The following is a 55,099-nucleotide window of genomic DNA, read 5'->3' on the forward strand; positions in this document are numbered from 1 at the left end:
GCGGCAACTCACTTGTCTTTTGCTTCGCCAAAAGAAAGTAAGCAAAGAAAAGGCGACCCGGCTGGCTGGGGCCCTTCGGGCAACCTGTGCTGACCGGACAAAGCGGGGGTCGAGCTCGAACTCGCCTTCGGCTCAGACAATCGCTCGCCCTGATCCCGCTTGGCCCGGTCAGCACAGGCCCAGCCAGAACGGGGTGGGGGGGGGGAGCGGATTCTGGGTTCGGGCTCAGGCGCTGGTTTTTGGTAAAAACTGCCGCTTGCGCATGAGGGACGGGCGCAAGTGGCTACAAATTCAGTAGCAAATTTCAACGTTCCACTGGCTTCGCGATCAACGGTCGTGGTGGTTTCAGACGCGTTGCGCGAACTCCCGGTGTCTAGAGCTGATGCGCCGATTGCCAGCGCGCAATCCGGAGCAAGCAGGATCAGTTCGCCCGCATTCCCGCCGCCAGTTGCGTGACGTTGTGCCGCATCAGTTGCAGGTAACTTTCCGCCGGGCCGCCCTGGGCCGAAAGCGCATCCACATACAACGCAGGCCCGACGGTCACGCCGGCATCGCGGGCCAGTTGGGCCAGCAGTTTGGGGTTGCTCATGTTTTCGACAAACACGGCCTTGATCTTTTCGCGCTGGATTTGTTTGATGAGCTGGGCCACGTCTTTGGCGCTGGGCTCGGCGTCGGTCGATACGCCCTGGGGCGCCAGAAAGGTGATCTGGTAGTGCGCCGCAAAGTAGCCAAACGCATCGTGGGAGGTGATGACCTTGCGTTTGGCCACGGGAATGGCGGCGAACTGAGCTTGCGTCCAGGTGTCCAGCGCCTGCAGTTCCTTGACGTAGGCGGTGCTGTTGGCCTGATAAATGGCGCTGCCCGCCGGGTCTACCTTGCCCAGTGCGGCGGCGATGTTGCGCACGTACAGCACCACGTTGTCGGGGTTCTGCCAGGCATGGGGGTCTGTTTCGTCGTGGGCATGGCTGCTGGAGTCATGGCCTTTTTCTTCCGGCATGACGCGCGCTTTCACGCCTTGGGACGCCACCAGCGTTGCGCCTTTGTAGCCGCTTGATTTCGCCAGCTTTTGGGCCCACGGCTCAAACCCCAGGCCATTGATGACCAGCAGCCGGGTTTGCACGATAGCGCGGGCGTCTGCCGGCTTGGGGGCGAAGGCGTGGGCGTCTTCATCGGGGCCGACCAGCGTGGTGACGCGAACGCGCTCGCCGCCGACTACGCGCACCAGGTCGCCCAGGATGCTAAAGCTGGCGGTCACGGGCACGGGCAGCGCTGCCGGCAGGGGTTCGGCGGCGTGGGCAGCGCCCGCCAGCAAGGACGCGCTGGCGATGGCGGTCGCCAGAAATTTGCGAAAGATACGGTTCATGGCTTGATCTTTAAAAAAGGAAAGTGAAAAAAGACAGAAAAGTCAAAGCGCAGGCCTTCAGGCCACGCGGTGCGTCGTTCCCAGCACGCGCGGCAGCCAGCCGCCGGGCGCGAACAGCAGCGACAGGGCGTAGAGCGCCCCGGCGCAGGCAATGATGGTCGGCCCCGACGGCGTATCGAGGTGATAGGACAGCAGCAGCCCGGCCGCGCTGGCCAGCATCGCCTGCACGCTGGCATTGACCAGTTGCGCCGGCAGCGTGTCGTGCCAGAGCCGGCTGGACACGGCGGGCAGCATCATCAACCCGACCGCCATCAAGGTGCCCAGGGTCTGAAAACCGGCCACCAGGTTGATGACGACCAGCATCAAAAACCCCTGTTGCCAGAGCCAGCCACGCCGGCCAGCCGCGCCCAGAAACACCGGATCAAAACTCTCCAGCACCAGCCCCCGGTACAGAGCGGCCAGCAGCAGCACGCTGACGCTGGCCACGCCGGCCACCATCAGCAGGCCCTGGCTGTCCACGCCCAGTGCGCTGCCAAACAGGATGTGCAGCAGGTCAAGCTGGGTGCCGTGGCCCGAGATCAGCATCACGCCCAGCGCCAGCGCCACCAGGTAAATCGCGGCCAGGCTGGCGTCTTCCTTGAGGCTGGTAAAGCGCGTGACCAGCCCGGCAATACCGGCCACCAGCATGCCCGCCACCACACCCCCAAAAGCCATTGCCGTGAGCGACAAACCGCTCAGCATGAAGCCAATTGCCACGCCCGGCAGCACCGCATGACTGAGCGCATCGCCCAGCAGACTCATGCGCCGCAGCGTTAAAAAGACACCCAGCGGCGCGGCACTGAGCGACAGCGCCAGCGTGGCGACGAGCGCGCGGCGCATGAAGGCAAATTCGGCAAACGGGGCAAAGGCCGTGTCCCACAGCCATCCGGAAAAGGCCATCATGCGGCTACCTTTTGCACGGCGGGCGCGTCAACGCTGCACAGGCCGGCGTCTTCGTCCCAGGCCTCGGCCATGGCGCGGGCACGGCGCAAATTGGGTTCGGTCAGCACCTCGCGGGTTGCGCCCCAGCCCACCAGTTCGCGCGCCAGCAGCAGGGTTTGCGGAAAATGCTGGCGCACCAGCGCATCGTCGTGCAGCACGGCAATCACGGTGCGTCCTTCTTGATGCCACTGGCGCACCAGCGCCAGCAGGGCGGCGGTGGTTTTGGCATCGACCGCGTTGAAAGGCTCGTCCAGCAGGATCAGCCGGGCGTCTTGCGCCAGCATGCGGGCAAACATCACCCGCTGCATCTGGCCGCTGGACAGACTGCCAATGGTTCGACGTTCAAAGCCTTCCAGCCCCACGGCATGCAGGGCCGCATCAATCTTGCCCTGCATCGCCTGCGTAACGCCGCCCCACGCGCCGGCGCTTCCCCAGCAGCCCAGCAACACGCAGTCGCGCACACTGATGGGAAAGCTGCGGTCGATTTCAGCCACTTGCGGCAGGTAGGCGATGCGCTCGCGCGGCAGCGATACGGTCAGCGCACCGCCGGAACGGCCGCCTTCGATGGGCAGCAGGCCGACGATGCTTTTGAGCAGCGTGCTTTTGCCCGAGCCGTTCGGGCCGGCCACGGCGGTCAGCGAGCCGGGCGCAAAGCTGCCGGTGATGTGGTGCAAGGCCGGGTGCTGTCGGTAGCTGACCGTGAGGTTGTGCAGCGCCACCACGGGGCTGGCGCTCACCACGGCGCGACTTCCAGTTGCGCCCAAGCCACCGCCAGCCACAGCAGCGCCAGAGCAGGCAATACGGCAAGCACACGCAGCCACGCCGGCCAGGCCAGCACGCTGAAAGGGCGAGACTTCAAAGGAGAGTGGGCGTGAGGAGGCAGTGACATGAAAATTGATTTTGCAGCGAAGGGGTGCCGATGAAAAGACTGGATCAGGCGTAATAATGCAACCTGATTGCGGTATAGTCTAATGCAACTTAATTGCGTTATTATTCGTTTTATTGAAAATTTCATCAATTCCCAAAAAAATCATGGCCTCAGTTCCCCCCATCGACCTTCCAGGCTTGAGCGCCGCAGACCCGATTGACGCATTGCTGTCTGCGCACGGACTGCGCCGCACCAGCGCGGCGCGGCGGGTGCTGGGCTGGCTGCTGGCGCATCCCGACACCAGTTACACCCACGCCCAGTTGCAGACGGCCCTGGCCGGTGAAAGCGATGCTGCCGGCGGCGTGATGCTTGACCGGGTCACGCTGTACCGGCTGATTGACCGGCTGACGCAGGTGGGTCTGTTGCTGTGCCGGGTGGATGTCCAGCGCGTGCGCCGTTACCAGGCCATGCCGACCAGCGTGCATGCCATTCCGCACTTTGAGTGCCAGAGCTGCCACCGCGACAGTCCTCTGTCTGACGCGTTGAAAGCCAATGCCGACGATCTGGAGCGGGCCGCGCAAACGGCGCTGCAGGCGCTCCAGGCGCTGGGTTATCAGGGCATGCGCATGGACGTTGCCGTGCGCGGCGTGTGCGCAGATTGCGCCACGGGCAGCCCGCTTGAGGCCCAAAGCGCGGTTGAGTGAGCTGAACCCGGTTTTTTCCGGAGATTCAATTTAAAAAGCCCTCAGGTGCTTATGCACCGTGCGCAAGCTGCTATGAAAAAAATAGCTGATTTCATTGCGTTGACTTTTGCAGTCAACATCCTGGCTTCAACCCAGCAGCGGCTGTTTTTGGGCCACCATCATTTTTTTGGGCTGAACGCTGGCAGCAGGTTTTAACTGCCGTGCGGGGGCGGGCGGGCACGCTGCGCCGGGAGGGGTTGCATTGCCCGACGGGTGGGCGTTCATTTTCCTCAGGGTAATCCAGCATAAAAAGAGTTGCATCGTGCGCTGCGGGGTCGCAAAGTCATCGCGGTTAAACTCCCCGCAGTTACAAAACCGTCATATTTTTGACTTATTTTCTGAGGATTCCGCATGCTGTTCAGCAAGCTGTTGCCGCGCGATGGCAATTTTTTCGAGATGTTCGACCAGCATGCCAACCAGATTGTCGAAGCCGCGCATGCGTTTTCCAAGATGGTGGCCAATTACGGCGATGTCGAAAAGCGCAACGCCCATCACCACGAAGTCGATGAAGCCGAGCGCGCCGCTGACCGCATCACGCATGAAGTCAGCCGGGCCTTGCACAAGACGTTCATCACGCCGATTGACCGCGACCAGATTCACCAGCTGATCAACACCATGGACGACGTGGCCGACCTGATTCAGGATTCAGCCGAAACCATGGCGCTGTACGACGTGCGCCACATGACGGCAGATATCTTGCAGCTGACTGATTTGAGCGTCAGATGCTGCGAGCGGCTCAAGGACGCGGTCGCCTTGATCGGCAAAGTACGTGATGCCGCGACCGCCGAAGCCACGCTCAAGACCTGCGCGGAAATCGACAAACTCGAATCCGACGCAGACCATGTCATGCGCGCGGCCATGAGCCGGTTGTTTCGCGAAGAGCCCGATGTGCGCGAACTCATCAAGCTCAAGGCGGTCTACGAGTTGCTGGAAACCATTACCGACCGGTGTGAGGACGCGGCCAACCTGATCGAGGGCATCGTCCTCGAAAATTCCTGAACTCCGGCGACTGAACCGAACTCCCCATGCAAACTGCACAGACCGCCCTCTGGGTCGTGGCCCTACTGGTCTTCATGGCCATCGCCTTTGACTTCATGAACGGCTTTCACGATGCCGCCAACTCCATCGCCACGGTGGTTTCCACCGGCGTTCTCAAACCGGGCCATGCGGTCGTGTTTGCCGCCGCTTTCAACCTGCTGGCGCTGTTCATCTTTCACTTGAGCGTGGCCGCTACGGTCGGAAAGGGGATTGTGGAGCCGGGGGTGGTCGACACGCATGTCGTGTTTGGCGCGCTCATGGGCGCGATTACCTGGAATCTGGTGACTTGGTATTACGGCATTCCCAGCAGCTCCTCGCATGCGCTGATTGGCGGCATCGTGGGCGCCGTGATTTCCAAAGCCGGCACCAGCGCGCTGATTTCGGGCGGCCTGATCAAGACGGTGGCCTTCATCTTCATCTCGCCGCTGCTGGGCTTTGTGCTCGGCTCGCTGATGATGGTGGCGGTGTCGTGGATTTTCCTGCGCGCCACGCCTTCCAAGGTAGACCGCTGGTTTCGCCGCCTGCAACTGGTTTCGGCCGGTGCCTACAGTTTGGGCCACGGCGGCAACGATGCGCAAAAAACCATCGGCATCATCTGGATGCTGTTGATTGCCACCGGCTACACCTCGGCCAGCGACGCCTTGCCGCCGACCTGGACCATCGTGAGTTGCTACACGGCGATTGCCGCTGGCACCATGTTTGGCGGCTGGCGCATCGTCAAGACGATGGGCCAAAAGATCACCAAGCTCAAGCCGGTGGGCGGTTTCTGTGCGGAAACCGGCGGTGCCATCACGCTGTTCATTGCCACGATGCTGGGCATTCCGGTGTCAACCACCCACACCATTACCGGCGCTATTGTTGGCGTGGGCGCAACGCGGCGTGCCTCGGCGGTGCGTTGGGGTGTGGCGGGCACGATTGTCTGGGCCTGGATTTTCACCATTCCCGCGTCGGCTTTGGTGGCTGCAGTGGCTTATTGGGTGAGCCTGCAGTTGTTTTGAAGGGCGGCGGGGTCTGCCCGCCAGCTCGCCGTATAACCAGTTTTTTTGATCAAGCCGCCGCTTTTTAGCCAGCGGTTTTTTTTTGCGCAAACTGCTTGCAGGCCGGCGCGCTGTCTGGCCGGCTACGTCGCTACCGTGTAATTGAGCGTCATGCGTCCGCCATCGACCACCACGATTTCGCCGGTGATGTAACTGGCCGCATCGCTGGCGAGGTAAGCCACGGTGTCGGCAATCTCGGCCGGATCGCCCAGTCGTTTCATGGGCGTGCGGCTCAGGATTCTGGCCTTGGCGTCTTCGCTGGTCAGCACGGCTTTGGCTGCCAGTTCGGTCGCAATGGTTCCGGGAGCGACGGCATTGACCCGGATTCCCTTGTCGGCCAATGCCAGTGCCATCACCCGCGTCAGCTGGTTGATGCCGCCTTTGCTGACGTTGTAGCTGGCAATCGTGGGAATGGCCAGCACACCGTTGACCGAACTCATATTGACAATGCTGCCTTTGCCGGCTTGGGCCATTTCACGCGCAACCGCCTGGCCCATCAGGAACGAACCTTTCAGATTGGTGCGCAAGACGGCATCGAAATCGGCCTCCAGCATGTCCAGAAAATCGGCTGCCCTGAAAATTCCGGCATTGTTCACCAGCACGTCAATCCGGCCATAAGCGGCCATGACTTGCGCCACCAGTGCATCAACCTGCGCCTTGTCGCCCACATCGCAATGCACATACAAGCCGCCCAGTTCCTGCGCAAGGGCGGTGCCGCGCGCGTCGTCAATATCGGCCACGACCACCTGCGCACCTTCGCGTGCAAAGCGGCGAATGCAGGCCTCGCCAATGCCTTGCGCACCGCCGGTGACGATGCAAACACGGCTGGAAAGTCCGAAATTGATGGGGGAGGTGGGGGTGTTCATCGGCTGATGGTAGCTGCGTTTGCAGCCGCGCAGGGCAGGGCTCTCAGCGCTTGCCTTGCGCAACCCGGTTTGTGGGCGAGCTGGCGACGGCATCTGCGCGCTTGCGCAACAACGCCGCACCTGTGCAAGCGGCATGCACACACAGCAGACGGCCGAAAATTGTATTTATTTACAAAAAAAGGCCGCTTGTGCAGGCTGAGCGGGCGCTGGCAGCTATCAAAATAATAGCTGCCAGCACTTGTCCAGATTGATGTTTTCTGGCTGCAAGCCGCCGGCTTACTGCTCTGCGCCGGAGGCTCTGGACACGTAATAGGCCAGCGCGTCGATTTGCGCTTCTGACAAGGTCGCCTTGTACGACGGCATGGCACCCAGGCCGTCGCGCAGCGCCTTGCTCACACGCGCGGCGTTGGGCTTGAGGTCGTCGAACACCGGCCCGACTGCCCCTTCGCTGCCCGCATCTTTCAGCGTGTGGCACAGGGCGCAGGCCGGCACGGCGCTGCTGGTGAAGAGCTTTTTGCCCAGCGCCATCTTGTCGGCGTCCTCGGCGGCGCTGGCCGGCAGGCTGACCAGTGCGGCCACCAGCAGCAGGCCTTGCGACAGCCAGAGGCGCGCAGGGCGGGCTGCAAATGTTGAAAGTACGGTAGTTGTGTTCATTGAATCGCCTTGCCTGGAAAGTTTGAAAAGTCGCGACATTATGAAAAACATCACGCCACGCTGACTTTGACCGCGTGGTCGAGCCAGCTGGTGTTGTTGTAGCCGCTGACGTTTTCGCCGCGTGTCTCGGGCTGCACATTGCCAGCCATGTCGGTGGCGCGGCTGGTGACGACGTAGTTGCCGCGTGCAAAGTGCGCCGGCAGCACAAACTGGCGCCAGGCGTATTTGCCCAGGTCGGGACCGACCAGGCGCGCTTGTTGCCAGGTTTTGCCGCCGTCAATCGACACCTCCACGCCCTTGACGGCATGCATGCCGCCAAAAGCCACGCCGTTGATCTGCATCCAGCCTTCGCGGTAGCCTGCGTGGTCGGGGCTGGGCGAATTGACCCAGGACTTGACTGACATTTCCTGCACCGATGGCTGGCTCGGGTCGGGTTTCTCGCCGGGAGGCGTGAGGCGGTAGCCGTGCGCCATGATGCGGGCATCGCTCTCCTGCGCGGTGAAGGCCAGTTGCTTGACGTACTTGATGCTGTTGACGCCGGTAAAACCCGGAACGATCAGGCGCAGCGGGCCGCCGTGGGCCAGCGGAATCGGCGCGCCGTTCATCTCCCAGGCCAGCAGCGCATCCTGCATGGCGCTAGCGGGCACCGAGCGTTCGACGATGATGCTTTTCGGGTCGAGCCCGGCGGGCAGTTTCTCGCCGCCAGTGCTGGTCATGTAGTTCATGCCCGGGCTGACGCCGCCCAGCGCCTGCACCACGGCACGCACCGGCACACCGCTCCAGACCACGCAGCCGGCTGCGCCCACCGTCCATCCGGTGCCGCTGGGCTTGGTGGGGAAAAATCCCCGGCCGTTGCCCGAGCATTGCAGCACCATGGCCACGGTCTCCAGGCCCAGGGTCTTGAGGTCGGCCACGGTCAGCGTACGGGGACGCTGCACGCCGCCGAGTGTCAGGACCCAGGCGTCGCGGTCGGCCACGATGGAGGCGTCAGGCGTGGGCAGGTTGTTGCGCAGATACAGCTGGTCGGACGGCGTGATGACACTGGTGCCGAAGGCGCTGCGCTTGGTCTCGATGGTGGTGCCGCTGTGAACGATGACGCTGTCGAGGTCTTTCCAGTCAAGCCCGGCAGGCAGTGGCTTGGCGGCAGCTGGCGCGGCCGCCTGCGCCATGGCGCCGTGGCTCCAGGAAGCCAGGCCGGCGGCGGCCAGCGCGGTGGCGCTGCGCGTCAGCAGGTGGCGGCGGGGCAAAGAATTGGGGGTGTCGATCATGGGTGTCTCCGTGGGTTGTTGAAAGGCATCGAAAAAAACAGGTTGCTGAAAAACTCAAGGGCCAGCTGTGCCGGGCGTGTTGGCCGTCTGGCCTGCCGGCTTGCCAAACTGGTTGTCGGCCACGGCCAGCGCATTTTTCTTTTGCGCCACCATCACCAGCGGCCGGCCCTGGCGCGAGTCAATGACTTGCCAGTACACGTCGTTCCACCAGCCGCTGCTGGCCTTGAGCGCTACCGGCTGGTCAAAGGCAAACACGGTGACCATGCCGCCTTTTTCAATGAACGTGGTCAGGTGGTAGGCCAGCTGGCCGTCGATCTGGCAGGGCCGCATCAGCTGCGGATAGCCGGGCACCGGCTGCTGCTGGCTTAACCCCAGATGCGCCAGCAGCTGGCTGGTTGGCATGAAGTTGCCGCGCAGTGTGCGCTCGTAATACTCGTGCGTGATGGCATCACGCACCAGCGCGGGCGGGCGCATCGCAAACACCGCGCCAACGCCAGTGGCCGCCAGCAGCAGCGCCGCCAGGCCGCGCTGAAAACCGCGCCGCGACAGCAGCGGCGTGTGCCTGAAGAGATGCGCCGGCGGCTGGCTGGGGTCAAAAGCCAGCGCCAGTTCGGCGCGGGCGCGCAGGTCAAAGGCGCTGTCTTGCAGGGGCTCAAAGTCCATCATTCACATCTTTCTGAACTGGCGCACGCTGGAGGCTGTTGCGGCGGTGGGCCCAGGCTTCTGTGCGGGCACATCGAATACCGCCTTCAGTGCCTCGCGGGCGCGCGACAGGCGTGACAGCACCGTGCCCGGCGCAATGTCCAGCGCTTCGGCCATTTGCGCCGTCGTCATGTCGTCAAAGTAAAACAGCACCAGCACCTCGCGGTGAATCGGCGCGATGCGGCCCAAGGCCTGCACCACGTCAAGCTGGTTGTCCAGCTGCTGTGCGCTGGCGTGTGGCTCGGCGGCGAACTCGCCATAGTTTTCATCCAGCCGCTGCGTGCCCGGCACCACATGGCGCAGCACATGCCGGCGCATGATGCGAAACAGCCAGGCGCGTGCCAGTTCGGGCTGGCGCATTTGGCGGCGGTATTTCCAGGCGCTGGTAAAGCAGTCTTGCACCACGTCCTCGGCAATGGCGCGCGAGCCCGTCAGGCCCCAGGCGCTGCGCAGCAAAAAGCGGTAGTGCTCGCGCACCCATTGGTTGTACCGGGACTCGGCCGTCTGGATCATGTGTACAAGAGCGCCGGCAACAGCGCTTTATTCCCTCGGTTTCAAGTCGTTTGATCAGGGTTTTCCCCTGGGTGTGCCTCAGCCAGCGGGCTGAAAAACCTGGGCTAGCGTCATGAACGCCTCCAGCGCGGCGGTCGGCTGCTTGTCGCGGTGAACCACCAGATAGCACTGGCGCAGCATGCGTGGCAGCGTGGTGTTGACCTGGCTGAGTCGGGCGCTGGCCAGCAGGTCGGCCACCACCAGCCGTGACAGGCAGGCCGCGCCCAGGCCTTCAGCAGCCGCATGCTTGATAGCTTCGGAGCTGCCCAGCTCGATGCTGCGCCGGTAAGCGTGCAAGTGCGGCAGCAGCAGCTGGTCGGTGACTTCGCGCGTGCCCGAACCCGCCTCGCGCAGCAGCCACAGCGCGCCACGCAGCGCCTGGAGCGGCACGCGGGCGTTTTCATCCGTGCCAGCGCCCTGCATCAGCCCGGCCAGTTCACGGCGCGGGCTGGCCACGATCACCAGTTCGTCCTGCAGCCACGGCGTGACTGCCAGCGCCGGCTGGTTGCTTGGCCTTCGATCAGGCCAATGTCCAGCTCAAAGGCGGCGACGGCATCGCAAATCGCTTCGGTGTTGCCGATACTGACGCGCGAGCGCCAGGCGCTGGCGCTGTCGGCCCGGCTGGCTGCCAGAAACTGCCCGAGCAAGGCGGGCAGCACATAGTTGCCAATCGTGGTGCTGGCGCCTATGCGCAGCGACTGCGTTTGCGCGCTGGCATCGCGCGCCATGTGCTCAATGTCTGCCGCGCCGTCGAGCAGCGCCAGTGCACGCGGCAGCAGGGCGCGGCCATTGTCATTGAGTAGCAGGCGCTTGCCAGCACGGTCAAACAGCCGCAGCGACAGCAAGCGCTCCAGCTCGTTGACGGCAGAGCTGGTGGCCGACTGCGACAGCGCAATGTCTGCGCTGGCCGCCGTGGTGCTGCCGCTGCGCGCCACGGCAGCAAAAATCTGCAACTGGCGCAGTGTGAGTCGGAGCACGTCCAAGTCAAAACCTCTTGATGGTTATTTATAGCGATTAAATCGGTAAATCTTAATGAAACTAACCGTTGGACGGGTTGAACGAGATTGCCTAAAGTTGACGTCAACCCTGTTTGATTCACGTCTCCCGAAGAAAGCTGCCATGCGCACCCCCCGTCATCCCCTGGCCAGCCAGACCCACCCTGACAGCCACGCCTCGCTTCCCGAGCCGTCCTGGCTGCAACGCATGTTGCCCGGCCTGGCGCTGAGCGCGGCGCTGGCTGCTGCCGCCGTTGCGCTCGGCCGCATCGGCTGGCTGCAAAACCACGGCCTGAGCGCGCTGACGCTGGCCATCGTGCTCGGCATGCTGGTCGGCAACACGGTGTACCCGCGCTTTGCCAACGTCAGCGGGCCAGGCGTGAATTTTTCAAAACAATCGTTGCTGCGTCTGGGCGTGGTGCTGTATGGCCTGCGCCTGACGGTGCAGGACGTTGGCCAGGTCGGGCTGGCCGGCGTGGTAATTGACGCGCTGGTGCTGGGCTCGACCTTTGCGCTGGCCTGCTGGGTCGGCACGCGCTGGCTGGGCATGGACCGCAAGACCGTCATGCTGATAGGCGCGGGCAGCTCGATTTTTGGTGCGGCGGCGGTGATGGCGGCCGAGCCAGTCGTCAAGGGCCGCGCCGAGCAGGTGACGGTGGCCGTGGCGACAGTAGTGATTTTTGGCACGCTGGCCATTTTTTTGTATCCCGTGTTGTTCGAACTGAACCAGCACTTCCACCTCATTGGTGGCGGCGCACGGGGCTTTGGCGTTTATGCCGGCTCGACCATTCACGAGGTGGCGCAGGTGGTGGCCGCCGCGCGCTCGATTGGCACGGAAGCCGCCGACACGGCAGTGATTGCCAAGATGGTGCGCGTGATGATGCTGGCACCGTTTCTCATCATGCTGTCGGCCTGGCTGGCACGCGACGAGGCGCGCTCGGCGGCCCGGTCAGGGTACGCCAGCGCTGCACCGCACACGTCAGACCCGTCGCAAAAGACCCAGCTGGCGATTCCCGGCTTTGCCATCGGCTTTGTCGCCGTGGTGTTGTTCAACTCGCTGCATTTACTGCCCGCCAAGGTGCTGCCCGTGATGGCCGACATCGACACGGCGCTGCTGGCGATGGCGATGGCGGCACTGGGTTTGTCCACGCACCTGTCGGCGATTCGCAAGGCCGGCTTCAAGCCGATCCTGCTGGCGCTGATTTTGTTTTTCTGGCTGGTGGTGGGCGGCGGGTTGATCAACCGCTGGGTGCCGATGCTGCTGGCCGGTTGATCGGCTGAACCCGGCGAGTGACCTAAAAAAGTATAAAAGAGCCTGCTTGTGCTTGTGGCATGGGCGCTGGCAGCTATTTAAATAGGAGCGGTGGTGTTTTTTTGCTTCACGCATCCGCAAATCAGCGCAGCCCGGTTCCCACAAAGCTTCGTTGAGCTGGACGGGTCGGGGAATGGTTTTTCGGGTGCTGTTGAAAACGGCGCGCGTGATAAATGGTGACGCGCCAGAGGCGATTTCAGGGCATTGAAGCGCGCTACCTGCTGGCTGCAGCAGATGCTGAAATTCATTTTCGCTCTGTTTTTAATAGCTGGAGTCGCCCGTCAATCGTGCGCCAGCGGCATTAATCATGCAAATTGTGGCATTACGCCTGTAATTCACCGGACAGCAAGACATGACAGCCGGGAGTCGCCGCCTGCAACGCCTTCACCAAGGCGCAAGCCACTTGCCCGGCATCGACCGGGCGGTAATTGGCCGGGATCAACGGAATAAGCCATCTGAAGGCATGCAACGCCCATTCTTCGGCCACGCGGCGGGGCTGATGCAACGAAGCCCGGTCACCCGTGAGCAGCGACGGGCGGGCGATGACGACGGTGTCAAACCCGAGCGCGCAAACTTGCGCTTCCATTTCGCCCTTCACGCGGTTGTAGAAAACCCGTGACTGGCGGTCGGCCCCCATCGCGCTGATGACGCCGAGCCGGCTGGCTCCGGCGCTGCGTGCGGCACGCGCCAAAGCCACAACGGCATCCAGATCCAGCGCCCGGAAAGCCTGCTGGCTGCCGGCCACCTTGATCGTCGTGCCGAGTGCGATGAATACATCATCCACCGGCGGAGCCACGAATTTTCCGAACGAATCGGTGAGATGAACCCGAAGTTTCGGGTCTTGCTGAGCGGGTGCGCGGCGGCCCACGCAGTGAACCGCCGAATAGGGCTTATCGGCCAGTAAACGAGCCAGGACCGCCCGACCGACGAGGCCCGTTGCTCCGGCCACCAGGGCCACCCGCGCCGCCGCCGCCACCGGAGCGGTTGCCGCCACGGAAGTTGTTGCGGTTGCCGGTGGGTTGACCGGAAGAGGGGAAGCCGGATGAGGCATGGCTGGCAGGCTGCTGGTTGTCAAAGTCGTTGTTGCGCGGCTGGCTGTCATGCTGGCGTGGGGGCTGCGCATGCGCGTTCCTTGGCTGGCTGAAAGAAGGCTGGCCGCCTTGCGTGTAGCCCGCATTCTGGCGTGGCTGGGCCGGTGCGCGGCGCTCGTTGCCGCCTCCGTTGCCGCCGAAACCGCCCCCATTGCCGCTGCGTCCAGCGCCTGCGCTGTTGCCAGCCGGAGCGCGGGGGGCGCGTCCGGCAGGGCCGGCGTTGCCGCCGCGTGCAGGCTGTGCGCCTTTGGTGTCGCGGATGCGCGTCATCATTTCAGACCGGGCTGCCTTGGCGGCAGCTTGCATCACGTCGCGGCTTGGGGGTTTGCCCAGACCGCCCCAGATGGTTTGGCGGCCCATCGCCAGCGGCTCGGCTTTTTCGCCCGGCTCGGGCTCAAAGCCCGGAACCATGACTTTTTCAATGTTTTGCTTGGTGAAGCGCTCGATGTCCTGCATGAAGCCTTCTTCGTCCAGGCACACCAGGCTGACGGCTTCGCCGCTGTTGCCGGCGCGGCCGGTGCGGCCGATGCGGTGAACATAGTCTTCGCTGACGTTCGGGATTTCGTAGTTCACGACATGTGGCAACTCGTCAATGTCAATGCCGCGAGCGGCAATGTCGGTGGCCACCAGTGCGCGGATGTTGCCATCCTTGAAGCCTTGCAACGCCTGCGTGCGGGCCGTCTGGCTCTTGTTGCCGTGCAGCGCCATGGCGGGAATACCGGCCTTGGTCAGGTGCTCGGCAACGTTATTGGCACCAAACTTGGTGCGGGTGAACACCAGCACCTGGCTCCAGTTGTGCTCGTTGATGATGTGCGTCAGCAGCGCTTTTTTCTTGCTGCGGCCGACCGGGTGGATGGTCTGCGTGATGCGCTGCACGGTGGTGTTGCGCGGCGTGACCTGGATGGACACCGGGTTGCGCAGCAAGCTGTTGGTCAGTTCGCGGATTTCGTCGCTGAAGGTGGCGGAAAACAGCAGCGTCTGCTTCTGCTTGGGCACCAGCGCCAGCACTTTCTTGATGTCGTGGATGAAACCCATGTCCAGCATGCGGTCGGCTTCATCAAGCACCAGAATCTGCACCTGGCTCAGGTCCAGCGTGCCCTGGCCCGCATGGTCGAGCAGGCGGCCGGGGGTGGCCACCAGAATGTCCACGCCACGGCGCAGTTTTTCAATTTGCGCGCCCATGCCGACACCGCCGAACATCACCATTGAGGTGAGGTCGAGGTATTTGCCGTAGGTGCGAACGCTTTCTTCGACCTGCGCGGCCAGCTCGCGCGTTGGCGTCATGATCAGTGCGCGAACAGCGTTGACGCCGCGCCGGTTGGTCAGGCGGGGCTCGCTTGACAGGCGCTGCAGCATCGGCAGGGTGAAGGCTGCGGTCTTGCCAGTGCCGGTTTGGGCGCCGCCCAACAGGTCACTGCCGGCAAGCACGGCAGGAATCGCCTGTGCCTGAATCGGCGTTGGGGTGTCATAGCCCTGCTCAAGCACGGCCTTCAGTAGGGCCGGAGCCAGATTCAATTCTTCAAATGTCATGGTGTTGCGCCGCTGAGGCGCTATAGATCGGCCTGCTGGGCGCCTTGGTTTGAAGGCAACCCGCCAGTCATAGGCAGATGGGATCAAAAAGTTGGGCTAGAGCATCACAGTGTGCCTGGTGAAACCAGTGGCTGGATGTGCCCAAATATTGAGGGCAACTGGAGCCCTGCAACCTGCGTATTGTGTCATGGAACGATAATCAGTGGATTCACGTCACTCAGCGGCCGTTGCGTTGTCGGCCTGGCGTGTGGATTTGGCCCGCAAGCAAACTGCAAAATCTGCCCGCAGAGGCCCTGCAAACCGATTGCGTTGCATTGCGTTGTTTTTCCTTTTTTTATCAAAGAGATCTGATGGCTCAGTACGTATTCACCATGAACAAGGTCGGCAAAATCGTGCCGCCCAAACGACAAATTCTCAAGGACGTGTCCTTGAGCTTTTTCCCGGGCGCCAAGATTGGCGTGCTGGGCGTCAACGGCTCAGGCAAATCTACCCTGCTGAAAATCATGGCCGGGCTGGACAAGGAAATCGAAGGCGAAGCCACCCCCATGCCGGGCCTGAACATTGGCTACCTGCCGCAAGAACCCAAGCTCGACCCCGAACACACGGTGCGTGAAAGCGTTGAAGCCGGCATGGGCGCGGTGTTTGCCGCCAAAGCCCTGCTGGAAGCGGTGTACACGGCTTACGGTGAACCCGATGCCGACTTTGATGCGCTGGCCACCGAGCAAGCCCGGCTTGAAGCCATCATTGCCACCGCAGGCACCGACTCCGAGCACCAGCTGGAAATTGCTGCCGACGCACTGCGCCTGCCGCCGTGGGACGCCAAGATTGGTGTGTTGTCGGGTGGCGAGAAGCGCCGCGTGGCCTTGTGCAGCATGCTGCTGTCCAAGCCCGACATGCTGTTGCTCGACGAGCCCACCAACCACCTGGATGCTGAATCGGTGGACTGGCTGGAGCAATTTTTGCAGCGCTACCCCGGCACTGTCGTCGCCATCACCCACGACCGCTACTTCTTGGACAACGCCGCCGAATGGATTCTGGAACTCGACCGTGGCCACGGCATTCCCTGGAAGGGCAACTACAGCTCCTGGTTGAGCCAGAAGGGCGACCGCCTCGCTTTGGAGCAAAAAGGCGAAGAAGCCAGAGCCAAGGCCCTGAAGAAAGAACTCGAATGGTCGCGCCAGAACCCCAAGGCGCGTCAGGCCAAGAGCAAGTCCCGGCTGGCACGCTTTGAGGAGCTGTCCGATTTTGAATACCAGAAACGCGTTGAAACCAACGAGATTTTCATTCCCGTGGCCGAGCGCCTGGGTCATCAGGTGATTGAGTTTCATAACGTCACCAAGTCGTTTGGCGACCGCGTACTGATCGACAACCTGAGTTTCACTATTCCGGCGGGCGCTATCGTCGGCATCATCGGCCCCAACGGCGCGGGTAAATCGACATTGTTCAAGCTGATCGCCGGCAAGGAGCAACCTGACAGCGGCGAGGTCGTGATTGGCTCCACCGTGCGCATGGCCTTTGTGGACCAGAACCGGGATGATCTGGCGAATGAAAAGACGGTCTGGGAAGACATCTCGGGCGGCCTTGACATCCTCAACGTCGGCAAGTTCCAGATGCCCAGCCGCGCGTATGCCGGCCGTTTCAACTTCAATGGCGGCGATCAGCAAAAGCGCGTCGGCACACTGTCCGGCGGTGAGCGCGGGCGCTTGCACCTGGCCAAAACCCTGATTGCCGGCGGCAATGTGTTGATGCTCGATGAGCCGTCAAACGACCTGGACGTGGAAACCCTGCGTGCGCTGGAAGATGCGCTGCTTGAATTTGCCGGCTCCATCATGGTCATCAGCCATGACCGCTGGTTCCTGGACCGCATTGCCACCCACATCCTGGCCGCCGAAGGCGACAGCCAGTGGACTTTCTTTGACGGCAACTACCAGGAATATGAAGCCGACAAGAAACGCCGTCTGGGCGAAGAGGGCGCCAAGCCCAAGCGCATGCGCTTCAAAGCGCTGCATTAATGCTGCCACGGACGCGCACCGCGTGCAGCTTTGCGCCCCGCAAGGGGCTGGCTTCGCCTGTGGCCCGGCGAAGCTGGTTTTTCGGCCCCTGTTTGAATGAGGTGCTTTTCGCACCCTGGCCTTACGCGTGGAGAATTTCATGACCGACGAACAAGTTCTGTCTGCAACGCGCCTGTGGCTTGAAAAAGCCGTGATCGGCCTCAACCTGTGCCCGTTCGCCAAGGCGGTATATGTCAAAAACCAGGTTCGCCTGGTGGTGAGTCAGGCGCGCCATGCTGACGATCTGCTGGAAGAGCTCGACCGCGAGCTTGACTTGCTGGTCAGCACGCCGGCTGATCAAATTGACACGACGCTGCTGATTCATCCGACACTTTTCGATGATTTTCTGGATTTCAATGATTTTCTGGAGGTGGCAGAAGGCGTACTGGACGAGCATGAACTGGAGGGCGTGGTGCAGCTGGCCAGCTTTCATCCGAAGTTCCAGTTTGATGGAACCGAGCCAGATGACATCACCAACTACACCAACCGCGCGCCATTTGCTACGCTGCATTTGTTGCGCGAAGAAAGCATTGATCGCGCGGTGCAGGTTTTCCCTGAAGCAGAAACCATATTTGAAGAAAATATCAGGACGCTGGAAAAGCTGGGCCATTCAGGCTGGCAGGCCCTGGGGCTTGGTTCTCTGGGCCCCTGAGGATAGCGGCATTATTTTCGGCTAAAGAAATGGATCAATTGTCATGACGACTGCATTGCAAGTTCCTGGTGCCGCCTTCCAGTCATGTATTGACGAGGCGGTCAAGCGGGCGCCTTTCCTGATTGATCGTTGGTCTACCCGTTTGGTAGAGGCCATTTATGCGCGGTCAATGACCGTGCCTGAGCCGACAGAAAGGCATCAGCTTCAAAACGTCATCATGGGGTTGAAAAAGAACCGCTTGCTCATGGAGACCACCTTTCCGGTCGAATTGAAAAAATCCATTGCTGACGATTTTTCAGCCGGCTCTGCCCAAAAGACGCTCAGCTCAGCCGGATCGCTGTCATCCGTCAGCTTTGATGAGCTCGAGCTGATGCAAGACGACCAGGTTCAGGAGGCCGTGGAACGTGCGCGGGTGCAGCAGGTCATCCGTCTGGGCTGTGAAGCGGGTCTGGCCAGTTTTACCGCGCGTCTGAGCACTGCACGGGGGTTTTTGGTGGTCAAGGCAGACAGCAACCCGCTGCGCCCTGAAATCATGACCCAGGCCTTGCTCCGCACGCTCCAGACGCTTCCTGTGTCAAGCCAGACGCGGACCGCCTGGCTGGTCGATGGCGCCAAGCTCATGGGCGAAGAATTGCAGTTGATGTATGTGCAACTGAACGAGTTTCTTGCTGCTCAAGGCATGGCGCCGGCTGCTTATGGCGTGAGTTCCATGCTTGAGACCAAAAGCATGCCGGGTTTTTCGGCATCTAACGATCATTCTGGCAATCCCCGTTTCGAGCCTGAGTCTGGCAGGGCGCAAGACGGCGTGCCTTCGGCCAGTCGCAAGCAACTGCTCACGCTTGACCATCTGCATCGGTTGTTGACGGGCGACTACGACAATTCACACCCTGAGCATTCCTCCAGTTCAGGGTACGAATTGGAAGAAGTCTCTCATCCGGAGTTCTCGCACACGCTGCCTTTCGCGCTTGACGTGCTGCCTGAACTGGAAGAAAAAGCGCGTACTGCAAAAGGCGCCAGATTTGGCCAACTCGCGCCTGCGCCTTCGCTGGCCGAATTGCGGGCTCACCTCAAGACGGACGCAAAAAGCCCGGGCCAGTCACTGGCTATTGAAGTGGTCAGCATGATGATCGAGCAGATGGCCCAGGATGAACGGCTGCTCCTGCCAGTCAGGCAGGTCATTGCCGGCGCCGAACCTGCCTTTTTGCGGCTGGCCGTGACCGACCCCCGGTTTTTCAGCGATAAAACTCATCCGGCCAGAAGGCTGCTTGACACCATCACCAGCACCAGCCTGGGTTATGCCAGCGAAAGCGCGCCCGGCTTTCAGGAGTTCATGCAAAGTCTGCAGGAAGTTGCCCACTTGCTGGCGGAAGAGCATGCCAGCGACGCGCAGCATTTTTCCGAGTTGCTGCGAAATTTTGAACGCAAGCAACGCCGCAACACGCCCGAGAATCGTCAGGCACAGCGCCGTGCCGTGCAGGCGCTTGTCCAGGCCGAAGAGCGCAATCTGCTGGCGATAAAGATAGCCGCTGAAATCAGGGTGCGCCCTGATTTTGTAGACCGCCATCCGCTCATCACAGGCTTTCTTGTCGGCCCTTGGGCGCAGGTCATGGCCAAGGAACGACTGCAAAAGAAATTCGTTGGTGCTGTTTCAGCGCAACCCGTTTACAGCCAGATGCTGGAAGACCTGTTCTGGAGCCTTGACGTTGCGCCGTCTACCGAGCAGCGCAGGCAGCTTGTCAAGGTTATTCCGGAAATGCTCAAGTTGCTGCGTGAGGGGCTGGAGTCGATTGACTATCCGCTTGAGCAGTCGCGCGGGTTTTTCGATGCGCTCATGGTGGTCCATCAGGCCAGCCTCAAGCCGCCCTCCGAATTGCCCGCTGCACCCTCCGGCAGCATTCATTCGATGCAAAAAATGTTTGAGTCCGAGGATGATGCCGAAGGTGCGCCGCTTTGGCTGGCGCCCAAAGAGGTTGAGCATTCCGGCTTCATGGATGATTGGGCCGACTCGCTGCCTGCCGAACCTGAGTCTGCACCGCAGCCCGCCCTACCGAAGAGCAAGAGCTATCCTGCGAGCTCTGCCGTGCCCGGATCTGGCGCCTCTGTCCGTTTGCATGTCGGCGATTGGGTCGAATTGCTGGTGGATATGCAGTGGGTGCGCGCCCAGCTGACATGGGTCAGTCCGCATGACACGCTGTTCATGTTTGACAGCGAAGGCGGGCGCAAGCATTCGATGACTTGCCGTGTCCTGAATCATCTGCTGGAGCTGGAGCTGGTCAAGGTGGTCAGCCAGCAAGGGGTTCTTGACGGTGCGCTGGACAGCGTTGCCCGTACCGCCATGCGTAACAGCGTGGAAGGCGAAGGTAATGGGGAGCGTAATGGGTCAGTCAAGGCCGATCCCAATGGGGCCGGTTTACGTTGATGACAGCTTGTCCGGTCGTTTTCGGATCATGCAGGCTGTAGTGTCGACCGCTTGAGGACGCGGCATTCCCTCAAGGCGCACTGATCAACCCGGCGCTTGCGCGTTCAACCAGCGGCTGGCCAGTTGTACCCAGTAAGTGCCGCCTAGCGGAATCAGGTCGTCGTTGAAGTCGTAACTCGGGTTGTGCAGCGTGCAGGGGCCGCCGCCGTGACCGATTTCGCGGTGGTCGCCTTCGCCATTGGAGATAAAGCAATACGCGCCCGGCTTGGCTTGGAGCATGTAGGAAAAATCTTCAGCGCCCATCGTCGGTTCCTGCGCCATGACCTTGTCTGCGCCCACGATGTCACGCATCACCTGCCGGGCAAATTCGGCTTCAGCAGGCGTGTTGATGGTGGGCGGATAGTTGCGCTCAAACTCAAATTCGCAGTGCGCGTCAAACGCCGCGCAGGTGTGTTCGGCCACCGCTTTCATGCGCGCTTCAATCAGGTCGAGCACTTCGATGCTGAAGGTGCGTACCGTGCCCTGAAGCTCGCAAAAGTCCGGCACCACATTGGTGGCTTCGCCCGCGTGAATCATGGTGACCGAGATAACGCCCGCGTCTAACGGCTTTTTGTTGCGGCTGACGATGGTCTGGAAAGCCAGCACCATCTGGCAGGCGACCGGCACCGGGTCGATGCCCAGATGCGGCATGGCGGCATGGCAACCCTTGCCGCGAATGACGATCCTGAATTCATTGCTCGACGCCATCACCGGCCCGGCGCTGACGGCAAACGTACCCACTGCGCCCCCCGGCCAGTTGTGCATGCCAAAGACCGCTTCCATGGGGAATTTCTCAAACAGCCCGTCGTTGATCATTTCCTGCGCGCCGCCGCCTCCTTCTTCGGCGGGCTGAAAAATCAGGTACACCGTGCCGTCAAAGTCGCGGTGCGTTGACAGGTGCTGCGCGGCGGCCAGCAGCATGGCGGTGTGGCCGTCGTGGCCGCAGGCGTGCATTTTTCCGGCATGCCGGCTGGCATGGTCAAAGGTGTTTGATTCCTGCATCGGCAGGGCGTCCATGTCGGCGCGCAGGCCTACGGCGCGCCCGCAAGCGCCGCCGTCGCGCCCGTGCACGACGCCGACCACGCCGGTCGTTCCCATGCCCCGGTGAACCTCAATGCCCCAGTCGGTCAGCTGGCGGGCCACCAGGTCTGCCGTGCGGACTTCCTCAAAGCACAGCTCGGGATGCGCGTGGATGTCACGGCGCAGGGCGGCAATGGCAGCCGATTCGGTCACGAGGGAATCAATGATTTGCATGGTGGGCACCTTTGGTTAAAACGTCGTCAAGCTTGCAATTTTCGGCGCACCAGCTGGATGTTGGCGCGCAGCGCATACAGCTCATTGGTGTAGGAAAGCGGCACGGTAATTTTCTCGGCCCGCTGCTCCAGACTGTTGAGTTCGTTCAGCAAAACGCCCGACTTCACGCCGCCGCCGGTGTGCTCAATCCGCGCCTCAATGTCCCGCAACTGGGCGTACCACCTGAAGATGCGCGAGCGTACGCGAAACGCATACAGCGGCGGAACGATGCGCGACAACGGCAGCATGATGGCCAAAATAATACCCATCACCAGCCACATGCGCTCGACCAGATTGGCCACCCAAAACGGCAGGTAGCGCTGCAAAAATGGCTTGTCGTTGTTGATGCTGCGCTCGGCTTCGGCGGCAATTAGCAGTTCGTTATTGGCCAGATTGGGATAGTCGCGCGCACGCCTGAACCAGCCCGCGCCGCCATGAATCTGCTTGCCGGCCTGCACAAACAACTGCAGCAGCGCCGGATGGGTTTCCTTGCGGTCAATCAGCGCGGTGGTCGGGGCGACCAGCCGCACGTCCTGCGGCGGAATATTGGCCGCCAGATCAACCACGCCGCGCGGCAACACCACCGGACTCAAAAAGGCAAAGCGCCGGGAATAGGCTTCGCTTTGCGGAAAATCCATCAGCTTGATGCCCGGCGTCTGCAGCAGCATTTGCACCATCAGCGATTCGGGTGCCGAGGCAAACACGATGGCGTCCAGCTTGCCTTCCAGAAAAGCGACGGTGGCCGGCGTTTGCTCAAGCGCCGACACCTTCAGGCTGGGCAGATCAATTTTGTTGCTCGACAGCAATTTTTCCATCAGGTTTGGAATGCCGCTGCCGACTGTGCCGATGTTCACGCGCAAGCCCTGCAACTGCGTCAAGGAATCGAGCGACGCGGGCGCGCCGGCGCTATTCGGCAGGGCGTCTTTCCGGTAAAAAAGCCACACCGGCTCGACAAACAGGCTGCCCAGCGACTCCAGATGCGTGTCGTCTTCGGGCCGGTCTGCGCTGGTGCCGCCCTGCACAAACCCCAGATCCGCCTTGCCCTCGCGCAGCAGTTGCAAATTGTCGGCAGAGCCTTGCGACGGCAGTAGCACGACCGTAATGCCGTCCCTGGCCAGTATTTCTGCGTAACGCTTGCCAAACTCGGCATACGCGCTTTGCGCCGGGCCGGTGGCCAGCGTGACGCGCTTGGGCGGGTTCGGGTCGAGCCACGCGTAGGCCAGCACCAGCAGCGCAACCGCCAACACCACAAAAGGGCCGGCAGAAACGGCCAGATCGCGCAGCGACAGCAGCGTGTAGCGTATGGTTTTGCTCATCCGGTCACCTTAGCATGCGCCGGCTGCTGCGATGCCTTCAAAATCATTATTTAATGACTAAAACAGGCTATTGTGCAATAGCAGCGGGCGCAAGCAGCTATTTTTTTAATAGCGCTTGAGGCTTGAGCGCACCCTGCATTCCGCTTGCCGCGCTGGCTCAAGAGGTGCGGTAGCTTTGGTAGACCTTGCTGCTGCCGTTCGCCTGGATCAACAGCACGTCATACGGGTCTTTGCGGCCCTTGTATTCCGGCCCATCCATGCCGGGCGAACCGACGGGCATGCCCGGAACAGCCAAGCCCACGGCCTTGGGACGCTCTTTCAGCAGGCGCTTGATGTCGCGCGCCGGCACATGGCCTTCGAGCGCATAACCGCCGACCTGTGCGGTATGGCAAGAGCCCAGCTTGTCGGGCACACCGAGGCGGGTTCTGGCTTCTGCGTTGCCGCTGTCATGCACGCTGACCTGAAAACCGTTGGCCTCCAGGTGGCTGACCCAGTCCTTGCAGCAGCCGCAGTCCGGGTCTTTCCAGACCTCCACCTTGGGCCGGGTTTGCGCCATCAGGCTTGGCGTCAGGGCTGCAGCAGCTGTCAGGCTGGCGAGGGTTCGCAGAAGAAATCGTCTGTTCATCATGTTCATTTCTGTGTGTTGTTGAAAGCGGTCAATGATTGGGAAGCGTCAATGTGTGCAAAAGGCAGTGCGCTAACCGACTGTGGCAGCACACAAAAAACCAAGTGTTCGCATGCACAAGCAACGCATGCCTGCACGCGCTAAATAGACGTGACTTATCAAAAAAGGTTCCAGCTGAGCGCCTGTTCTGCCGGGGCTGCGAGTTTGTGCAAAAAGTGTTGGTTCCTTGCTGCGCGAAGAATTGCAGTGCTGCCGTCACAAACGCTGCAGCCCAAACGTCCAATATGAGTGCCCGCCTGCCGGCCAAGACAAGTTGGCACCGTTCCCGCTCGCAAACCCCGCAAACGACGTCACGCAGGCGACAAAAGTGCGGGGTGCATCAGCAGCTACCCGCATGCGGCGGGCGATGACTCGGGTTAGGCTTTGCGGTCTTTATTCTGTCTGGAGCATTGCTTTGACTTCTCCCGTTGACGCCGATCAAACCGCCACCGCGCCGCGCCATGACCTGCACGCCCGCGTCTGGCCCAAACGCCTGCCGCGCAGCATAACGCCGCCACAAACCTCGCTCTGGCACAACCTGGCGGTCAGCGCGCTGCGGTTTCCCGACAAACCGGCGCTGGTGTTTTTCGACCAGTCGCTGAGCTATGCCGCCGTGCTGCAACAGGCCGAGCGGCTGGCCGCTACGCTGCACCGGCTCGGTGTCAGGAAGGGCGACCGCGTGCTGCTCGACCTGCAAAACTGCCCGCAGTGGGTGGTGGCGCATTTCGCCATTTTGCGGGTCGATGCTGTGGTGGTGCCGGTCAATCCGATGAACCGCGCCGAAGAACTCAAGCACTACATCACCGACCCGGACGTCAAGGTCGCCATCACCGCCGCCGACCTCGCGCCCGAGCTGGCCAAAGCCAGCAATGAGTTGCCAGCATCCGCCCGGCTGGCGCACCTGATCGTGACGCACTACAGCGACGCTTTTGAAGGCCTGGCGTCCACGTCTGGCGACGACACCATGCCGCAATCCTGGCGCGACTGGCTGGGCACCCGGCACGCGCTGCCTGCGCTGCAAGATGGCGCAGTGCTAGCCTGGACTGACGCACTGGCCGCCAGCGACATCAGCTACCTGCCCGAGCACACCAGCACGCCGCAAGACCTGGCCGTGCTGCCCTACACCAGTGGTACCACCGGCCTGCCCAAGGGCTGCATGCACACCCATGCCAGCCTGATGCACAACGCCGTTGCCAGCGCCCTGTGGGGCAACAGCACGTCCGAGAACGTCGTGCTGTCGGTGATTCCGATGTTTCACATCACCGGCATGGTGTCGGTGATGCATGCCTCCATCTATGGCGGCGCCACGCTGGTCATCATGCCGCGCTGGGACCGCGAACTGGCGGGCGGACTGATCTCACGTTTTCGCGTCACGCACTGGACCAACATCCCGACGATGGTCATCGACCTGCTGGCCAGCCCGAACTTTGCCAGTTTTGACCTGAGCAGCCTGGTCTACATCGGCGGCGGTGGCGCGGCCATGCCGCAAGCGGTGGCGCAGCGGCTGTGGGAACAATACGGCTTGCGCTTTGCCGAAGGCTACGGCCTGACCGAAACCGCCGCGCCGTCGCACAGCAACCCGCCCGACGCCACCAAGCAGCAGTGTCTGGGCGTTCCCTTCATGAGCACCGAGGCGCGCGTCATCGACCCTGTCACGCTGGAGGAAATGCCGCAGGGCGAGCAGGGCGAAATCATCATGTGCGGGCCGCAGAACTTCTCAGGCTACTGGAAGCAGCCCGCCGCCACCGCAGCTGCCTTCATCGAAATCGACGGCAAGCGCTTCTTTCGCTCCGGCGACCTGGGGCATGTGGACGAGGAGGGCTATTACTTCCTGACTGACCGGCTCAAACGCATGATCAATGCATCGGGGTTCAAGGTCTGGCCGGCAGAAGTCGAAGCGCTGATGTTCCGGCATCCGGCGATTCAGGAGGCCTGCATTATTTCCACCCGCGACGCCTACCGGGGCGAGTCGGTCAAGGCGATGGTAGTTTTGAGGGCCGATGCCAAAGACAAGGTGACCGAAGACGACATCATCAGCTGGTGCAAGGAACACATGGCGGCCTACAAATATCCGCGCGTGGTGCAGTTCATGGACGCGCTGCCCAAAAGCGGTGCCGGCAAGGTGATGTGGCGCGCTTTGCAGGAAGCCGAGAGCGAAAAACCTTGATTTTTGCAAAATAAAGCCTGAAAAAGGCTTGCTGCGCAATACACACGGGCGCGTACAGCTATAAAAAATATAGCGTAGCCTGACCAAGCCGCAAATTTCCTTGCGGTTTTGTCGGGCCTGTTCTCAAGGGCAGTCTGGGTTATCCTGCCAGTCCCTTGAACTGAAAACATCGCAACGCTGCACGCAGAAGTGTTGATTGCAAGCATGGCCCTTCCCGATTCCCATACCCCGGACTTCAAAGTTGAAAAGCCCCTGCAAGGCTGGCGCCTGCGTTGGTACACCGTTATTTTCGAGGCCGATACCCAGGCCGGGCGGTTGTTTGACAAAAGCCTGATCGCCATCATCCTGTTCAGCATTGCCGTCGTGATGGCCGACAGCGTCCAGGCGCTGCATGTCGTTCATGGCGACAGTTTTCTGGTGCTGGAGTGGGTGTTCACCCTGCTGTTTACCCTTGAATACGTCGCCCGCTTGGCTTGCACGCGCAAGCCGCTGCGCTACGCCTTGAGCTTTTACGGCCTGATTGATCTGCTGGCGTTGCTGCCCACGTATCTGGCGCTGTTCATGCCCGAGCTGCATGCGCTGATTGACGTGCGGGTGCTGCGCTTGCTGCGAGTGTTCCGTATTTTCAAGCTCACTGCGTACGTTGAGGAATACCAGTCGCTCGGGCGCGCGCTGGCGGCCAGCCGGCGCAAGATTCTGGTGTTCTTGACGGCCGTCATGATGGTGGTGCTCATCATGGGCACGGTCATGTACGTAGTTGAAGGCCCTGAAAACAACTACACCAGCATTCCCACCTCGATTTACTGGGCCATCACCACCTTGACCACCGTGGGTTTTGGCGACATGACGCCGCGCACCGACCTGGGCCGGTTGATTGCCTCATTCATGATGTTGCTGGGCTGGGGCGTGCTGGCGGTGCCGACCGGCATCGTCTCTGCCGAAATGGCCTCGCAGCGCCGTTTGTTGGGCCAGCAGGCCAAGCCCACGACCCGCACCTGTCACGAGTGCCTGACCGAAGGCCATCTGGCTGAAGCGAATTTCTGTTTTCATTGCAGCGCCAAACTGCCGGCTTACCAATGGCATCCTGAACCCGAAGCTGCCGCAGCGGCGGTGTTGCCTGAAAAGCAAAAGCCGGTTTGACGCGGCAGTGCTGTCAGCGGGCTGCCGTGAGCCGGCGCGGTGTGATCTCGACCGAGTCGGTGCCGCTGCTCATCCACACCGTGCCGTCCTGCACCGTGACCTGCAATTGCATGCCGCGTTCGGCCAGCTTGGCCAGCGCCTGACTTTGCGCCGCCTCGATTTGCCAGACGACCAGATTGGCCGCGCGCGTCAGTTTGGACTCAATGTTTTTCCACCAGACCGGCGTGCTGCTGGAAAAGCTGATGACCGTCACCCGTTCGGCGCGGCCAGCGGCGCGCATCAGGCGCTTGTCGTCAGGCTGGCCCACGTCAATCCAGTGCAGCACCGCATCGGTGTAGTCCTTGTGCCAGAGCGCCGGTTCGTCCACATCCCACAGGTCTTTGGCAAATTCGAGGTTGCCGCGCTTGTCGTCGCCCTGCACATAAAGCGCGAACGCCAGCAGGCGGATCATCATGCGCTCGTCGGTTTCTGACGGGTGGCGCGCAATGATGACGTTGTGGTCGGCATAGACCGCGCGGTCCATGTCGGCAATTTGCAGTTGGGCTTTATGAATGGTGGCTTTGATGGCCATGACGTTGCTCTCGGGTGACCAAGCCCTGAACGCCGGACGGGCGTGCAGGGCTTTGCGTTAAACCTTCTATTGGAACAGCCTTTTGGCAGTCCGCCGAAAGCTCAGATCAGCTTGGAATACGTCGACGTGGTCGGCTGGCCAAGGTAGCGGTCAAACACCATGCCGCTGGCGCGCACAAACAGGCGACCCTTGGGCGTGACGCGGATGGCCGCGTCGTCCAGCGTGATCAGCCCGGCTTCTTCGTACGGCTTGAGTCGTTCCAGCTCGGGCGCAAAGTAGGACGCAAAGTCAATGCCGTACTGGGCGTTGATGGCGGCAAAATCCACCGGCGCGCTGCACATCAGCGTCATGATGATGTCGCGCCTGAGCACGTCATCAAAGCTCAGCGCAAAGCCTTTTTCAATCGGCAGGCGGTCTTGGTCAAGCCGCTCGTAATAGGCGTTGACGGTGCGCACCGACTGGCTGTACGAATCGCCGACCTTGCTGATCGCCGACACGCCAAAGCCGATCAGGTCGCACTCAGCGCGGGTGGTGTAGCCCTGAAAATTGCGGTGCAGGCTTCTGTCCAGCCGCGCCTTGTTCAGCTCGTCGTCAGGTTTGGAGAAATGGTCGAGCCCAATGTACACATAGCCGGCTTCCAGCAGGCGCTGCATCGACATCAGAAATATTTGCAGCCGCTCTTCGGCAGACGGCATGTCGCTGTCGTTGATCAGCCGCTGGGCCTTGAAGCGCTGGGGCAAATGTGCGTAGTTGTACAGCGCGATGCGGTCGGGCGCGATGCGGATCAGGCTGTCGAGCGTGTGGCCAAAGCTGGTCAGTGTTTGCTTGGGCAGGCCATAAATCAGGTCGGCATTGATCGACTGAAAGTTCGCCTTGCGGCTTTCTTGCACCGCTTTTTCAACCATTTCGAGCGGCTGAATGCGGTTCACGGCCTTTTGCACGGCCGGGTCGAAATCCTGCACGCCAAAGCTGTTGCGGTTGAACCCCAGCCCGGCCAGCATCGCCAGCGTGCCTTCGCCAACGGTGCGCGGATCAATTTCAACGCCCAGTTCCGCGTCGGGCGTGAAGTCGAAATGCCGGCGCAGCATGGCCATCAGCTGGCCCAGTTCGTCGGCGCTGAAGAAAGTCGGTGTGCCGCCGCCCAGGTGCAGTTGCACCGCCTTGCGGTCGGGGCCGATCTGCGCAGCGACCAGCGCCATTTCCTTGTCCAGGTAGCGCAGGTATTCGGCGACCCGGCCATGCTCTTTGGTGATGATCTTGTTGCAGGCGCAAAAGTAGCACAGCGATTCGCAAAACGGCAGGTGCACATAAATCGACAGCGGCGGATTGCCCGGCTTGTCGGCGCGCTGGGCGAGATGGTCCAGATAAGCCTGTTCGGTAAAACCGGCATTGAAGCGGTCTGCGGTCGGGTAAGAGGTGTAGCGTGGGCCGAGCGTATCGAATTTGCGGACCAGCGCTTCGGACAGTTCAATATCAGGCAGGGGTGCAGTCATTGGGAAATCCAGGCGAAATGTGTGAAAACGCTTTTTTGAAGTGCAAGGCCAGCGAAGACGGGCATTAAAAACCCTTCTGCGCCGGCCTTTCAGCAAGTCATCAAGGCTAGCGGGTAATTCGGGACAGCGCGTTGATACCGCGCAATATTTGTGCAAACACCCCTGCAAGAAATCAGGACGTTCAGGGGAGCAGGACGTAATTTTTTTGAAACTGTCGCCTTCTCCTACGTTGAAAAGGGCATGCGGCGGTTACAACCAAGGCGGGTAGACGTGCAAGACGTATTGCGGTTGTCGCCCACTGAAAAGCACCTTTCCAACCCCTGCGTTTGCCAGCGTTCAGCGTGAATCCCATAAGAAAAAAATCATGAAAACAAACCTCCAATCCTTTCTCGCAGCAGGCCTTGTTGCCTTGTCTGCGTTGCTGGGTGGCGCTGCGCACGCTGCTGCGCCTTATGCGAACGCCACGTTGCAAGGCGCGCTGATGCCGGGGGTTTATGGCACGGTCACTTTTGGCAATGCGCCGCCGCCACCCGTCATTTACGCGCAGCCGGTCATCATTCAGCGTGCGCCTGTCTCTGTTCAGCAGCCACCCCTGTATTTGCACGTGCCGCCCGGCCATGCCAAAAAATGGTCTCGGCACTGCGCAAGGTACAACGCCTGCAACCGGCCGGTTTACTTTGTTAAGGTGCGTGGCGACGACGACTATGAACGCCGCCGTGCTTTGCAGCCGCAGGCGGTGTACATGAATAAAAATGACTGGAAAGAAGCCCGCAAGCACGAAAAAGAGCAGGAAAAGCAGGCGAAAAAACACTGGAAGAAGCACGACAAGCACCATGGGCAACGCGACCATGACGATTAAGCTGAAGACCCCCAACCCGTTCAAGACACGAAAGACAGTATGAAAGCAGTATGGAATGGCGCTGTGATTGCGCAAAGCGACGACACCGTGGTGCTGGAAGGCAACCACTATTTCCCTGAAACCTCGCTCAACCGCGATTACGTGACGTTCAGCAACCACCACACCATGTGTTCATGGAAAGGCCAGGCGAGTTACTACTCGCTGCTGGTGAACGGTGAAATGAACACCGATGCTGCCTGGTATTACCCCGAGCCCAAACCCGAGGCCGACAACATCAAGGGACATGTCGCTTTCTGGAAGGGCGTCAGGATCGAGGCTTGAGCGTGCGCCTGACGCTACCGGTAGACCACTGACCGGGCGGGACGCATTCCCGAGAATATTTTTACCGCGTTGAAGGAGAAAAGCCTCATGTTCAAGCACATCCTGGTTCCCGTCGATGGCTCGCCCACCGGCCAATTGGCCATCGACAAGGCCGTAGCCATTGCCGAAGCTTTCAAAAGCGCGGTCACGCTGATTTATGTCATCGACCCCTATGCCTTTACCGGCGTGGGCACTGACTTTTCATATGGTCAGGCTGAATACCTCAGCGCCGCCAAGCAGGAAGCCGAAGAAGCCATCAGCACTGCACGGCAGGTGTTTGCATCGCACGGCATTGCGGCTGAAGGCTCGGTGGTGGAAGGCCATTCGACTTACCAGGCCATTTTGGATACTGCAGCGGCTTTAGGGGCAGATTTGCTGGTGATGGGTTCGCATGGCCGCAGCGGACTCGAAAAACTGGTGCTGGGCAGCGTCACCGCGCAGGTGTTGTCGCATGCCCATGTTTCGGTGTTGGTGGTGCGTGTGTAAGCACGACCACCAGCGCATTGTCTGGCGCCTGGCGCCGTTTGTTTGAAAACTCAAAGGAATTTTTCATGGAATTGCTGAATCACGACTTGCAACACGAATTTGCCGAATACGCTGAAAAGCTCAAAGAGCTCAGGGCTTCGGACGCGCATTTTGCGACGCTGGCCGACAAATACGATGAACACAACCACACCATCACCCAATACGAGCAAGGCAAGGAAGCCATTGCCGATGAGGCGCTGGAAGTGATGAAGAAAGAACGTCTGGAGCTCAAGGACGAGATTTACCAACTCCTCCAATCGGCCTGAATGGCCTGCAAACCCCTTTTATGAAAGTAAACAGGGGTTTGCGCATTCTGGTATTGCGGTTGTAGCTATAAATTTAATAGCGTTATTGCGTCAGACCGGAAACAGAATTGAGGCCCTTTCGTGGCCCTGTATTCCACCCGGTTTCATCAAACTGAAACATTCCGGCGCTACGCTGGCGGGCTGATCAACTTCCCGTTTTTGCCGGAGTGCGCGATGAATTCAATTGACGAGGAAATGATGCGGCGTATCCGCCACGACCTGATCGACAGTTACGACGAAGAGCTGGAGATGGAGCTTGAAGACCAGACGGTGGCCCAGCTCACAGGCGATGTATCTTTGAACCAGACCGAGCATGAAAAGGCGGTTGACAGGGAGCGCCGCCGCCAGTATTTCCGCGAACTGTTTCGGTTGCAGGGCGAGCTGGTCAAGCTGCAGGACTGGGTGATTTCTTCAGGCCACAAGGTCGTCATCTTGTTTGAAGGCCGCGACGCCGCCGGCAAAGGCGGTGTCATCAAGCGCATCACCCAGCGGCTCAACCCACGGGTTTGCCGCGTGGCGGCGCTGCCCGCGCCGAGTGACCGCGAACGCAGCCAGTGGTACTTCCAGCGTTATGTCTCGCATTTGCCCGCAGCCGGTGAAATCGTGCTATTTGACCGCAGCTGGTACAACCGCGCCGGGGTTGAGCGGGTGATGGGCTTTTGCAGCGATGCCCAGTACGAAGAGTTTTTCCGCACTGTGCCGGATTTTGAAAGGATGCTGGTCAGCTCGGGCATCCAGATCATCAAGTACTGGTTTTCCATTTCCGATGAAGAGCAGAACCTGCGCTTTCTGGGCCGTATACATGATCCGCTCAAGCAGTGGAAACTCAGCCCGATGGACCTGGAGTCGCGCAGCCGCTGGGAGGAATACACCAAGGCCAAGGAAATCATGCTGGAGCGCACCCACATTCTTGAGGCGCCGTGGTGGGTGGTGCAGGCTGACGACAAGAAAAAGGCCCGCCTCAATTGCATTCATCACCTGCTGGCGCAAATGCCCTACCAGGAAGTCACGCATCCGCCGGTGATGTTGCCCGAACGCGTTCGCCACGACGACTATGTGCGCCAGCCGGTGCCCAAAGACATCGTGGTGCCTGAAGTTTACTGAGCGGTGCGCTCAGTCTCTGACATCGGCCACCGGGTGCGCGCCAAAATCTGGCCGCGCCAGACAGGCCAGCAATTGTCGGGCCGCCTCATCGGGCGTGGTCAGCTGGCCACCGCTTTTTAATTGCGCAAAACGATCCCGGTCAGGAAAAGCCTCTGCGTCTGCGCTGCGCAACTGAAGCTGCATGTCGGTGTCGATCACGCCGGGAGCCAGGGCGCAGATTTTTGCACCGCCGGTTTTTAACGCTTCTTCCAGCGCCACGCAGCGGCTGAAATGATCCATGCCGGCCTTGGCCGCGCAGTAAGCGGCTTGCGACGCCATCGGCCTGCGGCCCAGTCCTGACGAGATATTGAGAACCTTGCGCTCGACAGCCCATCCTTCGGTGGCGTGCAAAAAGGCCGCCGTCAACAGCATCGGCGCTTCCAGTCCGACGCGCAATGCGCGTGCAAGACCGTCGGCATCGGCTTGGCTAAGCGGTGAAATGGACGGAATCATGCCGGCGTTGTTGATGAGCGTGGCGCTGCGCCAAGGCGTATCGCGTTGCGCGGTCAGCCATTGCTGCAGCCGCGCTACCAGAGTGCGGCTGTCGGCCAGGTCGTGCCGCCACTGCAGCAGGGTCGCGCCGGTTTGCCGGGCTTGCTGCGCCAGTTCGGCAGACTCGGTGCGCGAAATGCACACCAACGTGTGGGGGGCGGTGAGAAGTTGCTGCGCCAGGGCCAGGCCCATGCCGCGCGAAGCGCCGGTCAGCAGATAAAGATGTGGGGTCATGCGCCGGATGGTAGCGGCAAGCCTGCGGCGCTGTGCAGGGCGGTTAAAAATCAGCCGGGCTTTCAAGCCGCAGCGCTTCGCCGCTGACCGGATGCACAAACCCCAAGGCGCAGGCGTGCAGCAGCAGACGCGGCGCTTTGGCCTGCACCGCTTCGGGCGCATACAGCGCATCGCCCAAAATCGGATGGCCCAGCGCCTGCAGGTGAACGCGCAACTGGTGCGAACGGCCGGTCAGCGGTTCCAGCTCGACGCGCGTGCTGTTCGTGGCCGCATCGAATGCCAGCGCGCGCCAGCGGGTCTGGCTGGGTTTGCCGAGCACGGCATCAATGATGCGCAGCGGGCGGCGCGGCCAGTCGACCACGATGGGTAGGTCAGTCAAGCCCCAGCCGTCAGGCGTTGGCGCGGGTGCCAGGCAGCCATCGACAACGGCCAGGTAACGCTTGTGGACTTCGCGGCGCTCGAACAAGCTGCTGAGTGCGCGTTGCATGGCGATGCCGCGCGCCATCAGCATCAGGCCCGACGTGGCCATGTCCAGCCGGTGAACGATCAGCGCCTCCGGATAGAGCCGCTGCACGCGGCTGCTCAGGCAGTCCTGTTTGTCTTCACCACGGCCCGGCACGGCCAGCAGGCCTGAAGGCTTATTCAGCACCAGCAGGCTGGCGTCGGCATAGACCACGTCAATGCCTGCCGGCGGGTTTTCAGAAGGCGGGCTGGAGCGGGCCACGCCTTCAATAGTCAATTCAGTCAATTCACCGGCTTCCTGATCCAGCCCGAGATGTCGGCGACGGCTTGCGGCTCCATGCCGATGAAACCGTGCCAGTGCAGCGCCTGACAGACCGGCCCGCTCGGGTTGCTGCCGCCTGACACCATCATCAGTTTCTTGATGGGCGCATTCTTCAGTCCGGCCAGGATGCCGGGCACTTCATGCGGCTGGCAAAGCTGGCAGGTATCGTTCTGGTGGTGATAGACCAGCACAGGCCGCTTGATATGGTCGAGTGCTTGTTTCGGGACCGCGCCGATAGTTTTGAAGCTGACGATGCTTGATGTCAGGACGCCGCCAGCGATTTGCGGGTCATCGAGCTTGACGAGCGCGGCGGTCGTGCTGATCGTGCCCATGCTGGTGCCGACGAGCCAGATCGGGGCAGAGCTTTGTGTTTTGATCCAGTTGATAGTGGCCTGGATATCCTGCAGGTGGGCGTCTGAGACGCGCGCTTCAGGGCTGAGTTGCGCCATGTCGGAAGGGCGGCCAAAGAGCGCCACATTCAAGCCCTCCTGCGCCCAGAGCGGGGCTGATCTGACGAGGAAATTTTCGCTGGCTGGCCAGCCGTTCTGAACTTTGCCGAAGCCGCCGTCACCGCCGGTAAACATCAGCACTGTGGCGTGGGCTTGCTCTGCCGGATGCCAGAACACGTTGATGCGAACGCCAGGGCGCAAAGAATCCACCTGAACCCGTTCGCCTGCGCTGGCAAACCGGGCAGGAAAAATCGCTGCCAGCAGCGTTATGGCCAGCCAGCCAATCAAAAAACGGGGGGTGAGCGCAGCGCGTGACATCGGTGCCTTGCAGGTAAGTGGCACCGTGCCGGCGCGAGGGGTCAAGGGCGCGGTGGCGGAAAGTTGTGAACTGTCGGGCTGGTGCGCCTGATCTCGCGCAACATGAACAGGTAAAGGCTTTCGACCTTTTCGCGCGCCCACGGTGTCTTGCGTAAAAACTTCAGGCTGGACGCTACGCTGGGCTCGCTGGTGAAGCAGCGGATGTTGATGCGCTGCCCCAGATCTTCCCAGCCGTAGTGTTCAGCCAGCGCCGAGACGATGGCTTCAAGCTTGACGCCGTGGAGCAGGTTGCCCGGCTGGTCCGGGGCGGTTGCAGGCACTGGCGACGCAGCATCAGGGGGGCCAGCGGGCGTCGTCATGGCGGGCTTATTTGTTCTTCAGTTTGCCGCGCACCGGAATTTGCGTGACCACGGTCGGGCGCACCGCGTCGGGCGACACCAGTTTGGCGGGCGACGTGTCTTTTTTCGGTTTCTTGACCATTTTGTCGTTGTGCTGCTGACCTTTTGCCATGACGTTTCTCCAGTAGGTTAATGCCTGATTATCGGTGCAACTTCTGGCGTGCACGGCAGGCGGGGGCAATCATTGCGGGCAGCATCGCTTGCCCGGTTGGGGGCGTTGTGCCAATCGCCGAAAGGGGCTGTTTTTGCGGCCCGGCGATCTGCGCCAGCGCATCAGCCGCTGGGGTTGACGGGCCGCCAGAGACACAGCGTATGAATTCTTTGGTTTTTTGGAAAAAAAGGCCTATAGCGCATTCCAGACGGGCGCAATCAGCTATTAATAAAGTAGCAAATTCGCTGGCAGGGCTGGCTTGGTTTCAGCGCTTGCCGGCTGGTAAGCTTCTGGCGCCATGCTTGACAACTCCTTTACCGAACTCACCCACCAGCGCGCCTTTATGCGCATGTGGTTTGCCCGACTTTTTGGCACCACGGGCAACCAGATGCTGATGGTGGCGGTGGGTTGGCAGATGTATGAGCTGACGGGCAGCGCCTGGGATCTGGGGCTGGTCGGGCTATATCAGTTTTTGCCGGCGCTGCTGCTGACGCTGGTGGCCGGGCATGTCGCTGACCGCTTGCATCGCGGGCGCATCGTGGCGGCGTGCCTGGTGATACAGGCCAGCGTGGCCTTGATTCTGGTGGCGGCCACACAGGGTTGGGGCGCTTCAAGCGGCTGGGCTTCGCGCGAACTGCTGTTGGGCGTGTCGGTCATGTTGGGCGTGGCGCGGGCATTCCAGATGCCGGCGCAGCAAGCGCTGACGCCGATGCTGGTGCCGCCGCTCATGCTGCCGCGCGCGATGGCGTTCAGCTCGGCGGGCATGCAGGCTGCCGTGATTACCGGGCCGGCGCTGGGCGGCGTGATTTTTGTGGCCGGCGCGACGGCGGTGTACGCCAGCTGCGCGTTTTTGTTTGCCATTGGCTGCGGGCTGATTGCGGTGCTGCGCTACGACCATGTGCCGCCGCCGCGCGAGCCGGTGTCGATGCGAACGCTGCTGGCCGGGGCTGAATTTGTCTGGCGGCGCAAGGCGCTGCTGGGCGCGGTGTCGCTGGACTTGTTTGCGGTGTTGCTGGGCGGGGCGACGGCGCTGCTGCCGATGTTTGCCAAAGATATCTTGCATGTCGGGCCGTGGGGGCTGGGCCTGCTGCGCGCAGCGCCGGCGGCGGGCGCTTTGCTGATGTCGGTGGTGCTGACTCGCTGGCCGCTGGAGCGGCGGGTGGGCCGCACCATGCTGCTGGCGGTGGGGGTTTACGGCGTGTGCATGCTGGTGTTTGGTCTGTCGACCAGCTTTGTGCTGTCGCTGGTGGCGCTGGCGGTTTCCGGCGGTGCTGACATGGTCAGCGTGGTGGTGCGCCAGACACTGGTGCAAATCGAAACGCCCAACGACATGCGGGGCCGCGTCAGCGCCATCAACTCGGTGTTCATCGGCGCCTCCAACCAGCTGGGCGAATTTGAATCCGGAGCCACAGCGGCCTTGCTGGGGCCGGTCGGGTCGGTGGTGGCTGGCGGTATCGGCACGCTGCTGGTGGCGGTGATCTGGTTCCGGAAATTTCCGGCGCTGGCGAACCGCGACCGGATGTCCGATTCCTCTGCCATCCAGTAATCGGCTAATCGGCAGTAAGCCACTGGCGTTCAGTGCGCCTGATTGGCCCGGATTCGGCTCACGTCCATAGGCGTGATGCTGCTGGCCTGGTTGCCCCACGCAGTGCGGATATGCGTGATGACATCGGCCACTTCGCTGTCGCTGAGCACCAGCACAAAAGGCGGCATGCCAAACGGCCTCGGGTTGCCTGCCGTGGCGGGCGAAAAACCGCCGTTCAGCACCATTTGCACCAGATTGGCGGTCGACGCCATCGTCACGGCGCGGTTACCCGCGAGCGGCGGATAGGCATTGGGCACGCCCTGGCCTTGGCTGCCGTGGCATTGCGCGCAGTGCTGTTCATACAGCTTGGTGTTTTTTTCAGTGTTGGCCGTGCGCGCCACGGCGGGTGCCAGTGGCTCCAGGGTTGCTTTTGCAGCGGGCAGGGCTTTCAGGTAGTCGGCCATGGCCAGCAGGTCTTGCGCGCTCAGGTGCTGGGTGCTGCGCAGCACCACTTCGGCCATCGGGCCGGTGACCGATGCGCCGGGTGCGACGCCATTTTTCAGCAGGCTCACGATGTCTTCGCGCCGCCAGTCCGCTACGCCGGCTTCATGCGGTGAAGCCAGCGACGGGGCGTACCAGTTTTGCATCGGAATCAGCCCGCCGGCCAGCGCCATGCTGTCGTTGATGCCGCCCAATGCGTCACGCGTCGAATGGCAGGCGCTGCAGTGGCCCAAACCGGTGACCAGGTAGGCACCCCGGTTCCATTCGGCGGTGCGCTGGCTGTCGGGCTCAAACACGCCGGGCTTGAAATACAGCGCGCGCCACACCGCCAGCGCCGCCTGCGAGTTAAAGGGAAAGCGCAGGGTGTTGGGCAGGTTGGGCTGATTCACCGCAGGCAGGCTGCGTAAAAAGGCGAACATGGCGTCCGAGTCTTCACGCGTGACCTGGGTGTAGCTGGTGTACGGAAAAGCCGGATACAGCAGGCGGCCGCTTTTGGAGCGGCCGTTGTGCATGGCGCGCCAGAAATGCGCCGACGACCAGCTGCCAATGCCGGTATTGGCGTCGGGCGTGAGGTTGGACGTGAACACGGTGCCGAAAGGCGTCTGGATGCCCAGGCCGCCGGCATATTGCTGGCCGCCGCGCGCCGTGTGGCAGCTGATGCAGTTGCCGGCCGTCGCCAGATACGCGCCGCGCGCGATCAGGCTATCGCTGGGGGCCAAGGCGACCGGGGTATTGACATTGACCTCATCGCGCACATTCAGCAGCCACACCCCGGCCAGCGCCACCACGGCCAGAACGCCCGCGCCGAGCAAAAATTTCATCCCTGTTTTCATTTTTCTGCTTTCGTTTCGGTCAAGCCGGGTGCTGCCAGCGGCGCACTTCCGCAGGCAATCGCCGCGCTGCCAGTCGCCAAAGGCGGCAGCGATGCGGCCGGGTGGGTGTTGGCGGGCAAAGGCTGGGCGGCAATCCAGCTGGCCACTGCATTGATATCTTCCAGGCTCAGCCGGGCCACCACATCGTTCATGCAGTCAGGTGCATGGGCGCGGCGCTGGCCGGCTTTCCACGCGCCCAACTGCGCGTTGAGGTAGTCGCGCGGCAGCCCCAGCAAACCGGGAATGTTGGGCGCCACGCCCGTCATGGACTGGCCGTGGCATTGCACGCAGGCCGGCACCTTGCGCGCGGCGTCGCCCTGCAGCGCCAGCGTCTGGCCGTGGCGCAGCACATCGGCAGAAGCGGGGCTGGGCGTCGGTGCGGGGTAGGGCACTTCAAGGGCTGAAAAATACTGCGCCATTTCCAGCAGGTAAGCGTCACTGAGCGGATCAATCAGCTGCGTCATCAAACCGTAATGCCGCCGTCCCTGCTTGAAATTGAGCAGCTGGTTGTAGAGGTAGCCGACTGGTTTGCCGGCCAGGCGGGGGTAATAGCCATCGGGTGCGGCGCGGCCCTGCGGGCCGTGGCAGGCGGTGCAAGCCAGCGTGCGCTGGGCGATGGTGTTTTCAAACGGTGCTGCCGCCACAGCCGGGGGGGTGCCTGCAAAAAGCACGGCGCAGCCTGTCAAAGCCAGTGCGCTCAAGGAACGCGTGAGAGATTCAAACCAGGTCTTTTTCATAACGGAATCATGCATCAGTCAGCAAGCCTTGAAAAAAGCTGCTGGGCCAGCGCGTGGCACTGCGGTGACGCTGCGCCACCCGCTACGTCAGAACGGCAATTCGATCACCACGTCAGACACCGGGTACGCCACGCAGGGCAGGATGTAGCCTTCGCGCTTTTCATCCAGGCTCAAGCCCGGCCATTCAATGCGGTACACCACCTGGCCGCTTGCCAGCCGGCAAATGCACGAGCGACAAGTGCCGTTGCGGCACGAACTGGCCAGCAGCGTCAGCCCGGCCCGCTCGGCGGCTTGCAGCAGCGGCAGCGACGCCGGCGCTTCAAAAGTGGTGCCGTCGGGTGCAATGTGGGCGGTAAAAGAGGGGGAAAGGGTTGCTGTCATGGCGTTTCATGCCGGATCGATTGGATGTCGGGCTGCAGGGACATTCGGGACGGATGCCGAAAACGGGCGGGTGGGCGAAACTCTGAATTTACCCCAGCCTGGACGGGCCCAAACTCGATTTGCGCGACAATCCGGCCTCCCGAGGCTTCCTCTCTGACCTTCAAAAGCGATTTTTTCATGTCCAGCTACTCAGTTCGTCCCGCCACTTCCCGCGATGCCAAAGCCATTGCCGAAATTCACGTCGCCACCTGGCAAGCCGCTTATAAAGACCTGATGCCCGAGGACTACCTGAGCCAGATGACGGTGGAAAAGCGCCAGGCCTACTGGCGTGAAGCGATTGAATACAGCGAGCCGCAGGTGCTGGTGGCCACAGATGGCGACCAGCTGGTCGGATTTGTCGGCTTTGACCGCTCGCGCGATCCCAAGACCCGCTCTACCGTGGGTGAAATCTGGGCGATTTATGTGACGCCAGCGCATTGGAACCAAGGCGTGGGTGTGGCGCTGTGGGACGGCGCGCGCGACGGCCTCAAGGAAGAAGGCTGCACGCAAGTCACGATGTGGGTGCTGCTGGGCAATGCACGCGCTTTGGAGTTTGCCGAGCATGCCGCCGGGTTCAAGCGCGAAATGCCGTCGCTCAAGACCGTCGATTTCGGCAGCGTGAAGCTTGAGGAAATCCGTCTCAAACGTCCGATTGACTGAAGGTTAGGTTGCGGACAGCGTTCAGCCGGGCACAGTGACCTCGCCCTCTGCATCGGGCACCAGCGGCATTCCCTGGTCGGGGTTCACCGGCAACGCCAGTCCGTCTTCGTTGTCGTTTTTTTCCTCGCCCGGGCCGGTATGCGACAGGGCGGTTTTTACAAACAGGGTCATGTGGAAATCTCCTTGGGGTTTAAGCGCCAGACGACGCCTGGCGCGACAACTGGCACGTTAACCGCCCTGTCAGTGCATCACCGCCTTAGGGGCTCTGTTTTCGGCTTTTGTGCTTCTTGTCCTACAGGCACTTCCCGCGTCGACGCACAAAGCGTCTTCAGCACGGCTCTTAAAGTTGGTTTTTACACCGAAGCGGGCGCAGCATTATTTTTCCAGAAGGCTTGAGCGCTTGAATTTAGACGGTCAATTGTCTGGAATTACTGATTTTTAAGGAAACCACATGGAAAACTCAAACTCGACAGCCAACAAAAATTCTTCTGGCAACGCCAACGCCAATTCAACTGTCGATGCTGTTCAGCGTGGTGTAGATACGGCAGGTTCGGCACTGCACAGCACGATTGACAAGGTGATCGACCCGGCTCGCAGCACCGTCGACCGCGTTGCAACAGCGGCCCATGAAACCGTCGACAAGCTGGCCAGCAACGCGTCGCATGTCGCCGAGCGCTTTTCCGATCAGGCGCATTGGGTTTCCGAAGCGCCCAACCGCGCCCTTGAAGGCTCAAAGTCCTGGGTGCAGGACAAGCCGCTTGAAGCCGTCGCTGCTGCTGTGGCGCTGGGCTTTCTTTTGGGGCGTCTGACGGCACGTTGAGTATTTTCCGGCGGTTTCGTCAGGAAATATCCAAGCCGCCTGAGGGCGGCTTTTTGTTGCCTCCTAAAATAACCGCGAGACTTGCAGCATCACCGCTTGCCATGCAAGGCCTTTTTTCAATAACGGCGCATGCCGCACTTCCAAAGTAATTTATGGCCACCAGCCTTCTCGCCCTGATTGACGATATTGCCAGTGTGCTCGACGATGTCGCGCTGCTGTCCAAAGTGGCGGCCAAAAAAACCGCCGGCGTGTTGGGCGACGACCTGGCGCTCAATGCCGAGCAGGTTTCTGGCGTCAAGGCAGAGCGCGAGCTGCCGGTGGTCTGGGCCGTCGCCAAAGGCTCTTTCATCAACAAGGCGATTTTGGTGCCGGCGGCGCTGGCCATCAGCGCTTGGGCGCCGTGGGCTGTGACGCCGCTGTTGATGGTGGGCGGCGCTTTTCTTTGCTATGAAGGCTTTGAAAAGCTGGCGCACAAATTCACGCACAGCGCCTCCGATGACGCGGCCAGCCAGAAGGCGCTGGTCAACGCCATAGCCGATTCGGACATTGACCTTGTGGCGCTTGAAAAAGACAAGATCAAAGGCGCAGTGCGCACTGACTTCATCTTGTCGGCCGAAATCGTCGCCATCACGCTGGGCACGGTGCAAGGCGCGCCCTTCACCACGCAGGTAGTGGTGCTCAGCGGCATGGCCATTGCCATGACGGTGGGCGTCTACGGCGTGGTAGCCGGCATTGTCAAACTTGACGATGGCGGTCTTTACCTGAGCAAGCGCGCGGGTACCGGCGCTTGGGCCGGCTTTCAGCGCAGGCTGGGACGGGGCATCCTGGGCATGGCGCCGTGGCTGATGAAAGGCCTGTCAGTGGCGGGTACGGTGGCGATGTTCCTGGTGGGTGGCGGCATTCTCACGCATGGCGTGGGTGTGTTGAGCCACGGCATCGAGGCGCTGGCGCAGCGCGCCGGTGAAGTGGCCGGCATTGGCAAAGTGCTTGAAGCCATCACGCCGATGACGATCAATGCACTGGTCGGCGTGGTGGCAGGCGCGGTGGTGCTGATGGGCGTAACGCTGGTGCAGCGTTTGCGCAAGCCTGAGACGCAGAAGATTCCAGGGCATTGACCATGCCTGCTGCCGCCATGCCGCCCCCATCTGTCGTGGTTGCCAACATCGATTTCTCGGCTGATTCTGCTTGGGTGGCGCGCCAGTTGATTGGCGTGCGGGTGCTGGTTCACGGCGTGGGCGGCATCATCGTCGAAACCGAAGCTTATGACCATGACGACCCGGCGTCGCACAGCTTTGGCGGCCCCAGCGTGCGCAACGCCGCCATGTTCGGCCCGCCGGCGCGCATCTATATTTACCGCTCTTACGGCATTCACTGGTGCATGAACTTTGTCTGCCGCGAAGCCGGCCACGGCGCGGGTGTGTTGATTCGCGCGATAGAGCCGACCGACGGGCTGGCCACCATGCGCCAGCGGCGTGGGCTGGACGATGTTCGCCTGCTGTGCGCCGGGCCGGGCCGCTTGGGGCAGGCGCTGGGCATTGACCTGGGCTACACCGGCCTGCGGCTGGACCAGCTGCCCTTTGAGTTGTTTGCCGCCGAGCCGTCGGCGCAGCACGCGGTGGTGGTCGGCCCGCGCATCGGCATTTCGAAGGCCGTCGAGCAACCGTGGCGCTTCGGGCTGGCCGGCTCGCGGTTTTTGAGCCGGCCCTTTCGCCAGCGCGCCTGAGCGATTTTTGTCAATACTATAAAATTGATAGCTGCTTGCGCATGCAGGACGTGCGCAAGAAGGTTTTTTGACTCATAAAATGCGTTTTGGCCGGCTGCTGCGTCCGCCCCAAGCCTCGCCATCTGTTAAAACACGTGCTCTTTTCTTTCTGACTGCTCTGCCCATGCCTACCTTCTTTTCCGTGACTTCCGTCGCGATGCCTGACTCTGCCGCCCCCGGCTCGACCCTTATCGAATGGAAGGAAGCGGGCGTGGCGCATTCGGCGCTCTGGCGTTCCGAGCGCGGTGCGCCGCCGCCCCGGCGCATTGTCGAGGCTGACGACACGATGGCCGCTGACACCGCCTACCGCCTGGCCTGCGAAGGCACCGGCCTGCTTTGGCGCGGTGACTTCCAGAACGCCCGGCAGATGGTGCAGGCGCTGGCCCGGCGCATCGACAAGCCGCCCAAAGCCTCCAAGCTGGCGCGCGTCAAGCTGAAAAAAGACACCGACAACGCTATCTCCGGCGTTCCGGCGGGTCAGGAGTTTCACCTGCACCGGCAAGCGCAGTCGCAGCGCGCGCGGGTCTTGGGCATGGTGCTGATCGAGTTTGGCGCGGACTACGGCATTGATTTGCGCCGCGCACCCGATGCCAAGCAGGCCTGCACCGAAGTCTGGGGCCCGGTCAGCGAAGCATCCCTGCCCAGCGTGGCGTCGCTGCGCGAATTGATGGGCGTGATCAGCGCGCACGAGTGGCGCAAAAAAGGCGTTGAAATCCCCGCGCTGGGCAAAGCGCCCAACAACCGCATCCATCCGCATTACGGCGTGTTTTCGCCGGTGCGCGGCGAATACATCGACCTGGTGGCCAACGCCCCCTTGCCGGCCAATCCGGCCAATACCAAATTCGTGGTGTTCGACATCGGCACCGGCACCGGCGTGTTGTCGGCCGTGCTGGCGCTGCGCGGCGAGGTCGACCAGGTGGTCGGCACCGACATGGACCCGCGCGCGCTCGAATGTGCCCGCGAAAACATCTACCGCCTGCGCCTGCCCAACCCGGTCAAGGTGATGCAGGCCGATTTGTTTCCGCCCGAAGGCCTGGCGTCCGTGATTGTCTGCAACCCGCCGTGGTTGCCGGCGCGTCCGGGTTCGCCGCTTGAAGGCGCGGTGTATGACGAAGACAGCCGCATGCTGCTGGGCTTTTTGAACGGGCTGGCCGCGCACTTGGCCCCCGGCGGCGAAGGCTGGCTGATTCTGTCCAACTTTGCCGAACAGTTGGGTCTGCGCAAGCGCGCCGACCTGCTGGCCGCGATCAAGGCTGCCGGCCTCAAGGTGCTGGGCCGCATCGACGCCAAGCCCGAGCATCCGAAGGTCGCCGATACCAGCAATCCGCTGCACAAGGCGCGCGCCGCCGAAGTCACGTCGCTCTGGCGTTTGGGCGCGATTTAACGCCGTGCCGTGGCGGGTTTTTCCGCCCGTGGGCGCATGACGACGAATGAAAAGCGTTAACTTTGCGGTTGCGGCGCAGACGGCCAAGCCATCGGTGCCGGCCCCGATGATTTTGCTTGCGCCCATGGAAGGGCTGCTTGACTTCGTGTTGCGCGACATTTTGACGCGCGTGGGCGGCATTGATCGCTGCGTGTCCGAATTCATCCGCATCACCGACCAGCTGCTGCCCGAGCGCGTGTTCACCCGCATCGTTCCCGAACTGCATAACGGTGGCCGCACGCTGGCCGGCGTTCCGGTGCGCGCCCAGTTGCTCGGTTCTGACCCGGTCTGCCTGGCGGAAAATGCGGCCCGGCTGGCCGAACTCGGGCCGGCGGGCATAGACCTGAACTTTGGCTGCCCCGCAAAAATCGTCAACCGGCATGGCGGCGGCGCGGCGCTGCTTGACGAGCCAGAAACTCTTTTCGCCATCGTCGCCGCCGTGCGCCGCGCCGTGCCGGCCAACATGCCGGTATCGGCCAAGATGCGGCTCGGTTTCAACGACGATTCGCGCGCGGTGGAATGCGCGCTGGCGATTGCCGGCGGCGGCGCTGACGAGCTGGTGGTGCATGCCCGCACCAAGGAACAAGCCTACCGCCCGCCCGCTTACTGGGAGCGCATCGCCGATATTCGCGCTGCCGTGCGCATTCCGGTCGTGGCCAACGGCGATATCTGGACGCTGGACGACGCCCGCCGCTGCCGCCAGGCGTCGGGCTGCGAATCGCTGATGCTGGGACGCGGCGCGGTCACCGACCCGGGGCTGGCGCTGGCCATCCGGGCGTCCATGCCGGGGGCAGCGCCGCAAGCGCGCGTCGGCTGGCCCGAGCTGGTGCCGCTGCTGGCCGAGTTCTGGCACACCGTCTGCACCGAGCTTGAACTTCGTGCACGCGCTGGCCGACTCAAGCAGTGGCTCAACTTTTTGCGCCGCCGCTTTCCCGAGGCCGAAACGGCGTATCAGCAGGTTAAAACCATCAATGACCCGGCGCTGATTCATGCGTGGCTGCGCCAGCTGACGGATGAGTTTTCTGCACAACCGCCTTTGTCCGCCCTGAATTTGGCACCGCCAACGTGCTGCGGAGCCTAAACAACGGCTGATGCAAGCGCTGCGGTCGTTTTGTCGCGGGCCGGCTGCGCTGGAGGCAATGGCACTGCGCCACAAGTTGTCGCTTGAATGGGCATGATGGCATTTTTAGCTTCATGCATTTATTCAAATGACCTCTCCAGCCCTCTTTAAAAACCCTGTGCCAGAAGTACCCGCCGTTCTGCTCGATGCCTTGCGCCTGGCCCGTCGCGTAGTCGTTTTCAGCGGCGCGGGCATGTCGGCAGAAAGCGGCATTCCTATCTTTCGCGATGCCATGCATGGCCTGTGGGCGCAATTTAGCCCGCATGAACTGGCAACGCCCGAAGGATGGGAAGCAGACCCGGCACGCGTCTGGGCCTGGTACGAATGGCGGCGCGGTTTGGTGATGCGGGCAGCGCCGCATGCCGGCCATATGGCCTTGGGGCAACTGGCCAGTGCCTTGAGCCGCTTCGCCGGCCATGACGTGGTAGTAGATGCCGTCACGCAAAACGTCGATGACCTGCACGAGCGCGCTGGCGTGAAGGGTGTGCAGCACCTGCACGGCAGCCTGTTTGCGCCGCGCTGCAGCGCCTGCGGACAACCTGCCGAATTTGCAGGTGTGCCGCCTGTAGAACCCGTGGCCAGCCTGGTTCCACCGCGCTGCAAGCATTGCCAGGGATTCATTCGCCCGGGCGTGGTGTGGTTTGGCGAAAGTCTGCCCCAGGATGCCTGGCAACGCACGGAAGCCTTGATGGCCCAGTGCGATGTGCTGCTGGTCGTCGGTACATCAGGCGTCGTCTATCCCGCCGCCGGATTGCCTGCAGCGGCCCGGCAGGCGGGCAAATGGGTGGCCGAGATCAACCCGACCGCTTCAGAGCTGAGCAGCCATATCCATCTGCACTGGCAGACCACTGCGGCGCAGGGGCTCGGCAGCTTGCTGCAGGCTTTGACGACACGGGGCACCGCATGAAAATCTTCTACCGCCCGGAACAAGTTGCCAGCAACACGGCAGCCTATTCGCCTTCTGCTTACAAACCCAAACAGGTCATGGACGACTGGCAGGCGCAGGGACTGCTCGATGTCATCGACATCGAAAGCTTCGAGCCCGTGAGCCGCGCCGATTTCAAGCGCGTCCACAACCCGCAGATGGTGGACGATGTGCTGGACTTGAAGCGGCGCAACGGCTTTCGCAACGTTGACGCCGAGGTCGCGGCGTCCTTGCCCTACACCAGCGGCTCGCTGCTGGCCGCTGCCCGGTGGGCGCTGGCGCACCGGGCCAACACCTGCTCGCCCACCAGCGGCTTTCACCATGCGGGGTATGACGAACCCGAGGGGTATTGCACTTTCAACGGCCTGATGGTGACGGCGGTCAAACTGCTGGACGAAGGCCGGGCGCAGCGTATCGCGATTCTTGACTGCGACGTGCATTACGGCAACGGCACCGACGATATCATCGCGCGGTTGGGCCTGCAAGACCGAATCATTCACCACAGCATGGGTCAGCATTTTGAGACGCGCGAGCAGGCCGGAGCGGAAGGTATTCATTTCGAGGCCTGGCTGGCCAAGGCTTTGACGGAATGCGCCGCAGCCGACCTGGTGCTTTACCAGGCGGGTGCTGACCCGCACATGGATGACCCGCTGGGCGGCGTGCTGACCGAGGGTGAAATGTTCGGGCGCGACGTGGCGGTGTTCAGGGCGTTCCGGCGAAAAGCACTGGTGTGGAACCTGGCCGGCGGTTACCAGCGCGACACCGACGGAAGCATCGAGCCCGTTTTGCGGCTGCACCGCAACACCCTTGTCGCCTGGATGAGCGTGTCCACGCACCAAAGCTGAACCCAGCGCTGGACAAAAGACAGCGCGAGTGTTGTTCAGCGGCAAAGCGTCCGCTATTGCGACATAACCTGTCGCAAGCGCTGGTTATGCTTTGAGAGACACACACTCAAAAGAACAGGACACCGCATGGCCGGCCACGGACTTTCCAAATCGCGCCTCGTTGCGTGGAAGCAATGCCCCAAACGCCTGTGGCTACAAATCCACCGGCGCAACCTGATTGAAGTCTCTGGCGCTGTCGAGCGCGGCTTTCAGATTGGCTACGAAGTGGGCGAGGTAGCCCAACGCCTGTTCCCCGAGGGTCTCCTAATCGGCGACGATGATGACCTGTCGGCCGCCCTTGTTGCCACCCAGGCGGCCTTGGCGGCCCATCCGGAGAAACCCCTCTTTGAGGCGACGTTCCAGCACGACGGCGTTCTGGTGCGCGCCGATCTGCTGCTGCCAACGCCCGGCGGTTACCGGCTGGTCGAAGTCAAGGCCAGCGCCAGCGTCAAGCCCTATCATCTGGCCGATTGCGCCGTGCAGGCGTGGGTGCTGCGGCAAAACGGCATGGCGCTGGCAGCCATTGAGCTGGCCCACATCGACACCGCGTTCGTGTACCAGGGCAATGGCAATTACCACGGTTTGTTTCACCACGCGCCGCTCGGCGTGGAGGTGTCTAGCCTGATGACGCAGGTGCCTGGCTGGATTCAGGCGGCACGAACTACCTTGGCAGGCGATGAGCCTGACATCGCGCCCGGCGCGCACTGCGACGATCCGTTTGAATGTCCCTTTAAGGCCCACTGCAACCGCGCCGTGGTTCAGCCCGCACGGCCCACGTATTCGCTCGATGTATTTACCCGGATGCGTGCCAGCACCAAGGCCAATTTGCGCAGCCTGGGGTTTGAGGACGCTTGTGACGTGCCGGAAGTGCATCTGCATGCATTGCAGCGGCGCATCCAGCGCGTGAGCCAGACCGGCGTTGCTGAACTCACGCAAGAAGCCGCGCAAACACTGGCCGAGCTGCCTTATCCGCGCTACTACCTGGACTTTGAAACCATCAATCTGGCTGTGCCCCGCTGGCCGAGCACCAGTCCGTACCGTACCCAGGTGCCGTTTCAGTGGTCTTGCCACACCGAACTCGCATCGGGCCAGTTAGACCATGCGATGTTCCTGGACACCTCGGGCAATGACCCGCGCCGGGAATGCGCGCAAAGTCTGGTGGCGGCGCTTGGCAGCGAAGGCCCGGTGTTTGTTTATTCCGAAGGCTTTGAAAAAGGCCGCATCAACGAACTCGCAGCCCTGTTTCCAGACCTCGCCCCTGCGCTGGACGCCATTAACCCCCGCATCGTTGACCTGTTGCCCCTGACCCGAACCAGTTACTGCCACCCGGCCCTGCGCGGTTCCTGGTCGCTCAAGGCCGTGCTGCCGACCATTGCGCCCGACCTGGATTACAACGGCCTGCTCGTCGGCAATGGCGGCGATGCGCAGGACGCTTACCGGGAAATACTGCACCCGGAAACACCCGTGGCGCGCAAGCAGGCGCTGGCCGAAGGCTTGCGCGACTACTGCACGCTCGACACCCTGGGCCTGGTGCGGCTGGCCTGGTTCCTGGAGGGGCGTCAGGTTTGGCTGTTTCTACCGGACAGCACAGCCACGGCGGCAACCAGCCCTGAAATTGAGCAGCACCCGAATCCCTTGATTCCGCGCTCCGTTGAAATCCTGCGGGTGCGCTGCCAGGAAAGCCGGACGGCGGCTATCGTGCAACCCATTTCATTCCTTCAGCGGCATCTCAAACTGGGCTACAGCGCCACCTTGGCGCTGGCCGATGAGCTGGAAAGACTTCGCGTCATGACGCGGCAGAAACCTGCTTTTACAGCGCTCAGGACTGATTGATCATGAACACGAACCGGAAAAAGCTGGAGGTCTGGCATGTCCAAAAATGACAAGAAATCCGCCCTGATACGCCAGTGGGAAATGATGCGCATGCTCACCGTCAGCCGTTCCGACAGCCAGCAGGCTGGCCGTTGGGACAAGGCCAGCGAGATTGCCGCCAAGTTGACGGAAAAAGGGTTTGCCGTTTCCATGCGCACCGTTCAGCGCGACCTGAAGGCGCTGAGCGAAATCTTTCCGATCGAGCTGAATAACCAGAATGCCCGCGACTACGGCTGGCGCTGGAAGAAGGGCGAGAACCTGGCCATACCCGGTATCAGTATTTCAGAAGCGCTGGCGATGCGCCTGGTGGAGGCGCACATGAAACAGCTGCTGCCAGCGTCGATGCTGGACGGATTGCAAGGCGTGTTCAGCCTGGCGCAATCAAAGCTCGACAACGTTGATGCCCACAACCAACACCACGCCCGTGACTGGCTCGGCAAGGTGCATGTCGTGCCGCCGGCCCAGCCCATGCTGCCGCCGCAAGTCAATGAAGCTGTTCAAGACGCTGTCTATCAGGCTGTGCTGCAAGACCGGCAGGTGAGCGCCCGCTACCAGTCTTTGCACAGTGAGCAGACCCGGGAACTGGTGCTGCATCCGCTGGGCCTGATCATGCGCGGCGCGGTAACTTATCTGGTGGCCAGCGCGTGGGATTACGCCGAGGCGCGCCTGTATGCGCTGCACCGTTTCAGCCAGGTAGACCTGCTGAATGCCGCCACCAAACCGCCCGAAGGATTCAGTCTGGATGCCGCCATCGCTGGCGGTCTGGCAGAGTTTGCCAGTGAAGGCCAGCCCATCCCGCTGGAATTGCGCTGCACGGACTGGGCAGCACGCTATCTGGCGGAAACGCCGCTGTCGGCGGATCAGAAAATGGAGGCGGAAAAGGACGGCTGGATGCGGGTGACGGCGACCGTCAACGCGACCTGGCAACTGCAGTGGTGGCTGTTGGGGCAAGGCGCTGGCGTAGAGGTTTTGGGGCCCGCAACATTGCGCTCAGCCATCGTGGATTCCGTCAATCAAACCACCGCGTTATATACCAAAAATCTGTAACGTAAAAACAAGGAAAACATGAAAATAATCATCAGCCGCAAGGGTTTTGACTCCGGCTATGGCGGCGTTCCAAGTCCGATCTTCCCGGACGGTCGGATTGTGTCGTTGCCAATCCCGTCACAAGCGGGCTTGCCTGCATCAATGGCGCGCGCAGGCGACGGTTCCATCGGTGACGTTATTGCCAGCCTGACGGATGGCCGGTTGGGCGTTGATACGATGATTCACGTCGACCCGGATCTGGAAAAATCAACGCTTTCAAGAGCCTCCGGGTGGCGCTCCGCATTTGGCCAGGTAGGCAGCGCCCAGTCGCACCTTGCCAACCAGGGCGTAGGGGCGGGAGATATTTTTCTGTTTTTCGGCTGGTTCAGGCCCGTCGAGTTGCACCAAGGCCGCTGGCGTTACGTCGCTGGTGTGGCCAGCTTTCACAGCCTGTTTGGCTGGCTGCGCGTTGCAGAAGTCATTAAGGTGGAAGACAAAGGGCAGAATAACCTTCCGAGCTGGCTTGCCGACCATCCCCACGTCACCCATGCAGATCAATTTGCGCGAAAAAACAATACGCTGTACGTCGCAGGGGATGAACTCGGACTTGGAGATTCAGCGCAAAACCTGGCTGGTGCCGGTATGTTCAAACAGTGGTCACCTTCCCTTCAATTGTCTGCGCAAGGAGAGTCAAAATCGGTATGGAATGTCCCCGCCTGGCTTGAGCCAACGCAGGAGCGGCCTGCATTGACGTTTCACAGCAAGCGCGAGCGGTGGACGCGTCACGGCGATGCGCTGAACTTGGCGACGGTGGCAAAAGGGCAAGAGTTTGTCTTGGACACTTCTTATTACCCAGAAGCGGTTTCGTGGGCCTTGCAACTGATTCAGGAACATGCATGAGCGAAAAGATCTATCGTTATGTGGTCCGGTATGACGCCGGCTCGGCCCCCAATCCATTTGGAAACTGGTGTTCCCTTGCGATTTGCAAAGCGCCCATCCGGCGCATGGCACAGGTGGGCGATTGGCTGATCGGCTTTCGTAGCAACTGCCCCGGTCAGGTGAGTTATGTCATGCGTATCGAAGAACGCTTGTCGTTTTCCGAATACTGGAGTGATCCACGCTTTGCATCCAAACGGCCTGACAACAATCCATACGCGGACAACATTTACAGGCCGGATGAAAAAGGGGCGTTGGTCTGGCAAACCAATGACGTGCATCACCCCGGCCATGAAAAGGATGATCTCGGCGGAAAGTGGGTCTTGGTTGGACGCCAGTTTTGGTATTTTGGCGACCAGAGTGTGCAGATTCCAACCGAACTCGTGCATTTGATCCACCATGGCGTGGGCTACTCGGTGCATAAAAATCGCCGACCTACTGACGGTGCTTTATTTAGGCAATGGCTTTCGCACTGGGAAACCGGTATGCATGGCAAGCCGGTAGATCGCCAAAATGACTTGCCCGCTATGACCGCGCCGTCAAAGGTTGCTGCAGGATGCCGTTCAAGAAAGTCGTGCTGATCGCAGCGTCTTCTTTCGCGCTCAAACCATCCGTCAGAAAAATTTGAACCAGAGAGGGCTGCTCAGGCACTGCATTTGATTTAGAACGCTCATGTCCAGCATGAGCGGGACACACGTCTGGGTGCGTTAACCATTGGGCACGTTGCATGGGCTGCAAACGTTCAGGACATTGCCGGGCATCAAGCGCTGCGTCCCCTCGTCAGCGAGAATCTTTGGTTTTCCGCATGCCGTCAGGCACACAGCACTGGCAGGCAGCTTTGTCCGTTATCTAAACCCGAAAGAATCCCATGACTTCTCCGATCTATACCGCGTCCATTCCCGTGTTTAAACAGATGCTGGGTGGCCTCAGTGGCGTGTTGGCCAAGGCTGAAGCGCATGTTGCGGCCAAGAAAATCGACCCTAACGCGCTGCTGCAAGCGAGGCTGTTTCCTGACATGTTTGCGTTGCTGCGCCAGGTTCAGGTCGCGACCGACTTCGCCAAAAGCGTGTCGGCCCGGCTGGCCGGCGTGGACGTGCCCAAGCTGGACGACAACGAGCAGACCTTTGCCGATCTGCAAGCACGCATCACCACCGTGCTGACGTTTATTGAAGGGCTGGACGTGGCGTTGTTTGATGAAGCTGCCACGCGCGAAATCGTCACGCAGGCGGGCACGGCTAAAGAAAAGCGCTTCACGGGCGCGTCGTATATCTTCAACTACGCCCTGCCGCATTTCTTTTTCCATACCACCACCGCGTACGACATCCTGCGTCACAACGGCGTGGAAGTGGGCAAGAAAGACTACATCGGCACGTATTGAGCCGGGCGCTGGCGCAATCAGCCTGCTGGCCGCAGGATGATGCGCCATAGTTCAGCGTTTTAATGTCAATGATGGCTGTCGTGCAATAAGGACGGGCGCTGGCAGCTATTGAAATAATAGCACTCAGCGCCTAAGCCGGGCTTTAACCAGGTCGCTTTGTATCAGTCGAGTGCGCTGGCCGGGCCAAAAAACTCATAGCGCGTCTGGGCTTCCGGAACGCCGAGTTCATTGAGCTGCTTTTTGATGCGGCGCATGAACGGTTTGGGGCCCAGAAAGTAGGCGTCCACATCGCGCGAAGCGGGCAAACAGTCGGCCAGCGCTGCATTGCTCAACAAGCCGATGGCGTGCGGCGCTTCCACGTCGTTGCCATGCTCGTCATAGACATAAAACCGTTGCAGCTGCGAATGCCGGGCCTGGCGGGCCTCAATGGCGGCGCGAAAGGCATGCACCGAGCGGTTGCGGGCAAAGTGAATGAAATGCACGGGGCGGTGGCTTTCCAGCGCCGCGTCCAGCATGGCCAGCGTGGGCGTGATGCCGACGCCGCCGCTGATCAGCACCAGCGGCTTGTCGCCCTCGGCCAGCACAAAGTCGCCGGCAGGCGGAAAGATATCGAGCAAATCACCTTCCTGCACGTGGTCGTGCAGAAAACCGGAGGCCACGCCGCCCGGCTCGCGCTTGACGCTGATGCGGTAATCAACGCCATTGGCGGCGGCTGAAAGCGAGTAGTTGCGGCGGATTTCCTGGCCGTTGACGACCAGACGCAAGCCGATGTACTGACCGGGCACAAAGTCGGTCAGCGCCAGGCCGTCTTGGGGTTCCAGGTAAAACGAGGTGATTTCGTTGCTCTCAGGCACTTTGCGCGCCACGCGAAAAGCCCGTGCGCCACGCCAGCCGCCGGGGGCTGCGGCCGTGTCGGCATAGATCTTTTCTTCGGCACCGATCAGGATGTCGGCCAGTTGCTGGTAGGCCGCTGCCCAAGCTGCAATCACGGCGTCAGTGGCAATTTCAGCGCCCAGCACTTCGCGGATGGCGCGCAGCAGGCAGCCGCCCACCACGGGGTAGTGTTCGGGCTGAATCTGCAGCGACACATGCTTGTTGATGATCTTGGCCACCAGTCCGCCCAGTTGGTCGAGCTCGTCGATATGACGGGCGTACATCAGCACGCCGTTGGCCAGGGCGCGCGGCTGGTCGCCGTTGGCCTGATGCGCCTGGTTGAAGAAAGGCCGCACTTCGGGGTGTTCGGCCAGCAGGATGTTGTAGAAATGCGTCGTCAGCGCTTCACCGCCTGTTTCAAGCAGCGGGACGGTGGATTTGACGATGGCGCGTTGTTCGGGGGTGAGCATGGGTTTCTCCGGTCGTGAATGAAAAGGCAGAGCCGCCTCGCATCGTGCGAAACAGGGCAGGCTGCCGGTACACATCCTTATTCAATAGTCGTGCCAACTGCACGCTTGATATAAATCAACAACTTGGCGGCGTTCGGGCGCAGATAGCATCAAAAAGATACGGGTGTAAAGTAGTCATAAAGATACTTCAAGGAGTCAATTTGACTGCAAAACCCATGCTGCAGGCGCTGGTGCCGCTGGTCGATGACCTGTCGCGCGAGCTGCCTGACAGCGAGCGCTACCGCCGCCTGCTCCAAGCCATGCAGGCCTTGCTGCCCTGCGATGCGGTAGCGCTGCTCAAGCTGGAAGGCCACTGGCTGGTGCCGCTGGCCGTCAATGGCCTGAGCAGTGACACGCTAGGCCGACGCTTTAAAGTCGATGAACATCCGCGTTTTGCCTTGCTGCTGGCCGCTGATGGCCCGCTGCGCATTCCTGCAGACAGCCCGCTGCCCGACCCGTATGATGGACTGGTCGAGGGCGTTCATGGCCAGCTGGAAGTGCATGACTGCATGGGCTGCCCGGTGCAGGTGGACGAAAAAACCTGGGGCTTGCTGACGCTGGACGCGCTGGGAAAGGAGCGGCTGTCAAAGGTTGATCTGCGCGACGTGCAGGCGTTTGCCAGCCTGGCGGCGGCCACGGTCAGCGTGGTGCAGCGCATCAAAGGCCTGGCGCTGCGGGCCGAGGATGAGCGCCAGCGCGCCGACACCTACCGGGCGCTGGCCGCAGAAAAAACCGCCCCGCCCACGTTGATTGGCCAAAGTGCGGCGTACCAGCGGCTGCTGGAGGAAATCGCCATCGTCGGCAACAGCGAGCTGACGGTGTTGCTGACGGGCGAAACCGGCGTCGGCAAGGAACTGGTGGCGCAGGCGCTGCATGCCGCATCAAAGCGTGCTGCGCGCCCGCTCATCAGCCTCAATTGCGCGGCGCTGCCTGACACTTTGCTGGAAAGCGAGCTGTTTGGGCATGTGCGCGGTGCATTTTCAGGCGCGCTGGCCGACCGGCGCGGCAAGTTTGAACTGGCCGATGGCGGCACCTTGTTTCTGGACGAAGTCGGCGAGCTGTCGCTGGCTGCGCAGGCCAAACTGCTGCGCGTGCTGCAGGGCGGGCAACTGCAGCGCCTGGGCTCAGACCGTGAACACCACGTGGATGTACGCGTGATTGCCGCGACCAACCGCGATCTGGCGCATGAAGTGCGCACCGGCCGTTTTCGTGCCGACTTTTACCACCGGCTCAGCGTCTATCCGCTGGTAGTGCCGCCGCTGCGCGAACGCGAGGCTGACGTGCTGCTGCTGGCCGGTCATTTTCTGGAGCAAAACCGTTCCCGGCTGGGTTTGGGCAGCTTGCGGCTCGATGCCAGTGCGCAGGCGGCGCTGCGGGCGCATGACTGGCCCGGCAACGTGCGCGAACTGGCGCATCTGGTCAGCCGCAGTGCCTTGAAAGCGCTGGCCGGCCAGTCGCCCCGGCCCCGCATCGTGAGCTTGACGGCCCGGCATTTTGATTTGCCAGCGCTGCCAACCAAGGGCGCGGCAGAAGAAGACACCGCCGTGGCCGATGCCGGCGGTGCCAGCGAGGCTTTGCCAGACGCGGGCAGTTCAATGGATTTGCGCAGCTCGACCGAATCGCACCAGCGCCAGCGCATCGCTGACTGCCTGGCGCGTCACCACGACAACTGGGCTTCGGCAGCGCGCGAACTGGGCTTGCACCGCGCCAATCTGGTCCGGCTGGCGAAACGGCTGGGGTTGCCGCCAAAAGCGGTGGGTTGATGAACGGCATCAAGCCGATTGGGCCAGGCAAAGCGAACTTTTACGCCAAAACAAGGCGCTGGCGCTTGGTGGACGTGCGCTAGCTGCTCCTGAAAAAATAGCGAAAACATTTTGCAGACTCAGGCCATCCGCCCCTTGTTGGCGACGACCGAGCAGCCCGTGATGCGCCAGGTGTTGTCTTTTTGCCGTTGCACGCTGTAAGCCGCCAGCCAGGCGTTGCCGCTGGCGTCGGTGACTTGCACGCGCTGCAAAGCCTGCCCGTGATGATCT

The 55,099-nt window shown here is 61.5% G+C and carries 56 protein-coding genes and 1 pseudogene (1 of these 57 cut by a window edge); 29 read left to right on the forward strand and 28 right to left on the reverse strand.

The genetic code is table 11. The annotated features are described in order from the left end of the window. Positions 1-421: 421 nt before the first annotated feature. From RCH06_RS07890 to RCH06_RS07905, 4 genes are read right to left on the reverse strand one after another with little or no spacing between them, the layout of a single operon-like run. Positions 422-1,363: a metal ABC transporter substrate-binding protein gene (locus tag RCH06_RS07890; protein ID WP_327080905.1), complete on the reverse strand. Its 942-nt coding sequence runs from the start codon at positions 1,361-1,363 to the stop codon at positions 422-424. 57 nt (positions 1,364-1,420) lie between these two features. After that, positions 1,421-2,305 carry a metal ABC transporter permease gene (locus RCH06_RS07895; RefSeq protein WP_327080906.1) on the reverse strand — a complete coding sequence of 295 codons (885 nt, stop codon included), beginning with the start codon at positions 2,303-2,305 and terminating at the stop codon, positions 1,421-1,423. Beyond that, positions 2,302-3,084 (reverse strand): metal ABC transporter ATP-binding protein, encoded by a 783-nt coding sequence (locus RCH06_RS07900; protein ID WP_327080907.1) that lies wholly within the window; start codon positions 3,082-3,084, stop codon positions 2,302-2,304. The genes RCH06_RS07895 and RCH06_RS07900 overlap by 4 nt, the downstream gene beginning before the upstream one ends. Then, positions 3,078-3,203: a hypothetical protein gene (locus tag RCH06_RS07905; protein WP_327080908.1), complete on the reverse strand. Its 126-nt coding sequence runs from the start codon at positions 3,201-3,203 to the stop codon at positions 3,078-3,080. Before RCH06_RS07905 ends, RCH06_RS07900 begins: the two co-directional genes overlap by 7 nt. Before the next feature lie 173 nt (positions 3,204-3,376). Between RCH06_RS07905 and RCH06_RS07910 the strand changes: the two genes are divergently transcribed. The 3 genes from RCH06_RS07910 (at position 3,377) to RCH06_RS07920 (ending at position 5,991) form a co-directional block, all read left to right on the forward strand. Further along, on the forward strand, positions 3,377-3,916 hold the full coding sequence (locus RCH06_RS07910; protein WP_327080909.1) for a Fur family transcriptional regulator: 540 nt from the start codon (positions 3,377-3,379) through the stop codon (positions 3,914-3,916). A gap of 390 nt (positions 3,917-4,306) precedes the next feature. Beyond that, complete coding sequence (locus tag RCH06_RS07915; protein WP_327080910.1) at positions 4,307-4,954, forward strand: DUF47 domain-containing protein; 648 nt, start codon at positions 4,307-4,309, stop codon at positions 4,952-4,954. A gap of 26 nt (positions 4,955-4,980) precedes the next feature. Beyond that, positions 4,981-5,991, forward strand: a complete 1,011-nt coding sequence (locus tag RCH06_RS07920; RefSeq protein WP_327080911.1) for an inorganic phosphate transporter — start codon at positions 4,981-4,983, stop codon at positions 5,989-5,991. 122 nt (positions 5,992-6,113) lie between these two features. On the opposite strand, the gene RCH06_RS07925 is transcribed toward RCH06_RS07920, so the two are convergent. The 6 genes and pseudogenes from RCH06_RS07925 to RCH06_RS17885 all read right to left on the reverse strand — a co-directional run bounded on the left by RCH06_RS07925 (position 6,114) and on the right by RCH06_RS17885 (position 11,049). Next, positions 6,114-6,896 carry an SDR family NAD(P)-dependent oxidoreductase gene (locus RCH06_RS07925; RefSeq protein WP_327080912.1) on the reverse strand — a complete coding sequence of 261 codons (783 nt, stop codon included), beginning with the start codon at positions 6,894-6,896 and terminating at the stop codon, positions 6,114-6,116. A 276-nt stretch (positions 6,897-7,172) separates the two neighbouring features. Further along, on the reverse strand, positions 7,173-7,550 hold the full coding sequence (gene sorU / locus RCH06_RS07930; RefSeq protein ID WP_327080913.1) for a SorU family sulfite dehydrogenase c-type cytochrome subunit: 378 nt from the start codon (positions 7,548-7,550) through the stop codon (positions 7,173-7,175). 50 nt (positions 7,551-7,600) lie between these two features. Then, positions 7,601-8,818, reverse strand: a complete 1,218-nt coding sequence (gene sorT / locus RCH06_RS07935) for a SorT family sulfite dehydrogenase catalytic subunit (RefSeq protein WP_327080914.1) — start codon at positions 8,816-8,818, stop codon at positions 7,601-7,603. Between the two features lie 54 nt (positions 8,819-8,872). After that, on the reverse strand, positions 8,873-9,481 hold the full coding sequence (locus RCH06_RS07940) for a hypothetical protein (RefSeq protein WP_327080915.1): 609 nt from the start codon (positions 9,479-9,481) through the stop codon (positions 8,873-8,875). A 3-nt stretch (positions 9,482-9,484) separates the two neighbouring features. Further along, positions 9,485-10,033, reverse strand: coding sequence for an RNA polymerase sigma factor (locus RCH06_RS07945; RefSeq protein ID WP_327080916.1), 549 nt, complete (start codon positions 10,031-10,033; stop codon positions 9,485-9,487). Between the two features lie 78 nt (positions 10,034-10,111). Continuing rightward, positions 10,112-11,049: pseudogene (locus RCH06_RS17885) on the reverse strand (LysR family transcriptional regulator). A gap of 226 nt (positions 11,050-11,275) precedes the next feature. On the opposite strand from RCH06_RS17885, the gene RCH06_RS07960 reads away from it, so the two are divergent. Then, on the forward strand, positions 11,276-12,340 hold the full coding sequence (locus tag RCH06_RS07960) for a YeiH family protein (protein ID WP_327081065.1): 1,065 nt from the start codon (positions 11,276-11,278) through the stop codon (positions 12,338-12,340). Positions 12,341-12,701: 361 nt separating this feature from the next. On the opposite strand, the gene RCH06_RS07965 is transcribed toward RCH06_RS07960, so the two are convergent. Beyond that, positions 12,702-13,373, reverse strand: a complete 672-nt coding sequence (locus tag RCH06_RS07965) for an NAD(P)H-binding protein (RefSeq protein WP_327080918.1) — start codon at positions 13,371-13,373, stop codon at positions 12,702-12,704. Beyond that, the gene (locus RCH06_RS07970) at positions 13,270-15,000 is read right to left on the reverse strand and encodes a DEAD/DEAH box helicase (RefSeq protein ID WP_327080919.1); all 1,731 of its coding nucleotides are present in this window, start codon (positions 14,998-15,000) and stop codon (positions 13,270-13,272) included. The genes RCH06_RS07965 and RCH06_RS07970 overlap by 104 nt, the downstream gene beginning before the upstream one ends. 350 nt (positions 15,001-15,350) lie before the next feature. Between RCH06_RS07970 and ettA the strand changes: the two genes are divergently transcribed. The 3 genes from ettA (at position 15,351) to RCH06_RS07985 (ending at position 20,122) form a co-directional block, all read left to right on the forward strand. Continuing rightward, complete coding sequence (gene ettA / locus RCH06_RS07975) at positions 15,351-17,012, forward strand: energy-dependent translational throttle protein EttA (protein WP_327080920.1); 1,662 nt, start codon at positions 15,351-15,353, stop codon at positions 17,010-17,012. Positions 17,013-17,151: 139 nt separating this feature from the next. After that, complete coding sequence (locus RCH06_RS07980) at positions 17,152-17,703, forward strand: DUF1415 domain-containing protein (protein WP_327080921.1); 552 nt, start codon at positions 17,152-17,154, stop codon at positions 17,701-17,703. A 43-nt stretch (positions 17,704-17,746) separates the two neighbouring features. Next, the gene (locus RCH06_RS07985) at positions 17,747-20,122 is read left to right on the forward strand and encodes a DUF1631 family protein (protein ID WP_327080922.1); all 2,376 of its coding nucleotides are present in this window, start codon (positions 17,747-17,749) and stop codon (positions 20,120-20,122) included. An 84-nt stretch (positions 20,123-20,206) separates the two neighbouring features. On the opposite strand, the gene RCH06_RS07990 is transcribed toward RCH06_RS07985, so the two are convergent. The 3 genes from RCH06_RS07990 to RCH06_RS08000 all read right to left on the reverse strand — a co-directional run bounded on the left by RCH06_RS07990 (position 20,207) and on the right by RCH06_RS08000 (position 23,395). After that, positions 20,207-21,415, reverse strand: a complete 1,209-nt coding sequence (locus tag RCH06_RS07990; protein WP_327080923.1) for a M20 aminoacylase family protein — start codon at positions 21,413-21,415, stop codon at positions 20,207-20,209. A gap of 26 nt (positions 21,416-21,441) precedes the next feature. Then, positions 21,442-22,770 carry a TAXI family TRAP transporter solute-binding subunit gene (locus RCH06_RS07995; protein WP_327080924.1) on the reverse strand — a complete coding sequence of 443 codons (1,329 nt, stop codon included), beginning with the start codon at positions 22,768-22,770 and terminating at the stop codon, positions 21,442-21,444. 157 nt (positions 22,771-22,927) lie between these two features. Next, a complete protein-coding gene (locus tag RCH06_RS08000; protein WP_327081066.1) occupies positions 22,928-23,395 on the reverse strand; it encodes a DUF411 domain-containing protein in 468 nt (155 codons plus the stop codon). Positions 23,396-23,849: 454 nt separating this feature from the next. Between RCH06_RS08000 and RCH06_RS08005 the strand changes: the two genes are divergently transcribed. Beyond that, a complete protein-coding gene (locus tag RCH06_RS08005; protein WP_442799623.1) occupies positions 23,850-25,601 on the forward strand; it encodes a long-chain fatty acid--CoA ligase in 1,752 nt (583 codons plus the stop codon). A gap of 204 nt (positions 25,602-25,805) precedes the next feature. Next, positions 25,806-26,741 carry an ion transporter gene (locus RCH06_RS08010; protein ID WP_327080925.1) on the forward strand — a complete coding sequence of 312 codons (936 nt, stop codon included), beginning with the start codon at positions 25,806-25,808 and terminating at the stop codon, positions 26,739-26,741. A 13-nt stretch (positions 26,742-26,754) separates the two neighbouring features. Here RCH06_RS08010 and RCH06_RS08015 read toward each other — a convergent pair whose 3' ends face one another. Next, on the reverse strand, positions 26,755-27,312 hold the full coding sequence (locus RCH06_RS08015) for a YaeQ family protein (RefSeq protein WP_327080926.1): 558 nt from the start codon (positions 27,310-27,312) through the stop codon (positions 26,755-26,757). 101 nt (positions 27,313-27,413) lie between these two features. Beyond that, the gene (gene hemN, locus RCH06_RS08020) at positions 27,414-28,805 is read right to left on the reverse strand and encodes an oxygen-independent coproporphyrinogen III oxidase (protein ID WP_327080927.1); all 1,392 of its coding nucleotides are present in this window, start codon (positions 28,803-28,805) and stop codon (positions 27,414-27,416) included. A 364-nt stretch (positions 28,806-29,169) separates the two neighbouring features. Between hemN and RCH06_RS08025 the strand changes: the two genes are divergently transcribed. The 5 genes from RCH06_RS08025 to ppk2 all read left to right on the forward strand — a co-directional run bounded on the left by RCH06_RS08025 (position 29,170) and on the right by ppk2 (position 31,958). Next, positions 29,170-29,664 carry a hypothetical protein gene (locus RCH06_RS08025; RefSeq protein WP_327080928.1) on the forward strand — a complete coding sequence of 165 codons (495 nt, stop codon included), beginning with the start codon at positions 29,170-29,172 and terminating at the stop codon, positions 29,662-29,664. A gap of 39 nt (positions 29,665-29,703) precedes the next feature. Continuing rightward, on the forward strand, positions 29,704-29,985 hold the full coding sequence (locus RCH06_RS08030; protein WP_327080929.1) for a DUF427 domain-containing protein: 282 nt from the start codon (positions 29,704-29,706) through the stop codon (positions 29,983-29,985). 87 nt (positions 29,986-30,072) lie between these two features. Continuing rightward, the gene (locus RCH06_RS08035) at positions 30,073-30,510 is read left to right on the forward strand and encodes a universal stress protein (protein ID WP_327080930.1); all 438 of its coding nucleotides are present in this window, start codon (positions 30,073-30,075) and stop codon (positions 30,508-30,510) included. 65 nt (positions 30,511-30,575) lie between these two features. After that, positions 30,576-30,815, forward strand: coding sequence for a YdcH family protein (locus tag RCH06_RS08040; RefSeq protein ID WP_327080931.1), 240 nt, complete (start codon positions 30,576-30,578; stop codon positions 30,813-30,815). A 213-nt stretch (positions 30,816-31,028) separates the two neighbouring features. After that, positions 31,029-31,958: a polyphosphate kinase 2 gene (gene ppk2 / locus RCH06_RS08045; protein ID WP_327080932.1), complete on the forward strand. Its 930-nt coding sequence runs from the start codon at positions 31,029-31,031 to the stop codon at positions 31,956-31,958. A gap of 9 nt (positions 31,959-31,967) precedes the next feature. Here ppk2 and RCH06_RS08050 read toward each other — a convergent pair whose 3' ends face one another. The 5 genes from RCH06_RS08050 to RCH06_RS08070 all read right to left on the reverse strand — a co-directional run bounded on the left by RCH06_RS08050 (position 31,968) and on the right by RCH06_RS08070 (position 34,784). Beyond that, positions 31,968-32,723 (reverse strand): SDR family NAD(P)-dependent oxidoreductase, encoded by a 756-nt coding sequence (locus RCH06_RS08050; RefSeq protein ID WP_327080933.1) that lies wholly within the window; start codon positions 32,721-32,723, stop codon positions 31,968-31,970. 43 nt (positions 32,724-32,766) lie between these two features. Beyond that, entirely contained in the window at positions 32,767-33,405 is a 639-nt protein-coding gene (locus RCH06_RS08055) for a pseudouridine synthase (RefSeq protein WP_442799626.1), read from the reverse strand. A 62-nt stretch (positions 33,406-33,467) separates the two neighbouring features. After that, positions 33,468-34,319 carry an alpha/beta hydrolase gene (locus RCH06_RS08060; RefSeq protein WP_327080934.1) on the reverse strand — a complete coding sequence of 284 codons (852 nt, stop codon included), beginning with the start codon at positions 34,317-34,319 and terminating at the stop codon, positions 33,468-33,470. Beyond that, positions 34,316-34,633 carry a VF530 family protein gene (locus RCH06_RS08065; protein ID WP_327080935.1) on the reverse strand — a complete coding sequence of 106 codons (318 nt, stop codon included), beginning with the start codon at positions 34,631-34,633 and terminating at the stop codon, positions 34,316-34,318. The genes RCH06_RS08060 and RCH06_RS08065 overlap by 4 nt, the downstream gene beginning before the upstream one ends. A 7-nt stretch (positions 34,634-34,640) precedes the next feature. Next, positions 34,641-34,784, reverse strand: a complete 144-nt coding sequence (locus RCH06_RS08070; RefSeq protein ID WP_327080936.1) for a hypothetical protein — start codon at positions 34,782-34,784, stop codon at positions 34,641-34,643. A gap of 337 nt (positions 34,785-35,121) precedes the next feature. Between RCH06_RS08070 and RCH06_RS08075 the strand changes: the two genes are divergently transcribed. Then, the gene (locus RCH06_RS08075; protein WP_327080937.1) at positions 35,122-36,369 is read left to right on the forward strand and encodes an MFS transporter; all 1,248 of its coding nucleotides are present in this window, start codon (positions 35,122-35,124) and stop codon (positions 36,367-36,369) included. 29 nt (positions 36,370-36,398) lie between these two features. Here the strand turns inward: RCH06_RS08075 and RCH06_RS08080 are convergent, their stop codons facing one another. The 3 genes from RCH06_RS08080 to RCH06_RS08090 form a co-directional block, all read right to left on the reverse strand. Then, positions 36,399-37,682: a c-type cytochrome gene (locus tag RCH06_RS08080; RefSeq protein WP_327080938.1), complete on the reverse strand. Its 1,284-nt coding sequence runs from the start codon at positions 37,680-37,682 to the stop codon at positions 36,399-36,401. Further along, positions 37,679-38,473, reverse strand: coding sequence for a c-type cytochrome (locus RCH06_RS08085; protein WP_327080939.1), 795 nt, complete (start codon positions 38,471-38,473; stop codon positions 37,679-37,681). The genes RCH06_RS08080 and RCH06_RS08085 overlap by 4 nt, the downstream gene beginning before the upstream one ends. A 72-nt stretch (positions 38,474-38,545) precedes the next feature. Beyond that, complete coding sequence (locus RCH06_RS08090) at positions 38,546-38,839, reverse strand: 2Fe-2S iron-sulfur cluster-binding protein (protein WP_327080940.1); 294 nt, start codon at positions 38,837-38,839, stop codon at positions 38,546-38,548. 177 nt (positions 38,840-39,016) lie between these two features. Here RCH06_RS08090 and RCH06_RS08095 point away from each other — a divergent pair, with 177 nt between their 5' ends. After that, entirely contained in the window at positions 39,017-39,538 is a 522-nt protein-coding gene (locus tag RCH06_RS08095) for a GNAT family N-acetyltransferase (protein ID WP_327080941.1), read from the forward strand. 21 nt (positions 39,539-39,559) lie between these two features. On the opposite strand, the gene RCH06_RS08100 is transcribed toward RCH06_RS08095, so the two are convergent. Then, a complete protein-coding gene (locus RCH06_RS08100; protein ID WP_327080942.1) occupies positions 39,560-39,709 on the reverse strand; it encodes a hypothetical protein in 150 nt (49 codons plus the stop codon). A 280-nt stretch (positions 39,710-39,989) separates the two neighbouring features. Here RCH06_RS08100 and RCH06_RS08105 point away from each other — a divergent pair, with 280 nt between their 5' ends. The 12 genes from RCH06_RS08105 to RCH06_RS08160 all read left to right on the forward strand — a co-directional run bounded on the left by RCH06_RS08105 (position 39,990) and on the right by RCH06_RS08160 (position 51,684). Next, entirely contained in the window at positions 39,990-40,358 is a 369-nt protein-coding gene (locus RCH06_RS08105; RefSeq protein ID WP_327080943.1) for a glycine zipper domain-containing protein, read from the forward strand. A gap of 152 nt (positions 40,359-40,510) precedes the next feature. Beyond that, positions 40,511-41,473 carry a DUF808 domain-containing protein gene (locus tag RCH06_RS08110; protein ID WP_327080944.1) on the forward strand — a complete coding sequence of 321 codons (963 nt, stop codon included), beginning with the start codon at positions 40,511-40,513 and terminating at the stop codon, positions 41,471-41,473. A gap of 17 nt (positions 41,474-41,490) precedes the next feature. Then, positions 41,491-42,081 (forward strand): DNA-3-methyladenine glycosylase, encoded by a 591-nt coding sequence (locus tag RCH06_RS08115; RefSeq protein WP_327080945.1) that lies wholly within the window; start codon positions 41,491-41,493, stop codon positions 42,079-42,081. Positions 42,082-42,277: 196 nt separating this feature from the next. Then, a complete protein-coding gene (locus RCH06_RS08120; RefSeq protein ID WP_327081069.1) occupies positions 42,278-43,504 on the forward strand; it encodes a class I SAM-dependent methyltransferase in 1,227 nt (408 codons plus the stop codon). Between the two features lie 106 nt (positions 43,505-43,610). Then, positions 43,611-44,624, forward strand: a complete 1,014-nt coding sequence (locus tag RCH06_RS08125) for a tRNA dihydrouridine synthase (protein ID WP_327081070.1) — start codon at positions 43,611-43,613, stop codon at positions 44,622-44,624. A gap of 127 nt (positions 44,625-44,751) precedes the next feature. Next, positions 44,752-45,570, forward strand: coding sequence for an SIR2 family NAD-dependent protein deacylase (locus RCH06_RS08130; RefSeq protein WP_327080946.1), 819 nt, complete (start codon positions 44,752-44,754; stop codon positions 45,568-45,570). Next, complete coding sequence (locus RCH06_RS08135; RefSeq protein ID WP_327080947.1) at positions 45,567-46,433, forward strand: hypothetical protein; 867 nt, start codon at positions 45,567-45,569, stop codon at positions 46,431-46,433. The genes RCH06_RS08130 and RCH06_RS08135 overlap by 4 nt, the downstream gene beginning before the upstream one ends. Before the next feature lie 126 nt (positions 46,434-46,559). Further along, a complete protein-coding gene (locus RCH06_RS08140) occupies positions 46,560-48,305 on the forward strand; it encodes a DUF2779 domain-containing protein (protein WP_327080948.1) in 1,746 nt (581 codons plus the stop codon). A 36-nt stretch (positions 48,306-48,341) separates the two neighbouring features. Continuing rightward, positions 48,342-49,391 carry a helix-turn-helix transcriptional regulator gene (locus tag RCH06_RS08145; protein WP_327080949.1) on the forward strand — a complete coding sequence of 350 codons (1,050 nt, stop codon included), beginning with the start codon at positions 48,342-48,344 and terminating at the stop codon, positions 49,389-49,391. A gap of 18 nt (positions 49,392-49,409) precedes the next feature. Continuing rightward, entirely contained in the window at positions 49,410-50,270 is an 861-nt protein-coding gene (locus RCH06_RS08150; RefSeq protein ID WP_327080950.1) for a hypothetical protein, read from the forward strand. Then, positions 50,267-50,887 (forward strand): hypothetical protein, encoded by a 621-nt coding sequence (locus tag RCH06_RS08155; RefSeq protein ID WP_327080951.1) that lies wholly within the window; start codon positions 50,267-50,269, stop codon positions 50,885-50,887. The genes RCH06_RS08150 and RCH06_RS08155 overlap by 4 nt, the downstream gene beginning before the upstream one ends. A gap of 287 nt (positions 50,888-51,174) precedes the next feature. Further along, a complete protein-coding gene (locus RCH06_RS08160; protein ID WP_327080952.1) occupies positions 51,175-51,684 on the forward strand; it encodes a DUF1993 domain-containing protein in 510 nt (169 codons plus the stop codon). Between the two features lie 161 nt (positions 51,685-51,845). On the opposite strand, the gene hmpA is transcribed toward RCH06_RS08160, so the two are convergent. Next, positions 51,846-53,027, reverse strand: a complete 1,182-nt coding sequence (gene hmpA / locus RCH06_RS08165) for an NO-inducible flavohemoprotein (protein WP_327080953.1) — start codon at positions 53,025-53,027, stop codon at positions 51,846-51,848. 200 nt (positions 53,028-53,227) lie between these two features. Here hmpA and norR point away from each other — a divergent pair, with 200 nt between their 5' ends. Continuing rightward, a complete protein-coding gene (norR, locus tag RCH06_RS08170) occupies positions 53,228-54,829 on the forward strand; it encodes a nitric oxide reductase transcriptional regulator NorR (RefSeq protein WP_327080954.1) in 1,602 nt (533 codons plus the stop codon). A gap of 119 nt (positions 54,830-54,948) precedes the next feature. On the opposite strand, the gene RCH06_RS08175 is transcribed toward norR, so the two are convergent. After that, on the reverse strand, positions 54,949-55,099 hold the final stretch of the coding sequence (locus tag RCH06_RS08175; RefSeq protein WP_327080955.1) for a DUF4864 domain-containing protein. The gene runs 320 nt beyond the window's last position; only the last 151 of its 471 coding nucleotides appear in the window; its start codon lies beyond the right edge, outside the window — the gene reads right to left on this strand; it ends in the stop codon at positions 54,949-54,951.

The sequence above is a fragment of the Polaromonas sp. CG_9.5 genome (assembly GCF_035984465.1).
In the GTDB taxonomy this organism is placed as follows: Bacteria; Pseudomonadota; Gammaproteobacteria; order Burkholderiales; family Burkholderiaceae_C; genus Polaromonas.

Excerpts from the sequence above, each read along its gene's own strand:
- RCH06_RS07895 (WP_327080906.1), bottom strand. The coding sequence starts at position 2,305 with ATGATGGCCTTTTCCGGATGGCTGTGGGACACGGCCTTTGCCCCGTTT.
- RCH06_RS08130 (WP_327080946.1), top strand. The coding sequence starts at position 44,752 with ATGACCTCTCCAGCCCTCTTTAAAAACCCTGTGCCAGAAGTACCCGCC.
- RCH06_RS07945 (WP_327080916.1), bottom strand. The coding sequence starts at position 10,033 with ATGATCCAGACGGCCGAGTCCCGGTACAACCAATGGGTGCGCGAGCAC.
- RCH06_RS07980 (WP_327080921.1), top strand. The coding sequence starts at position 17,152 with ATGACCGACGAACAAGTTCTGTCTGCAACGCGCCTGTGGCTTGAAAAA.
- RCH06_RS07890 (WP_327080905.1), bottom strand. The coding sequence starts at position 1,363 with ATGAACCGTATCTTTCGCAAATTTCTGGCGACCGCCATCGCCAGCGCG.
- RCH06_RS08000 (WP_327081066.1), bottom strand. The coding sequence starts at position 23,395 with ATGAACAGACGATTTCTTCTGCGAACCCTCGCCAGCCTGACAGCTGCT.
- RCH06_RS07995 (WP_327080924.1), bottom strand. The coding sequence starts at position 22,770 with ATGAGCAAAACCATACGCTACACGCTGCTGTCGCTGCGCGATCTGGCC.
- hemN (WP_327080927.1), bottom strand. The coding sequence starts at position 28,805 with ATGACTGCACCCCTGCCTGATATTGAACTGTCCGAAGCGCTGGTCCGC.
- hmpA (WP_327080953.1), bottom strand. The coding sequence starts at position 53,027 with ATGCTCACCCCCGAACAACGCGCCATCGTCAAATCCACCGTCCCGCTG.
- RCH06_RS08095 (WP_327080941.1), top strand. The coding sequence starts at position 39,017 with ATGTCCAGCTACTCAGTTCGTCCCGCCACTTCCCGCGATGCCAAAGCC.
- ettA (WP_327080920.1), top strand. The coding sequence starts at position 15,351 with ATGGCTCAGTACGTATTCACCATGAACAAGGTCGGCAAAATCGTGCCG.
- RCH06_RS08145 (WP_327080949.1), top strand. The coding sequence starts at position 48,342 with ATGTCCAAAAATGACAAGAAATCCGCCCTGATACGCCAGTGGGAAATG.
- RCH06_RS08125 (WP_327081070.1), top strand. The coding sequence starts at position 43,611 with ATGATTTTGCTTGCGCCCATGGAAGGGCTGCTTGACTTCGTGTTGCGC.
- RCH06_RS07925 (WP_327080912.1), bottom strand. The coding sequence starts at position 6,896 with ATGAACACCCCCACCTCCCCCATCAATTTCGGACTTTCCAGCCGTGTT.
- RCH06_RS08070 (WP_327080936.1), bottom strand. The coding sequence starts at position 34,784 with ATGGCAAAAGGTCAGCAGCACAACGACAAAATGGTCAAGAAACCGAAA.
- sorU (WP_327080913.1), bottom strand. The coding sequence starts at position 7,550 with ATGAACACAACTACCGTACTTTCAACATTTGCAGCCCGCCCTGCGCGC.
- RCH06_RS08080 (WP_327080938.1), bottom strand. The coding sequence starts at position 37,682 with ATGAAAACAGGGATGAAATTTTTGCTCGGCGCGGGCGTTCTGGCCGTG.
- RCH06_RS08030 (WP_327080929.1), top strand. The coding sequence starts at position 29,704 with ATGAAAGCAGTATGGAATGGCGCTGTGATTGCGCAAAGCGACGACACC.
- RCH06_RS07915 (WP_327080910.1), top strand. The coding sequence starts at position 4,307 with ATGCTGTTCAGCAAGCTGTTGCCGCGCGATGGCAATTTTTTCGAGATG.
- RCH06_RS08065 (WP_327080935.1), bottom strand. The coding sequence starts at position 34,633 with ATGACGACGCCCGCTGGCCCCCCTGATGCTGCGTCGCCAGTGCCTGCA.
- RCH06_RS07960 (WP_327081065.1), top strand. The coding sequence starts at position 11,276 with ATGTTGCCCGGCCTGGCGCTGAGCGCGGCGCTGGCTGCTGCCGCCGTT.
- RCH06_RS08090 (WP_327080940.1), bottom strand. The coding sequence starts at position 38,839 with ATGACAGCAACCCTTTCCCCCTCTTTTACCGCCCACATTGCACCCGAC.
- RCH06_RS08150 (WP_327080950.1), top strand. The coding sequence starts at position 49,410 with ATGAAAATAATCATCAGCCGCAAGGGTTTTGACTCCGGCTATGGCGGC.
- RCH06_RS08155 (WP_327080951.1), top strand. The coding sequence starts at position 50,267 with ATGAGCGAAAAGATCTATCGTTATGTGGTCCGGTATGACGCCGGCTCG.
- RCH06_RS08035 (WP_327080930.1), top strand. The coding sequence starts at position 30,073 with ATGTTCAAGCACATCCTGGTTCCCGTCGATGGCTCGCCCACCGGCCAA.
- RCH06_RS07990 (WP_327080923.1), bottom strand. The coding sequence starts at position 21,415 with ATGCAAATCATTGATTCCCTCGTGACCGAATCGGCTGCCATTGCCGCC.
- RCH06_RS08160 (WP_327080952.1), top strand. The coding sequence starts at position 51,175 with ATGACTTCTCCGATCTATACCGCGTCCATTCCCGTGTTTAAACAGATG.
- RCH06_RS08015 (WP_327080926.1), bottom strand. The coding sequence starts at position 27,312 with ATGGCCATCAAAGCCACCATTCATAAAGCCCAACTGCAAATTGCCGAC.
- RCH06_RS08140 (WP_327080948.1), top strand. The coding sequence starts at position 46,560 with ATGGCCGGCCACGGACTTTCCAAATCGCGCCTCGTTGCGTGGAAGCAA.
- RCH06_RS08025 (WP_327080928.1), top strand. The coding sequence starts at position 29,170 with ATGAAAACAAACCTCCAATCCTTTCTCGCAGCAGGCCTTGTTGCCTTG.
- ppk2 (WP_327080932.1), top strand. The coding sequence starts at position 31,029 with ATGAATTCAATTGACGAGGAAATGATGCGGCGTATCCGCCACGACCTG.
- RCH06_RS08120 (WP_327081069.1), top strand. The coding sequence starts at position 42,278 with ATGCCTGACTCTGCCGCCCCCGGCTCGACCCTTATCGAATGGAAGGAA.
- RCH06_RS07970 (WP_327080919.1), bottom strand. The coding sequence starts at position 15,000 with ATGACATTTGAAGAATTGAATCTGGCTCCGGCCCTACTGAAGGCCGTG.
- RCH06_RS08050 (WP_327080933.1), bottom strand. The coding sequence starts at position 32,723 with ATGACCCCACATCTTTATCTGCTGACCGGCGCTTCGCGCGGCATGGGC.
- RCH06_RS07985 (WP_327080922.1), top strand. The coding sequence starts at position 17,747 with ATGACGACTGCATTGCAAGTTCCTGGTGCCGCCTTCCAGTCATGTATT.
- RCH06_RS08110 (WP_327080944.1), top strand. The coding sequence starts at position 40,511 with ATGGCCACCAGCCTTCTCGCCCTGATTGACGATATTGCCAGTGTGCTC.
- RCH06_RS07920 (WP_327080911.1), top strand. The coding sequence starts at position 4,981 with ATGCAAACTGCACAGACCGCCCTCTGGGTCGTGGCCCTACTGGTCTTC.
- RCH06_RS08075 (WP_327080937.1), top strand. The coding sequence starts at position 35,122 with ATGCTTGACAACTCCTTTACCGAACTCACCCACCAGCGCGCCTTTATG.
- RCH06_RS08105 (WP_327080943.1), top strand. The coding sequence starts at position 39,990 with ATGGAAAACTCAAACTCGACAGCCAACAAAAATTCTTCTGGCAACGCC.
- RCH06_RS08115 (WP_327080945.1), top strand. The coding sequence starts at position 41,491 with ATGCCGCCCCCATCTGTCGTGGTTGCCAACATCGATTTCTCGGCTGAT.
- RCH06_RS08010 (WP_327080925.1), top strand. The coding sequence starts at position 25,806 with ATGGCCCTTCCCGATTCCCATACCCCGGACTTCAAAGTTGAAAAGCCC.
- RCH06_RS08135 (WP_327080947.1), top strand. The coding sequence starts at position 45,567 with ATGAAAATCTTCTACCGCCCGGAACAAGTTGCCAGCAACACGGCAGCC.
- RCH06_RS08085 (WP_327080939.1), bottom strand. The coding sequence starts at position 38,473 with ATGCATGATTCCGTTATGAAAAAGACCTGGTTTGAATCTCTCACGCGT.
- sorT (WP_327080914.1), bottom strand. The coding sequence starts at position 8,818 with ATGATCGACACCCCCAATTCTTTGCCCCGCCGCCACCTGCTGACGCGC.
- RCH06_RS07940 (WP_327080915.1), bottom strand. The coding sequence starts at position 9,481 with ATGGACTTTGAGCCCCTGCAAGACAGCGCCTTTGACCTGCGCGCCCGC.
- RCH06_RS08100 (WP_327080942.1), bottom strand. The coding sequence starts at position 39,709 with ATGACCCTGTTTGTAAAAACCGCCCTGTCGCATACCGGCCCGGGCGAG.
- RCH06_RS07910 (WP_327080909.1), top strand. The coding sequence starts at position 3,377 with ATGGCCTCAGTTCCCCCCATCGACCTTCCAGGCTTGAGCGCCGCAGAC.
- RCH06_RS08040 (WP_327080931.1), top strand. The coding sequence starts at position 30,576 with ATGGAATTGCTGAATCACGACTTGCAACACGAATTTGCCGAATACGCT.